The 57671-nt window shown below is 42.4% G+C and carries 57 protein-coding genes and 1 tRNA gene (2 of these 58 cut by a window edge); 39 read left to right on the forward strand and 19 right to left on the reverse strand.

Features of this window, described 5'->3' with window-relative positions:
• The 4 genes from Q0993_RS03570 to Q0993_RS03585 form a co-directional block, all read right to left on the reverse strand.
• A protein-coding gene (locus Q0993_RS03570) for a hypothetical protein (RefSeq protein ID WP_299529804.1) crosses the window boundary here: on the reverse strand, positions 1 to 256 show its 5' portion. The gene continues 104 nt to the left of window position 1, outside the view; only the first 256 of its 360 coding nucleotides appear in the window; its start codon is at positions 254 to 256; its stop codon lies beyond the left edge, outside the window.
• Positions 246 to 1184 carry a DUF6268 family outer membrane beta-barrel protein gene (locus tag Q0993_RS03575; protein ID WP_299529806.1) on the reverse strand — a complete coding sequence of 313 codons (939 nt, stop codon included), beginning with the start codon at positions 1182 to 1184 and terminating at the stop codon, positions 246 to 248. The genes Q0993_RS03570 and Q0993_RS03575 overlap by 11 nt, the downstream gene beginning before the upstream one ends.
• A 154-nt stretch (positions 1185 to 1338) precedes the next feature.
• Positions 1339 to 2592 carry a hypothetical protein gene (locus Q0993_RS03580; protein ID WP_299529808.1) on the reverse strand — a complete coding sequence of 418 codons (1254 nt, stop codon included), beginning with the start codon at positions 2590 to 2592 and terminating at the stop codon, positions 1339 to 1341.
• Positions 2582 to 3919 (reverse strand): DUF4270 family protein, encoded by a 1338-nt coding sequence (locus Q0993_RS03585; protein WP_299529810.1) that lies wholly within the window; start codon positions 3917 to 3919, stop codon positions 2582 to 2584. The genes Q0993_RS03580 and Q0993_RS03585 overlap by 11 nt, the downstream gene beginning before the upstream one ends.
• Before the next feature lie 219 nt (positions 3920 to 4138).
• On the opposite strand from Q0993_RS03585, the gene Q0993_RS03590 reads away from it, so the two are divergent.
• The 5 genes from Q0993_RS03590 (at position 4139) to Q0993_RS03610 (ending at position 8330) form a co-directional block, all read left to right on the forward strand.
• Entirely contained in the window at positions 4139 to 5044 is a 906-nt protein-coding gene (locus tag Q0993_RS03590; RefSeq protein WP_299529812.1) for a DUF6268 family outer membrane beta-barrel protein, read from the forward strand.
• Complete coding sequence (locus Q0993_RS03595) at positions 5044 to 6051, forward strand: kelch repeat-containing protein (RefSeq protein WP_299529814.1); 1008 nt, start codon at positions 5044 to 5046, stop codon at positions 6049 to 6051. Before Q0993_RS03590 ends, Q0993_RS03595 begins: the two co-directional genes overlap by 1 nt.
• A gap of 100 nt (positions 6052 to 6151) precedes the next feature.
• Positions 6152 to 6499, forward strand: a complete 348-nt coding sequence (locus tag Q0993_RS03600; RefSeq protein WP_299529816.1) for a DUF4907 domain-containing protein — start codon at positions 6152 to 6154, stop codon at positions 6497 to 6499.
• A 149-nt stretch (positions 6500 to 6648) separates the two neighbouring features.
• On the forward strand, positions 6649 to 7599 hold the full coding sequence (locus tag Q0993_RS03605; RefSeq protein ID WP_299529818.1) for a sensor histidine kinase: 951 nt from the start codon (positions 6649 to 6651) through the stop codon (positions 7597 to 7599).
• Positions 7600 to 7601: 2 nt separating this feature from the next.
• A complete protein-coding gene (locus Q0993_RS03610) occupies positions 7602 to 8330 on the forward strand; it encodes a LytTR family DNA-binding domain-containing protein (protein ID WP_299529820.1) in 729 nt (242 codons plus the stop codon).
• 181 nt (positions 8331 to 8511) lie between these two features.
• On the opposite strand, the gene Q0993_RS03615 is transcribed toward Q0993_RS03610, so the two are convergent.
• The 4 genes from Q0993_RS03615 to Q0993_RS03630 all read right to left on the reverse strand — a co-directional run bounded on the left by Q0993_RS03615 (position 8512) and on the right by Q0993_RS03630 (position 11490).
• The gene (locus tag Q0993_RS03615) at positions 8512 to 9102 is read right to left on the reverse strand and encodes an outer membrane beta-barrel protein (RefSeq protein ID WP_299529822.1); all 591 of its coding nucleotides are present in this window, start codon (positions 9100 to 9102) and stop codon (positions 8512 to 8514) included.
• 399 nt (positions 9103 to 9501) lie between these two features.
• Positions 9502 to 9774, reverse strand: a complete 273-nt coding sequence (locus Q0993_RS03620; RefSeq protein ID WP_299529824.1) for a hypothetical protein — start codon at positions 9772 to 9774, stop codon at positions 9502 to 9504.
• A 653-nt stretch (positions 9775 to 10427) separates the two neighbouring features.
• Positions 10428 to 11216, reverse strand: a complete 789-nt coding sequence (locus tag Q0993_RS03625; protein ID WP_299529826.1) for a hypothetical protein — start codon at positions 11214 to 11216, stop codon at positions 10428 to 10430.
• Between the two features lie 190 nt (positions 11217 to 11406).
• A tRNA-Leu gene (locus tag Q0993_RS03630) sits at positions 11407 to 11490 on the reverse strand.
• A 144-nt stretch (positions 11491 to 11634) separates the two neighbouring features.
• Here Q0993_RS03630 and Q0993_RS03635 point away from each other — a divergent pair.
• From Q0993_RS03635 to pth, 3 genes are all read left to right on the forward strand, one after another.
• On the forward strand, positions 11635 to 12576 hold the full coding sequence (locus Q0993_RS03635; protein ID WP_299529828.1) for a ribose-phosphate pyrophosphokinase: 942 nt from the start codon (positions 11635 to 11637) through the stop codon (positions 12574 to 12576).
• A 70-nt stretch (positions 12577 to 12646) separates the two neighbouring features.
• Positions 12647 to 13306, forward strand: coding sequence for a 50S ribosomal protein L25/general stress protein Ctc (locus Q0993_RS03640; protein WP_299529830.1), 660 nt, complete (start codon positions 12647 to 12649; stop codon positions 13304 to 13306).
• A gap of 89 nt (positions 13307 to 13395) precedes the next feature.
• A complete protein-coding gene (gene pth, locus Q0993_RS03645; protein ID WP_299529832.1) occupies positions 13396 to 14025 on the forward strand; it encodes an aminoacyl-tRNA hydrolase in 630 nt (209 codons plus the stop codon).
• A gap of 6 nt (positions 14026 to 14031) precedes the next feature.
• On the opposite strand, the gene Q0993_RS03650 is transcribed toward pth, so the two are convergent.
• Together Q0993_RS03650 and Q0993_RS03655 are read right to left on the reverse strand one after the other, a co-directional pair.
• Positions 14032 to 14715 carry a hypothetical protein gene (locus Q0993_RS03650; RefSeq protein WP_299529834.1) on the reverse strand — a complete coding sequence of 228 codons (684 nt, stop codon included), beginning with the start codon at positions 14713 to 14715 and terminating at the stop codon, positions 14032 to 14034.
• Positions 14712 to 18473, reverse strand: a complete 3762-nt coding sequence (locus Q0993_RS03655; RefSeq protein ID WP_299529836.1) for a reprolysin-like metallopeptidase — start codon at positions 18471 to 18473, stop codon at positions 14712 to 14714. Before Q0993_RS03655 ends, Q0993_RS03650 begins: the two co-directional genes overlap by 4 nt.
• A gap of 53 nt (positions 18474 to 18526) precedes the next feature.
• Between Q0993_RS03655 and Q0993_RS03660 the strand changes: the two genes are divergently transcribed.
• Both Q0993_RS03660 and Q0993_RS03665 read left to right on the forward strand, forming a co-directional pair.
• Positions 18527 to 19453 (forward strand): bifunctional riboflavin kinase/FAD synthetase, encoded by a 927-nt coding sequence (locus Q0993_RS03660; protein ID WP_299529838.1) that lies wholly within the window; start codon positions 18527 to 18529, stop codon positions 19451 to 19453.
• Positions 19453 to 20775, forward strand: a complete 1323-nt coding sequence (locus Q0993_RS03665) for an HTTM domain-containing protein (RefSeq protein WP_299529840.1) — start codon at positions 19453 to 19455, stop codon at positions 20773 to 20775. Before Q0993_RS03660 ends, Q0993_RS03665 begins: the two co-directional genes overlap by 1 nt.
• 10 nt (positions 20776 to 20785) lie before the next feature.
• Here the strand turns inward: Q0993_RS03665 and Q0993_RS03670 are convergent, their stop codons facing one another.
• Complete coding sequence (locus tag Q0993_RS03670) at positions 20786 to 21166, reverse strand: VOC family protein (protein ID WP_299529842.1); 381 nt, start codon at positions 21164 to 21166, stop codon at positions 20786 to 20788.
• Positions 21167 to 21252: 86 nt separating this feature from the next.
• Here Q0993_RS03670 and serS point away from each other — a divergent pair, with 86 nt between their 5' ends.
• The 17 genes from serS to Q0993_RS03755 all read left to right on the forward strand — a co-directional run bounded on the left by serS (position 21253) and on the right by Q0993_RS03755 (position 33277).
• Positions 21253 to 22524, forward strand: a complete 1272-nt coding sequence (gene serS / locus Q0993_RS03675) for a serine--tRNA ligase (RefSeq protein ID WP_299529844.1) — start codon at positions 21253 to 21255, stop codon at positions 22522 to 22524.
• A 6-nt stretch (positions 22525 to 22530) separates the two neighbouring features.
• A complete protein-coding gene (locus Q0993_RS03680) occupies positions 22531 to 23127 on the forward strand; it encodes a DUF6434 domain-containing protein (protein WP_299529846.1) in 597 nt (198 codons plus the stop codon).
• Positions 23128 to 23201: 74 nt separating this feature from the next.
• Entirely contained in the window at positions 23202 to 24986 is a 1785-nt protein-coding gene (locus Q0993_RS03685; protein ID WP_299529848.1) for a tetratricopeptide repeat protein, read from the forward strand.
• A gap of 66 nt (positions 24987 to 25052) precedes the next feature.
• Positions 25053 to 25364: a DUF4286 family protein gene (locus tag Q0993_RS03690; RefSeq protein WP_299530354.1), complete on the forward strand. Its 312-nt coding sequence runs from the start codon at positions 25053 to 25055 to the stop codon at positions 25362 to 25364.
• Positions 25365 to 25394: 30 nt separating this feature from the next.
• A complete protein-coding gene (locus tag Q0993_RS03695) occupies positions 25395 to 25703 on the forward strand; it encodes a gamma-glutamylcyclotransferase family protein (RefSeq protein WP_299529850.1) in 309 nt (102 codons plus the stop codon).
• Positions 25704 to 25721: 18 nt separating this feature from the next.
• The gene (rsmA, locus tag Q0993_RS03700) at positions 25722 to 26591 is read left to right on the forward strand and encodes a 16S rRNA (adenine(1518)-N(6)/adenine(1519)-N(6))-dimethyltransferase RsmA (protein ID WP_299529852.1); all 870 of its coding nucleotides are present in this window, start codon (positions 25722 to 25724) and stop codon (positions 26589 to 26591) included.
• A 165-nt stretch (positions 26592 to 26756) separates the two neighbouring features.
• Entirely contained in the window at positions 26757 to 28109 is a 1353-nt protein-coding gene (mgtE, locus tag Q0993_RS03705) for a magnesium transporter (protein ID WP_299529854.1), read from the forward strand.
• 62 nt (positions 28110 to 28171) lie between these two features.
• Positions 28172 to 28537, forward strand: a complete 366-nt coding sequence (locus Q0993_RS03710; RefSeq protein WP_299529856.1) for a cupin domain-containing protein — start codon at positions 28172 to 28174, stop codon at positions 28535 to 28537.
• A gap of 8 nt (positions 28538 to 28545) precedes the next feature.
• A complete protein-coding gene (locus Q0993_RS03715; RefSeq protein ID WP_299529858.1) occupies positions 28546 to 29487 on the forward strand; it encodes a 2-hydroxyacid dehydrogenase in 942 nt (313 codons plus the stop codon).
• 9 nt (positions 29488 to 29496) lie between these two features.
• Positions 29497 to 29913 carry a response regulator transcription factor gene (locus Q0993_RS03720; RefSeq protein WP_299529860.1) on the forward strand — a complete coding sequence of 139 codons (417 nt, stop codon included), beginning with the start codon at positions 29497 to 29499 and terminating at the stop codon, positions 29911 to 29913.
• 97 nt (positions 29914 to 30010) lie between these two features.
• Complete coding sequence (locus Q0993_RS03725; protein ID WP_299529862.1) at positions 30011 to 30520, forward strand: DUF4199 domain-containing protein; 510 nt, start codon at positions 30011 to 30013, stop codon at positions 30518 to 30520.
• A 5-nt stretch (positions 30521 to 30525) separates the two neighbouring features.
• Positions 30526 to 30993 carry a DUF1801 domain-containing protein gene (locus Q0993_RS03730; protein WP_299529864.1) on the forward strand — a complete coding sequence of 156 codons (468 nt, stop codon included), beginning with the start codon at positions 30526 to 30528 and terminating at the stop codon, positions 30991 to 30993.
• Positions 30990 to 31376 carry a VOC family protein gene (locus tag Q0993_RS03735; RefSeq protein WP_299529866.1) on the forward strand — a complete coding sequence of 129 codons (387 nt, stop codon included), beginning with the start codon at positions 30990 to 30992 and terminating at the stop codon, positions 31374 to 31376. The genes Q0993_RS03730 and Q0993_RS03735 overlap by 4 nt, the downstream gene beginning before the upstream one ends.
• Positions 31377 to 31429: 53 nt before the next feature.
• The gene (locus Q0993_RS03740; protein WP_299529868.1) at positions 31430 to 31876 is read left to right on the forward strand and encodes an NINE protein; all 447 of its coding nucleotides are present in this window, start codon (positions 31430 to 31432) and stop codon (positions 31874 to 31876) included.
• Between the two features lie 85 nt (positions 31877 to 31961).
• Positions 31962 to 32285 carry a helix-turn-helix transcriptional regulator gene (locus Q0993_RS03745; RefSeq protein ID WP_299529870.1) on the forward strand — a complete coding sequence of 108 codons (324 nt, stop codon included), beginning with the start codon at positions 31962 to 31964 and terminating at the stop codon, positions 32283 to 32285.
• Between the two features lie 14 nt (positions 32286 to 32299).
• Positions 32300 to 32776, forward strand: coding sequence for a DUF6428 family protein (locus Q0993_RS03750; protein WP_299529872.1), 477 nt, complete (start codon positions 32300 to 32302; stop codon positions 32774 to 32776).
• A 9-nt stretch (positions 32777 to 32785) separates the two neighbouring features.
• Positions 32786 to 33277, forward strand: a complete 492-nt coding sequence (locus Q0993_RS03755; protein WP_299529874.1) for a GNAT family N-acetyltransferase — start codon at positions 32786 to 32788, stop codon at positions 33275 to 33277.
• Between the two features lies 1 nt (position 33278).
• Here the strand turns inward: Q0993_RS03755 and Q0993_RS03760 are convergent, their stop codons facing one another.
• The 3 genes from Q0993_RS03760 to Q0993_RS03770 form a co-directional block, all read right to left on the reverse strand.
• Positions 33279 to 35096: a lysophospholipid acyltransferase family protein gene (locus Q0993_RS03760; protein WP_299529876.1), complete on the reverse strand. Its 1818-nt coding sequence runs from the start codon at positions 35094 to 35096 to the stop codon at positions 33279 to 33281.
• Between the two features lie 85 nt (positions 35097 to 35181).
• Positions 35182 to 36432 (reverse strand): aspartate kinase, encoded by a 1251-nt coding sequence (locus tag Q0993_RS03765; RefSeq protein ID WP_299529877.1) that lies wholly within the window; start codon positions 36430 to 36432, stop codon positions 35182 to 35184.
• An 87-nt stretch (positions 36433 to 36519) separates the two neighbouring features.
• Entirely contained in the window at positions 36520 to 37005 is a 486-nt protein-coding gene (locus Q0993_RS03770; protein WP_299529879.1) for a GNAT family N-acetyltransferase, read from the reverse strand.
• A gap of 109 nt (positions 37006 to 37114) precedes the next feature.
• Here Q0993_RS03770 and fbp point away from each other — a divergent pair, with 109 nt between their 5' ends.
• Positions 37115 to 38125 carry a class 1 fructose-bisphosphatase gene (gene fbp / locus Q0993_RS03775; protein ID WP_299530356.1) on the forward strand — a complete coding sequence of 337 codons (1011 nt, stop codon included), beginning with the start codon at positions 37115 to 37117 and terminating at the stop codon, positions 38123 to 38125.
• 15 nt (positions 38126 to 38140) lie between these two features.
• Here the strand turns inward: fbp and Q0993_RS03780 are convergent, their stop codons facing one another.
• Positions 38141 to 38563 (reverse strand): TerB family tellurite resistance protein, encoded by a 423-nt coding sequence (locus tag Q0993_RS03780; protein ID WP_299529881.1) that lies wholly within the window; start codon positions 38561 to 38563, stop codon positions 38141 to 38143.
• 99 nt (positions 38564 to 38662) lie between these two features.
• Between Q0993_RS03780 and Q0993_RS03785 the strand changes: the two genes are divergently transcribed.
• From Q0993_RS03785 to Q0993_RS03795, 3 genes are all read left to right on the forward strand, one after another.
• The gene (locus Q0993_RS03785) at positions 38663 to 39688 is read left to right on the forward strand and encodes a ligase-associated DNA damage response exonuclease (RefSeq protein WP_299529883.1); all 1026 of its coding nucleotides are present in this window, start codon (positions 38663 to 38665) and stop codon (positions 39686 to 39688) included.
• Positions 39685 to 41292 (forward strand): ATP-dependent DNA ligase, encoded by a 1608-nt coding sequence (locus Q0993_RS03790; protein WP_299529885.1) that lies wholly within the window; start codon positions 39685 to 39687, stop codon positions 41290 to 41292. The genes Q0993_RS03785 and Q0993_RS03790 overlap by 4 nt, the downstream gene beginning before the upstream one ends.
• A gap of 61 nt (positions 41293 to 41353) precedes the next feature.
• The gene (locus tag Q0993_RS03795) at positions 41354 to 43822 is read left to right on the forward strand and encodes a ligase-associated DNA damage response DEXH box helicase (RefSeq protein ID WP_299529887.1); all 2469 of its coding nucleotides are present in this window, start codon (positions 41354 to 41356) and stop codon (positions 43820 to 43822) included.
• Between the two features lie 14 nt (positions 43823 to 43836).
• On the opposite strand, the gene Q0993_RS03800 is transcribed toward Q0993_RS03795, so the two are convergent.
• Together Q0993_RS03800 and rbsK are read right to left on the reverse strand one after the other, a co-directional pair.
• On the reverse strand, positions 43837 to 44832 hold the full coding sequence (locus Q0993_RS03800) for a GRP family sugar transporter (RefSeq protein ID WP_299529889.1): 996 nt from the start codon (positions 44830 to 44832) through the stop codon (positions 43837 to 43839).
• Positions 44833 to 44836: 4 nt separating this feature from the next.
• Positions 44837 to 45742 carry a ribokinase gene (rbsK, locus tag Q0993_RS03805; protein WP_299529891.1) on the reverse strand — a complete coding sequence of 302 codons (906 nt, stop codon included), beginning with the start codon at positions 45740 to 45742 and terminating at the stop codon, positions 44837 to 44839.
• An 86-nt stretch (positions 45743 to 45828) separates the two neighbouring features.
• Here rbsK and pdeM point away from each other — a divergent pair, with 86 nt between their 5' ends.
• The 6 genes from pdeM (at position 45829) to Q0993_RS03835 (ending at position 54127) form a co-directional block, all read left to right on the forward strand.
• The gene (pdeM, locus tag Q0993_RS03810) at positions 45829 to 46464 is read left to right on the forward strand and encodes a ligase-associated DNA damage response endonuclease PdeM (RefSeq protein ID WP_299529893.1); all 636 of its coding nucleotides are present in this window, start codon (positions 45829 to 45831) and stop codon (positions 46462 to 46464) included.
• Between the two features lie 128 nt (positions 46465 to 46592).
• A complete protein-coding gene (gene mfd / locus Q0993_RS03815; protein ID WP_299530358.1) occupies positions 46593 to 49994 on the forward strand; it encodes a transcription-repair coupling factor in 3402 nt (1133 codons plus the stop codon).
• A gap of 108 nt (positions 49995 to 50102) precedes the next feature.
• On the forward strand, positions 50103 to 50567 hold the full coding sequence (locus Q0993_RS03820; protein ID WP_299529895.1) for a hypothetical protein: 465 nt from the start codon (positions 50103 to 50105) through the stop codon (positions 50565 to 50567).
• Positions 50485 to 51081, forward strand: coding sequence for a S41 family peptidase (locus tag Q0993_RS03825; protein ID WP_299529897.1), 597 nt, complete (start codon positions 50485 to 50487; stop codon positions 51079 to 51081). The genes Q0993_RS03820 and Q0993_RS03825 overlap by 83 nt, the downstream gene beginning before the upstream one ends.
• A 207-nt stretch (positions 51082 to 51288) precedes the next feature.
• Positions 51289 to 52743, forward strand: coding sequence for a Gfo/Idh/MocA family oxidoreductase (locus Q0993_RS03830; protein ID WP_299529899.1), 1455 nt, complete (start codon positions 51289 to 51291; stop codon positions 52741 to 52743).
• Positions 52744 to 52804: 61 nt separating this feature from the next.
• Complete coding sequence (locus Q0993_RS03835; protein ID WP_299529901.1) at positions 52805 to 54127, forward strand: thioredoxin-like domain-containing protein; 1323 nt, start codon at positions 52805 to 52807, stop codon at positions 54125 to 54127.
• Here the strand turns inward: Q0993_RS03835 and Q0993_RS03840 are convergent.
• Positions 54124 to 54783, reverse strand: a complete 660-nt coding sequence (locus tag Q0993_RS03840) for an aspartate kinase (protein WP_299529903.1) — start codon at positions 54781 to 54783, stop codon at positions 54124 to 54126. The genes Q0993_RS03835 and Q0993_RS03840 overlap by 4 nt on opposite strands.
• Positions 54784 to 54869: 86 nt before the next feature.
• Positions 54870 to 55229: a YraN family protein gene (locus Q0993_RS03845; protein WP_299529906.1), complete on the reverse strand. Its 360-nt coding sequence runs from the start codon at positions 55227 to 55229 to the stop codon at positions 54870 to 54872.
• A 193-nt stretch (positions 55230 to 55422) separates the two neighbouring features.
• Between Q0993_RS03845 and Q0993_RS03850 the strand changes: the two genes are divergently transcribed.
• Positions 55423 to 56943 carry a DUF1800 domain-containing protein gene (locus tag Q0993_RS03850; RefSeq protein WP_299529907.1) on the forward strand — a complete coding sequence of 507 codons (1521 nt, stop codon included), beginning with the start codon at positions 55423 to 55425 and terminating at the stop codon, positions 56941 to 56943.
• An 11-nt stretch (positions 56944 to 56954) separates the two neighbouring features.
• Positions 56955 to 57671: the start of a DUF1501 domain-containing protein gene (locus Q0993_RS03855; protein ID WP_299529908.1), read on the forward strand. The gene runs 975 nt beyond the window's last position; 717 of the gene's 1692 nt are visible here — the first part of the coding sequence; its start codon is at positions 56955 to 56957; the stop codon falls past the right edge of the window.

Raw genomic sequence — 57671 nt, forward strand, 5'->3', positions numbered from 1 at the left:
TTTTTTCCTTTCCAATTCTTTTCACATCCCCCATTTTGCTGAACATAGAACCTTCTCGATTCATCAATTCGGCCTGTTTCTTCGAGAATTCCAGATTCAACTCGGTTACCCGTTTTTTTTGTGATTCATTCAATTCCAATTCTTCGGTCATAATTTTGGTCTGGTAGTCCGCCATTTTTTGGGGGTCCATTTTTTGTGCAGTTATATACTGTACCGTAGTAACAAGCAACAAAAGGATAGAAATTCTAGTTTTCATTATCGTCTGATTTAAGATTCTTATTTTGAGAAGGCCTTTTAAGGGCAAAACGTATTCCAAATTTGAAATAGGTCCCGCTTCCTGGTTCCAAATCGAATATTTCATTATTATCGTTATCAACAATTCTCAAAGTAGCGGCAGGCAAAAAACCTCCCTCGGCTACGAATGCCAGATTTTTTGTAAATCTGTAGCGATACAGTAGTCTGGCATTGATTCCGTTAAACTGGATCTTGGTGTCCGTTAGGATTCTATTGCCATCTACGGCTATTGCGTTGGAATTGTTTCCGAAAAGACCTTCCGGAGAAACCAATGCCGAAATACGATGTCTATCATTGATTCTATAGTTGATCCCCGTAATGGGTAGTCCAAAGGAATAGCTCCAATGACGATTGAGTTTTTGACGTAACAATAGGGCAGGCAGTACCCTGGGCTCACCAAATTGAGTACCATAAAGTACCCCGAGCATCAAGACAGTATTTCTTTCAAAGTCGCCCCACCTTTTGTTTACGGCACCCAAGGCATTAACAACTATATCTTCTGACGAAACCCCATTTGCAAAATTGGACATAAGGGTCGGGCCAGCTGACACCAATAAAGTCCAATCCTTCCTTAACGGCCGGACGAATAAAAGATTAGTTCGGATCACATGCATGTTTTCATAAGTAGAGAGATCAAGGATATTCGTAGATTCATCAAAGGTGAAATCGAAATAGCGATAGGTGAGGCCTAGACCTATTATGCTCTTGCCAACAGGTTTTGCCAAATTGAGATTGATATTGTAATTATGGATTTCAGTACCTCCCAAATCCGGAAGATACCCATAATCGATTCCTGCCAATTCCACCTCTCCGGGATTTTGTATGATAGGTATTTGGCCATAAGCACTTGCGACCAAAAGTCCAGCCACCAAATAGAATATTCCTTTCATCTGAAATTTTCCAACGAAAATATTTATGGTCAAGGTGTATCTGCAACAATACTAGACCACCTGTGGAATCGGGTATACCAAGAGGCTCATTTTAACTACAAATCCCGTTTTTATTTTTATAGATAAAAATGTCCTGTTCGTCCGTAAAAACTGCTTAATTTATTTTACGTTTTAGGAACCAGAAATCCTTAAGGCTTAGATTAATGTTTATGGTGTTCAAACGCTCTTCTACCAAAATTCCCTGTGTAGAACCCCTACTGGAACTGGAAAAGCCAATATTCAACATAGATTGGGCCCTGGCTCCCAGGGGAATGCCCAAACCGGCCGTTATGCTATAGGCATCAATGACATTTCCATTGATATTGAGGTAACCGCTATCATAATTGAATCCGGCCCTTATCCGTATCCGATCCAGATAATTAAAGGACTGGTCTTCCTTAAGATACTCTATTCCGATTCCATAAATGTTCTGGTCCACAAACTCCCCAACGTTGTCCCTTTGATCCGTAGCGTCCCATAATTTTAAGGTATAATCCAAATTGATATGGATTGCATTGATAGGTGAGAACAATATACCAGTACCTACTTCCAAGGGAAGGTCAAAACCTTCAATGTCAAGGTCGGTTTCGTTCTCAACGGATGTAGGAATAAAGTCCAACGTTTTGTCTACAAATCTATCCCGCGTACCGGAAAGTGTGGTGGGCAGGTTTAAGCTCCATCCCAAGGTGAGGTTGGGCAACATCGCATATTGTAACCCCAGGCCAAAACGGAAACCATTGTATTTATTCTCTTCTGAAATAGTAAGCGTGCTTTCATTGATAAATCCACTAAGGGCAGTGACCGATTCGCGCTCCGAAATTGCTCCGAACAAATAGGAAACATACGCACCTACCCGTAGGTTATCGGTAAGACTACGGCCATAGGAAAGTCGCAGATCGTTTAGGGAGCCCGTTCCGAAAACATTGCTTATAAACCGATCTGAGGACCCCTCAACATTGCTGTCTATACCTATCAACGAATAGCCCACATCGGAATAGGGAACGACAGAAAGTCCAAAGGCCGATTTTGGCGTAATGCTGGAAGCAATGGCCAAATTGGAAAAATTACCTGCCACTCTCCTTTCCTCCGTACTTCGGTTGGCCACAGTACTTATCTCGGCAAGAAATCCGAAATCGAACAAAAAGCTTTTTTCCCCCAATACCCCCAATGCCGCCGGATTAAGATTATTGATAAGAAAATTGCTGCTCAAGGCGTATCCGCCACGTCCCAATGCACTATTCTTTCCTATGTTGGAATTGGTGGAAACCCCAAGTCCGAAAAAAGAATAGGGAGAGCCGGTAAGGTTATTGGTCTGGGCAACGATGAAAAATGGAAAAAACACCAATGAAAACAGGATTCTATTCATCATAAATAGCATAGGTAATTTCTAAACGTGCCTCAAAATCGCGATTGTTCTCCCCTTGAAAGATAATCCGGTCCACCGTTTGATTGAAGTCTCTGGTAAACAACACCAGGGCATCCTCGGTTATTATCGTTTCGTTGAGCTTTTGATCCACGAACACCCCCACGGGTACTTCATAGACCACATCCGAAAATTCTTCGTTTGCCCCTGTAATTATTCCAAAAACAATGCCTTGACCCGTTCGAATGACCTCCGTAATAGCATTGTTTTGATCCAATACGTTTACGTTCAATGAATCCTGTAAATAAGTCCTTTCATTATGACTGGCGCGTAAAGGCTTTATCCTTAGGAACGCACTTAATACCGTACCCGTGCCTTCTATGTTATAAATACTTCGAATACTGGGAAATTCCACTTTGGTAGCATATCCCGTTCCCGATTGTACGTAACCCAAATCGTTATTCCGTGTTGTGGGCAGTTCATCCTCTTGGTCCAAAAGGGTATTCAACAAAGAATCCGTAGAAACATTCCATATTTTGTTGAAGGCATTTGGAGTTTCAGGGAACGGGTTTATGGTAAAGTCCAGAAACTCCTCCTCGTCCTCGAATTCCTCTGGCACGGAGTAAAAAAAACGGAGATACGTCCTTTCCTCTTCCTTGCTAAATCCAATGACCGAAGTATTATCGTTACGTTCCGGAACAAGCGCAAAACCTTTAAAGTTGTCCCGGAGATCGTCATTGTTATTAATGTCGTTTTGTTGTATAAGACGAAACAGTTTATCCCCAAATTCAAAAGGCAAGGAGATATGTAAGGAATCTTCATCAAAGGGTTCGGGACGGTATCTTCTTGAGACCAGGGGCATGGAATCATATTCCAATTCGCTAGTATTGAAAAAGGCATCTTCATCCGGTTCTACCTCTTCGTTTAAAAGGTGTACATTGATGTGGGAGACCAAAGTTGTATCATTATAGAAGTAACGATCATATCCCAAAATCAAGGCCACACTATCCAATGTGGCGTCGGTGGGTAGCGCGTACGGAGCGGTGGAGTTTTCCGTGGCCGCAGCGGTAAGTTCAAAATAGGAATTACTCTCAATGATGCCCAGATAGTCATCACTGTACTTACCGACCAGCAATCTTTCACTGTTAGAGGTATTAATGCTATCAAACTTGAAAGTGGACAGCTTTACGGAAAACGTGTCCAGTACCAGTACCCGTACATTAGAGGTGGTAAAGTCCTGCCCTACCTCAAGTGTCGGAATATCGGAAGCATCCACGGAACAGGCCAAGACAACCAATAGAACTATCAAAAAGTAAATAAACTTTCGCATCATCCTTGAATTAGATGGTGCAAATTAAAACGCCATGGCGGCGGGCACGAAGAATTTTATACGGAACTGGAAAATGTATCTACTGATGGATATACTATATCTACAAAACCTTACCGTATCATTGATCGAGGAAAAATTAAGGTTCATCTAGGGAACTTCAGGTTTCGTATATCTTTTTTTCTACGCCTCATAGCGCTACATACGTTTGGAAAAAAAAGAGGATTGAAATACGTCTTTCTAATAGGTATGATAATCACAGCCCATAGGAATCCCATATATTGCCAGGTAGGCCAAGAACCTTTTGAGGGGCTATTTGAGTATGGACTAATTCCAAGCTTAGGTGACGTGAATTTGGAAAGGTATCTTTTTTCGTTGAATGCCTTAAAAAAAATGAACTCTGGGAAGCTTGAATTTGGATTGGATTATTCGGCCCTTACCTTTTCCTTTTACGATTACAATACTTCGCTGAGCACAGATTCCTATGAAAATACCCATACGTTCCAGACAAAAATCGGATACCATCAAGACCTTGGCAAGAAATGGGTTATGTCCATTTCCCTATCCCCAATGCTATCCTCCAATTTTAAAAATGGCCCCAACAGCGAAGATTTCATATTCAATTGGTCCACCTCATTTTCGAAAGAATGGGGGAATGGGGGTTTCCCTATTAGTCTTACTGTAGGATTGGGTAGGGGAGTACTATTTGGGGAGCCCGGTCTTTTCCCCATCCTATCCCTTCGAGGAAAAATGGCCCCTGAATGGGATTACCTAATAGGGTTCCCCTACAGTGCAGTCTCTTATAAAATCAACGGAAAACAATCATTGAGTACAAAGGCAGTAGTGTCCGGAACCTACGCCAATAATTCCGAGACGGTAATAATCAATGGTCTTGAACATCTTGGGAATACCAAGTTGGCCTATTCCGAGATAGATTTGGGCCTGGAGTACAATTATCGTATGTCCTCCGGTTTTACTACGGTAGTTAGGGCGGGGTTCTCCACTGCCAATAGTCTGGAAGTATTGGATAACAATGATAATCCCTTGTTCGATTTTAAAGTGGACCCTTCTCCCTATATAATAATGGGGCTTACATATTCTTTAAATGTTACTAATAAATTGCGCAAATAATGAATGATTCAAAAACAGTTTTAAAAAGAATCCAAAAAATTGCTCTCTTCATTTTTACGGTCTTACTGGTTACTTCGTGTTCCAGTGATGATGAAGACGAAAGTGTCGGTAATTGGGTAGACCGTTCCATTTTTGATGGAACGCCCCGAAGCGGGGCTTTTGCCTTTACCGTTGGAAACAAGGGGTATATGGGTACCGGCTTTGATGGAGATGATAGATTGACCGATGTCTGGGTCTATGATATGGAGGGCAACTTTTGGAGTCAACTAGCCCCCTTTCCGGGGACTCCCAGAAGTTCTGCCGTTGCCTTTACAGTAAACGGCAACGGGTTTGTTGGTCTTGGTTATGACGGCGATAACGAGCTTGGCGATTTCTTCCGATACAATATCGCAACAAATACCTGGGACTCCCTCAATCCCTTTGCGGGATCCGCACGGCGTGGCGCTGTTGGCTTCAACTCCCAGACCCATGGTTATGTCGGAACCGGATTTGATGGGGACAATGATAAAAAGGACTTTTGGAAATACGACCCCTCCAATGATACGTGGACCGAACTTGTGGGTTTTGGAGGGACCAAGCGTAGGGATGGAGCCACCTTTACCATAGGTAATAAAGTATACTTGGGAACAGGGGTATCCAATGGCCTTAACCAGGCGGATTTTTGGGTCTTTGACCTTGATACGGAATCTTGGAGCCCTTTACTGGATTTGGATGAAGACGATGATTATGGCATTATACGAAACAATGCGGTTGGCTTTAGTATTGGGGATAAGGGATACTTTGCGACAGGAGATCCAGGTTTTGGTGCCTCTGACGACATATGGGAATACAACCCCTCTACCGATCTTTGGGAGGAAAAAACGGAATACGAGGGTGTATCACGGGAAGGAGCCATAGCATTTTACAACGGTTCCACGGCATTTTTGGCCTTGGGTAGAAGTGGAACCTTGTACTTGGATGACAACCGTGAGTTCTTTCCGGACCAAGAGGAAGATGAGGATGATTAAAAGATGAGTTTTCGTAGTTTATTAACACTATATTTCTAATGGCACCTATCCGGGTTTCTTAAAACAACAAAACGAAATCCGGGTCGGTGTTTTCACCCTTATGGGAAGCAAAAAACACAGTATCGCCTTTTTGATCATTGGTATTGCCACATTGCTCATAGGAACATGGTTGGATACCAATAGTGCACAATTCAAATCCGTAAAAACCGGATATGGCCTAAAGCTGGCAGAAAACCCCATGGACAAAAGCTGGTACTACGAAATATATGTGAATGGAAGCCTTCAAATACGACAGGAATATGTTCCCGGAATATCCCAGAAAGTGAGATTTGCGTCCAAAACGGATGCGGAACGCATTGGCACAATCGTTTTGAACCGCCTAAAAAAGGGGAAGTTCCCCGCAATCACCAAACAAGATTTGGAGGAAAATGAAATTTCTTATCAATAATGAGTATCTTTTTTCGGCAACTATTCGGAGGTACTTTGAAAAAACACATAAGGATTAAGGAATTCTGGATCCATATTATCGTTTGGGCTTGTTTGATATTGCTTCCTTTGAGCATATCATACATAGATCTTGGTGAAATACGTTTTGGTATGTTTTATAGAATACTATTGAACCCTATTTTGGTTTATATCAACTATCTTATATTGGTACCCTATCTTCTGCTTAAAAAGAAGATTACACTCTATATTGTTATTTCAATAACCGTATTGGTCCTTTTTAATTTCCTTATCAAGTTCGTACCCTTTCATCATGTCCCGATCGATAAATTTGCGGAGATGATACAGAGCACGGAGATGCAACCTCCGAAAAAACCACCCTATTTCATGAGGGATATGCAGCCATTGAAAAGATTGCCCTATTTTATGACGGCCATTATCTCCCTGACTTTTTTCTTATTGGGAGGAGTATTGGGGCTTACCAAGGATTTCTATAAGAGGGACCGTAAAAACAGGGAAGCCGAGGTGCAGCGAAAAGAAACGGAATTGCAATTTTTAAGGGCCCAATTGAATCCCCATTTTTTGTTCAATTCATTGAATAGTGTTTATTCCTTGGTACGAAATAAATCCATAGAAGCTCCCGAGGCCATTATCATGTTATCGGAATTAATGCGCTATATGCTCTATGAGGCAAAACAGGAATTGGTACCCCTTTCAAAGGAAATAGACTATATCAAGAATTTTGTGTCGCTCCAGTTATTACGGTTATCCCATAGTGAAAATGTAAAAATCAAAATTTCAGGGGACTATCAAGATAAAAAAATCCCGCCCTTACTATTAATTCCATTCGTAGAGAATGCCTTTAAGTATGGCACCGATTTTAAGGGAAGGACGGACATTTCGATCAAAATGGAATTGATCGGGGAAAGTTTGTTTTTCATTGTGAAGAACAAAATCGGGGTCTATAGAAAAGATGAAAGCAATTCAGGTATCGGACTTGAAAATATTAAAGGCAGATTACATCTGCTTTATCCTGATCAACATGTATTGAAGATTGATAAAATAGACGGTTTTTACACCGTTCAATTGGAACTAAATCTATAAAAATGAACTGTATCATAATTGACGATGAGCCTTTGGCATTGGGCATTGTTAAATCCTATTGTGAGGAGTTGGGTGGTATAGAGGTCATGGGAACTTTTACCAACCCCTTGGAAAGTATGTCACTTTTCCAAGAAGGGAATATAGATCTTGTATTTCTCGATATCGAAATGCCACAAATAACCGGGATAGAGTTTGTAAAGACCTTGGATAAAAGACCTTTTTTCATTTTTACTACGGCCTATCCCCAATATGCCATAGATGGTTTTGAACTTAATGCCGTGGATTATTTGGTAAAGCCTATACCGTTTCCAAGATTTGTAAAGTCAATAAATCGTGTCAAGGAGCTTAAAATGCTTAAAAATAGTATGAGCACCGAAGAGGGGAATCTCGCATCGGCCAGTGGGGCACAGCTATCCGATAATCAATTCATTTTTGTAAAATCCGACTACGGCAATGTTAAGATCAAGTTGGAAGACATTAAGTATATACAAGGTCTTAAGGATTATTTAAAGATCCATACTTCAGAAAGAAAACCCATACTTACCTTAATGAATTTCAGGGATATAGAAGCAAAACTTGCCAATACCGATTTTGTACGCGTACATCGGTCTTTTTTGGTCAATGTGAACAACATAGACTCCATCCAGCGCAGTAAAATAGTCATGGACGATATCCGTATCCCAATTGGGGAAAGTTATAAAGACGAGTTTATGAAGAGATTGGGTTTATAGCAGATGACCATGACCGTGTGTTAAAGGGTTCGGGGCATCCCATGTAAGGAATAATCTATAATCTAAATGGAGTTTCTGCCAATTAATAAAAACAAAATTCAGCTGGTTCATACAGCGGTTTTGATTGAAGAGATATTTTGTGAAGTTATGACAAAGGTTTCGAATGATTTGTCTACGACGATCAAAAACGGAAACCCAGTCCCAAACGTATATTGTTGATGTTCCCATTCTCCAACGGCGCAAGGATTACGATTGTATCCGGGACATCCTCGTCAGGTGTCAGGTCTATGAAGTCATATTGTGCCTGTACGAAAAAGCGTTTGCCAATATCATAGGAAATACCAAGGTTAAGATTGAATCCTATATGTTCCGTACTGTCCGAATTGTCAAATCCGTTCTGTGTGGTATAGTCCGTGACCACGTTGACATAGCTGGCCCCTAGGCCCAATGACGGCCGGAGCCTCTTAAGACCGGGAATCCTTAGTTCCGAAAAGACCCGTGGCTGTATCAAATAGGTATCATCGGTACGGCTTGCAAAACCTGTGTTCTCTACATCGGTTCTCGAGAAGCCTCCGTTAATCCCGAATCCCAGATAGACTATCCCCAATCTAACAAACCTAAATTTTACGCCTATATCAATGAAATCGTCCTCCCCGAAAAAACCGTCTCCAGGCACGATGGTATAATTGGTCTCGACACTCCATCTTTTTTCCTGGGAATAGGAAATGGAAAGGGCCAGTAAGCCCATAATCAGTAGTATATTTGATTTCATGGTCATGATTTCAGTACTTTCAAAAGACCTAACAAATATAATTGCAGTATATGCCCGAAAAAAGGCAAAATGACCGATTACCCCAAAATTTTGTTCTCAAAAATCAACTATTTTCAATTTTGGCAAAAGTTATTCATTTTAAGTGCATTTCATCGATCTTTTTGTTTTGTTCGTCGGATTCGGGGAACGGTTTCCTATATTCGCCCCCGGAACGGACCTTAGGTTCAAAGCACTTCGAAATCCCCACTTTAAAAAGGTCCGTTCCATTGTTTTTGTTACGATCGTCTTTGGTGCTTATTTACAATCCTTCTTGAGGTAGAGCGAGGGGAACTAAGGAGTATTTTGGTTTCAGGCACACTGACCAGAAACCTGATGGAATCTTTAAGGAAGCCACAGTTCTCAATCCAACCTTTCCATTTCCCATCCTTTTGAAGGGACTCTCCAGTAACCCAAAACAGGTAGAATAAAAAATGTAACGTTGGAGGGATATCGGAAGTATGCCTTTATTGCCCCTGTATCCATTTCGTATTCCAAATAGAATCCCTTCATCGATATAGGGGTATTTGGCATACCACTGTCTTTTATGGCTGCCCTCATACGTTCTTTTCCCGCCTCATGGAAAAGCTCCTTGATGGCATCTTCGTCATAATTCCTAAAAACCACTCTAGACATAAATTATGGATAAATTCCTAAATATTGGAATTAATCCTAATTTAATGAACAAAAGGATTTGTTCAGAAACTTTAACTCTTTACAGGAAACAATCGTTCATTTGGATAGGGAGTTTTCTTATTTATAGGATTCCATTATCTTGAAGCCGAACAAACCAATCGAAATGAGGGATACCGGTAGAATATGGGTAAATTATTAAAAATTTGAAAGAGAAGAAAAGACTTAGAGCGTTTATCCTTTGGGATAATTGGGCAACGGCCATTACTGTGGTCTTTGTCCTATGTATGATTTCGGCTGTGGTGTTCTTTCCCGAAATATGGGAGATAGGGTGCATTAAGTGGGCAGTACTTTTAGTTCTGGGAGGAATAGTCCTAGTATTAATTTATTTTTTGTTGCCAATCGGAAAAACCTAGGTTTAACTTTTGAAGGAGATCGCCTATCAATAAGGCCTTGTACACTAAATATGAACTAGGCCGGGCTTTGTAGATTATCCTTTTTGGCCACTAAAACCTCATTTCAATGTATTTAAAAGTACTACTAGAATTTAAGTGACCATGACTAGTTTCTTTCTTCAAATCGTAATCTAAAGAAAATATGGAGGGAAAAGAAATTGCGCTCTCCAAATAAGTACGATTACCATTTCCGATAGTTGTTCATTCGTAGTATTCCAGGGTCATAGACCTCCCTGCCTCTAAAGAATTGTATTGGGTAACGTTGCCGTCGGAATCATATTCAAAGGAATAATTGAATGTATCGTCGCCATCGATAAGATTTAGGCAATTGTTCTTTGAAAAATAGATGTTCTGAAAAATATTCAAGTTATAGGTCCAATAGAACAGCTTCTTGGTAGCGAGCCCGCTGGTATCCCATTCGGTGAACGTATAGCGCCTTTCCATACTCACAGTACCGTCCGTACGATACCATAGCTGGTCCCAATTGGTAAGATTACCATTTTCGTTATGGACATATATTTTTTCCAATGCCTTTGAACCATCCAATCTGAAAAATGTAGAAGACTTGATGAGATTGTCCATAAATGTGTACTCAAATGTTAGGTCCTGAAGTATTGCCCCATTGTCCTCAGACACCTTATACATACCATTTGCATTGGTGGCGGTAAATTGGGTAAAAATCGTTTCGATATTTACAACATCGTCAATCGGGTAATATATTCTTTGTAAAACCCTGGATAATATACCATCATCGTACTCTAGGTAAGTAGAATCACGCGAGGTTTCGCTATTCGTTTTGGTTATCAGAATGAGTTCGTCCCGGTCATTGTAGAAATAATTAATCTGACCTAAACCTGGGGCCGTGGTCTGCCTAAGAAGTCTGGCATTGAAACCGTTTGCATTTTCTATGTCGTCCGGTCTTCCATCATCTTCCGTACAAGAAATAATTAATCCTAAAAAGGCAATCAACATGACTTTTACTCTTTCCATTATTCTTATTTTATCCCACGCGAATTGAATATTACTAAAGCTACAAAATATATAGTATAGTCGTAATATAATGCCCTATACTTACGCCTTGTTCCAAATAGCTAAGCAAATTCGTCCTAGCAGAATTCCAAAAAAGAAGCGAGCCCCATTTTGAAGCTCGCTTATTCCCCAATCTCTTGTGGCTTATTCGTACCTCGGGTGGGAATCGAACCCACACGGTATTGCTACCACTGGATTTTGAATCCAGCGCGTCTACCAATTCCGCCACCGAGGCAAACGGACTGCAAATCTAAAAAATAGTTGCTACTTTCAAAGTAAAAATATCAACAATTATCCTTTCCCAACCCGAATAAATTCCTAAATTTGCACCTCCTTTGCAAAAAGGGTATTTAAGAAACTCGAGCACAAGACATTAACCATGCCCTACCAGGTACCGGAACCCAAGATTTTCGCCTGTACACAGAGTACGGAACTTGCCAAAAAAATAGCAAAATCCTATGGTACGGATTTGGGCAATGTGCACTTTTCCCGATATAGCGATGGGGAGTTTCAACCTTCCTTTGAGGAATCCGTTCGTGGCGCCCGCATATTCATCATCGGGTCTACCAATCCGAGTTCGGAAAATCTAATGGAAATGTTGTTGATGTTGGATGCCGCCAAGCGCGCCTCCGCTCGACATATAACCGCGGTAATGCCCTATTTTGGTTGGGCCAGGCAAGATAGAAAAGATAAACCAAGGGTACCTATAGCGGCCAAACTCGTGGCTAAAATGTTGGAAGCCGCAGGTGCCACACGGATTATAACCATGGACCTTCATGCCGACCAAATTCAAGGGTTTTTTGAAAAACCCGTGGATCATTTGTTCGCATCAACTCTTTTTCTGCCCTACCTCCGGAAATTAAATCTGGACAACCTAACCATCGCCTCACCGGATATGGGAGGCTCCAAAAGGGCCTACGCCTATTCCAAGGCTTTGGCTAGCGATGTAGTCATTTGCTATAAACAACGGGCCAAAGCCAATGTGATATCACATATGGAGCTCATTGGAGACGTGCAAGGCAAAAATGTGGTCCTCGTGGATGACTTGGTCGATACCGCGGGAACATTGACCAAAGCGGCAGATTTGATGATGGATCGTGGTGCTATAAGTGTTCGCGCCATAACCACACATGGTCTGTTATCCGGAAATGCATTCGACAAAATTGAAAAATCAAAGCTGTTGGAATTGATTATTACCGATTCCATACCCATTAAAAAAGAAAGTGAAAAAGTAAAGGTATTAAGCTGTGCCGAGTTATTTGCGGATGTTATGCACAGGGTACATCATAATACTTCAATAGCATCCAAGTTTTTAATGTAAATAAGTTTTCTGTCCAATCTTACCGGGCAGGAACGATTAAACAAAAAACTATTAATTTTTAATTTAGATAATGAAGTCAATTACAATCAAAGGATCAGAAAGAGAAAGCGTGGGCAAAAAGGCGACGAAGGCCCTACGTAATGCTGGAAAGGTTCCTTGCGTAGTGTACGGAGGGGAGAAACCATTGCATTTTTCAGCAGATGAACTATCGTTCAGGGATTTGGTCTACACTCCCAATGCACACACTGTTGTGGTTGAGTTGGACAATGAACAAAAAGTGGATGCCGTAATGCAGGATATCCAATTCCATCCCGTTACGGATAAAATTCTACATATTGATTTTTATCAACTGTTCTCGGACAAAGAAGTTACCATGGATATCCCTGTACGTTTGCAAGGGAATTCCCCCGGAGTTCGAAATGGTGGCCGCCTATTATTCAGAAAACGAAAATTGGCCATCCGGGCCTTGCCTGATAAGTTGCCGGATTTCTTTGACGTGGATATATCAAAACTCAAAATCGGTCAGAATATTTCTGTAGAAAGCCTGTTGAACGATGATTTTTCCATTCTCCATCCTGACAATACGGTAGTAGTCCAGGTCAAGACTGCACGGGCTGCCATTACGGTCGACGACGAAGAGGAAGAAGGTGTTGAAGGTGAAGAAGGGGCACCAGCGGAAGGTGCTGCTGCCGAAGCACCGGCGGAGACCACCGCTGAAAACGCTGAATAGTTTCACAAACTATCTCATGCAAAGCATTCCGTCCCGATTTCAGTTGGGACGGGGTGCTTTTGTATTTTTGGAAAAATCTTTTTAAAATCATGTTCCGATTCTTGGAAACCTTGTTCAATTGGAGCGCACCCCTACTTGAGGAAAATATACCCATGAAAAAGTTTTTGATCGTCGGCCTGGGAAATATAGGAATAGAGTACGCAGAGACACGGCATAACATCGGTTTTAAAATATTGGATGCCCTTTCACAAAAAGAAGGATTCTTTTTTGAGACCGAAAAACTTGGAGATGTGGGAATCTTAAAGGTGAAGGGCAGAAGTATCCTTTGCCTAAAACCCTCCACATACATGAACCGGAGTGGTAAAGCCTTACGGTATTGGATGGAAAAGGAAAAAATTCCTTTGGAAAATGTTTTGGTCGTTACCGATGATATCAATCTGCCTTTCGGGACTTTGCGGCTTAAGGCCAAGGGAAGTGACGGGGGTCATAACGGACTTAGGGATATACAGCAAATTTTACAGACTACGGCATACAATAGATTTCGTTTTGGAGTGGGGTCGGATTTTGGAAAGGGAAGACAGGTAGACTATGTTCTGGGAGAATGGAATCCGGAAGAAAAGGAAGCGTTAACGGAACGCCTGGAAAAATCCACCGCACTCGTCCGTTCGTTTATATTATCCGGAATCAAAAATACGATGAACACCTTTAACGGCACCTAGAGTCCATCAGAAAACCTTGAAGTCAAAAATACCCGTGTCCGAACTATTCCCAACTTCATCCTTGGTAACCACCCTCCAGTAATAGATTCCATTTGTAGGGACACTTACCTTAACGTCCATATCTGTTGCAGCGGGGGATGCAATCAAGGTTTCCGGTGGGGTTTCGGAGGAAAAATACACTTCGTAATTTACAATATCGTTATCCACATCGGCCCCTATCCAACTCAGGGTGACTTCGTTATTGATGTCCTTAAATACATTGGCCGCCATCTGAGGTTCTACAATTTCCGCAGGAAATGGAGCATAGTTGGTCTGGGAACCTGCATTATAAAAAAGCCATTGCTCGCTCATCGCTGTATTAGGCGAACTGGAATTTTTGGAAATAACCACCCACGAGTAGGGAACGCCCTTGGCAATGGTAACACTTGCCGAAGAGGTCTCCACAAAAGCGGTCTGAGTAGTTCCCGTATTTAAATTGGTTACCCGTAATTCATAGGAATCCGTATGATTCGATGCCTGCCATATGAACTCAACCCTGCTCGTTGTCTCGCTTAAGCTTTGTCCTGTGGTACATTCCGAATTTCTTTCCGGAAAGACTAAAGATGCCTGTTCAGGTGATTTTGGGTCGTCTTTTTTACTACAAGCCATAAAAAGAAAAACCGTAGCTATGATGGGTGCCAAAAATCTCATCGCTTTACAATTTTGGATGCTCCTGTTATTCCCTCTCCTTTATAACGCATTAGATATACCCCAGAGGGCAAGGTGGAAAAATCCAATTCCAATTCCGTTCCATTAATCTGGTATTTTCCATTTTGAACCAATCGTCCATTGAGTGCGTATACGCTGACCGTCAATTCTTTTGGTACACCGCCCGTAAATATAGTAATGAAATCCTTAAAAGGGTTTGGATAGACGATAGGTCCATCCGAAACGAAAACCTGCTCCTCATAGACACCTTGACATGTTTTGTTAGTAGAAACCTTTATGGTGTTGATACCACTCTTTAAGTTTAACGCAATCGTAGATTCATCTGTCCCGAAACTCTCCCCATTCAATTCTATATTGTACAAGGCACTACCCTCCATCTCCAAAATCACCTGTTTACCATCCGCCGAAATCCTGGATGCGACACTTAATGGATCTGGTTCTGATATTACCACTTCAAAACAATGCTCCAAATAAGTGATCGTTCCGTCGGACCCCCCTATACATACCTCGTAAACCCCTGTCCCAAGACCCTCAAACGTGTATGAATTTGTAAATGTGTCGGATTCATTAACGCCATTTCCGGTAATAGCTATGGTATAATCCAGAGGAAGGTTGGCCGAAACCTGCACGCCACCGTCCGAAGTATCACGGCAAGCCGTACTTTCGATCGCAATGGAAAAATTCGTGCTAGGAAAGCGATAAACCGGACAACCTGAAGTGTCTACTTCCGTTCCGGCCGGAGTTCCCGGGCATAGATCGTCTTGGTCAAAAACTCCATCATTATCTTCATCCGGGCCAAACTCTCCCTCAATGCAGACCTCCAAAGAAAAAGCCTTTAACGTACCCCCATCGGATGGGGCATTATCGGAAATGGTCAATGTCCACTCCCCCAAGATGGACTCTCCATTAAACGAGCTTAAAGATCCCAAAGGTTTTACGGTCCCCGCTATAGCCGGATTTCCCCCACAAGTAAAACTCGTGGCACTATCGTCGAAAATGGCATCGATGTTATCCAGTTCCCCACAAGAACTGGATAGAAGAACGACCGTAGTACCGGAAGGTGAGGTTAAACTAATGACCAAATCCGCCAAAAAGGTGTGGTCCAAATCCAATCTTACATTGATATCCGCCAAAGCCAAATCCTCAAAAAAAGCTATCTTGGAAACTATGGTAGGCGTACCTGTGGAGGATATGGCCAAGGGTAGACCACTACCAGTCTCGTTCTTACAATTGAATTGAATTGTCGTAAAGCTAAAAGCCGGTCCAAAAACACCTTCCCCACATGGGTTTCTTGGTCTTACCCTCCAGAAATAAGTTGTTTCATTCTCCAAATTTGAAGGCAGGTATGAGTTTGAAAGTACCGTTGCAGTCTCCACAATGTCCAAAAATGTTATGTCGGTAGCCACCTCTACATTATAAGAGGTGTACAGGGGATTTTCTTCCCATTCCAATGGAATTCCGGTAGATACGTCCGCCAAACCGTCTACCGGGGAGACCAACACAACTTCGGCAAAGGAGCTATTATAAACATTCAATTCCAAGGTTACCTCAGTAGATTGGCTGGCAGAGGTTGCTACAATAGGTATTGCATAAGTACCGGTAGCCACACCTGCGGTATTCGAAAAAGTAATGTCTACGGAGGTACCATCGACAATTGCTGTTTCTGGTGAAAACGAGATGTCCAATCCGGGAGGTGGAGTAGTGACACTGAAAGTACTTTCTTCACTAAATCCCAAAAAGGTTTCGTAGTTGAATGATACGATCAAATCGTCCGATTGGCATACCTCATACTCCAAATCGGAAAAATTGAGGACCACCTCCGAAGCTTGTATTGTAAAATCCGTGGAATTTACGGCAAAGAAGATGTTATTGCTGGCTTTTATCATAATCCTGGCCTGCGTTGTGGCATCGCCAGGAATTACCACGTTGTGGCTCCCGTCATTGGCCACATTTTCTGCCAAGGGGATAGGAAAGGAAAGCCCCCCGTCAACGGATAATAAAATATCCACGGCCTGAGCGTTAACGATAGCCTGGTCCGTATTGGCCACGTCCCATATTATTTCCTGTACAGACCCCGCAACATATATTTCATTGTTTGCCTGTGAAGTCACGGCAAACGGTCCCGCACTATTGGTGACGACCACGTTCACCAAATCGGAAGTCACCTGTCCCCCACTCACCGCATTATCCCTAACGGTAAGTGCAAAATTCATTTCCCTTTCCACATCGGAAACGGTTTCCCAGGCAGAGCCTTCCGGAGGATTCGTTTGTGTAAGGTTTCCCTCCAATACCCTGGATAGTCTCGGAAAATAGCGAGTCGAATCCAAGGAAGGTCTTAAAGATCTAAAATTTGCCCCACCCGGATTCGTAGGGCCAAAGGTCGCCCTACTGACCACTCCATCGTCTACTTGTTCCCAAGTATAGGTCAATATGTCTCCAACATCTGGATCTGATGCACTACCCGAAAGCGCAAAGGCGGTGGACTTGGGTATTGTAAAATTTCCAATAGGGGCTATTACTGGAGGAGTATTCGTAAGGGGTACGATTTCCGCACAACTTACCGACTCCAAATAATCAGCTATTTGAACTATGCTGTAATAATGAAAATAGTCGTCGCCGTTAGGGGCTACGTTGTTATTCAAAGTAATCCCTGCATAGCCCATAATGGTCGTACCACTTGCCGGTTCGGCCTGTACTTGTGTTCCTTCAGACTCAAAGGACCAGGTGTGATTGGCACCAAATTGGTGCCCCATCTCATGGGCCACAAAATCAAGATCAAACACGTCTCCCTCTGGTTCCGGGGATGCTGCAAAGGCACTACCTTTTCGGCTGTCGATGCAAACCGAACCTATGAAACCTGCATTTCCGTTTGCCACATCATCGTGAAACAGATGCCCAATGTCATAATTTTCCGCGCCGATGATATCGTTAAGTGTAGTTTGTACCTGGAAATTCAAGTTCCCGTCATAGGGATCTGTAGCGGCATCCGTAAATATCACTTGATCGTTATTGGCTACCAACTGTAAAGTTATGGCCAAATCCGTTTCAAAGACTTCGTTGACACGAGTCACGGTAGCATTGATCGCCGCCAAGGCATCCGCCACGGTCCCTCCGTGATGGTCCGTATATTCCCCTGTGGCGGAAACGGCCAATCTGAACCTGCGCAATACCTGCCCGTTAACGGGCCTCATGGCCTTTCCAATATTTTTTTGAACCTCCGGGAAGGTACCACAAACAAAAGGCATATCCTGGGAGGCACTGCCTTCTCTTTTATAGACCACATATTTCCCATCACGTGTTTTTTGCATAAAGGTATTCCCCTTGGCATGGGTATGTACCATCATACTTTGTATACCTCTGTGCGAAACACTGAACCGTATTTTTTCCTGTCCATCAAGACTATATCCTACATACGACTTAATAAAAGGATATTTTGCAGCCAATTCTGGTGATAGTGTTTGTACCTCGGATACTTGAAAGGAAATCGACTTCCCATTTTCGTTGGGGAAATTGACTATTTTGTTCTTTCTTCCCGATTTTGGGAGATTTTGCAACTCGGCCTTAAAATCATCCTCTTTAAAGGAGAATAATGTTCCCTCTTTTATTTGAAAGCGATGGTACACTTTCTCCATGGCCACATTCCCCGAAGTTTCCTTTTGCCAATACTTTTGTTGACCCGAAACGTAAAAGGAAAGAAATAATATGGTAATTGAAAAAACAAGGCGTAATTTTGTAGCCATTAAGGGGTTTTTAGCTCAAAATCAAATATAAGCCTTTTTATTTTTCCGTTAACGTGGTAATAGCCCAAAGCATCTCCAAATACGATAAAAAACACCCCACCGTTATTACCATCGGCACCTTTGATGGTGTACATATCGGACATCGGAAAATACTGGATCGGCTTATCAAGAATGCACAACAATCAGCCCTAAAATCCACGGTCCTTACTTTCTTTCCACATCCTAGGATGATTCTTCAGAAAGATTCCAACCTAAAACTGTTGAATACCATAGAGGAAAAAACCAAAATACTGGAACAATTGGGATTGGACCAACTTATTATCCATCCCTTCACCAAGGAATTTTCCCGCTTGTCGGCAACGGAGTTTGTACGGGACGTTTTGGTGAACAGTCTACAGACCAAAAAAATTATTATTGGATACGACCATAGGTTCGGAAGAAATAGGAATGCCAACATCAATGACCTTGTTGCCTTTGGCAGTACCTTGGACTTTGATGTAGAGGAAATCCCGGCACAGGAAATAGATGATGTATCCGTAAGCTCAACAAAAATACGGAAGGCCTTGGAAGAAGGAGATATCCGAACGGCCAATACCTATTTGGGCTATCCTTATATGTTGACCGGAACCATTACCCGAGGTAAGGGTCTTGGCAAGCAACTTGACTTCCCAACCGCCAATCTGCAGATTCAAGAGCCTTATAAACTGGTCCCTAAAAATGGGGCTTATGTGGTGCAGGGTGAAATTCGAGGCCATATGGTTTCCGGCATGATGAATATTGGTTTTAATCCCACCGTCTCGGGTACCCATAGAAGCATAGAAATCCATTTCTTCAATTTTGATGGGGACCTTTATGACCAAACTTTGCAAGTTGATATTTTAGAACGGCTTCGGGACGAGCATAAGTTTGATTCCGTTGAGGATTTAAAAAAACAACTGCAAAAGGACAAGGAAACTTCACTCTCGTTAATTTCCAGGTAATGCTCAATCGGTTGTTATTTACAAAAGTCGATAATTCGCCCCTGATTATTTTTCGTATTTTTTTTGGGTTTCTTATCGCCGCCGAATGCTATGGCGCATTAATGACGGGTTGGGTTAGACGCAATCTGGTAGATCCCTTGTTTACTTTTAATTTTATCGGATTTGATTTTCTCCAAGTATTTCAAGGCAGTCCCATGTATGTCTATTTTTTCATAATGGGCACCTTGGGCATTTTTGTGGCCCTTGGCTACAAATATCGTTTTAGCATGATCGCCTTTACCATTTTGTGGACCGGTGCCTATCTCATGCAAAAGACATCGTACAATAATCATTATTATCTCTTGATATTGATTTCTGCCTTTATGTGTCTAGTTCCGGCCAATCGAAGTCATGCCCTGGATGTAAGGCACAATCCCTCTCTTAAAACGGACAGCATGCCCGGTTGGATCAAATGGGCCGTAGTGCTTCAGTTATTTATCGTATATACTTATGCTTCAGTCGCTAAATGGTACGGTGATTGGACGGACTTTGGTATTATAAAAATCTTGATGCAGGACAAGGCCGACTACTATATCATTGGGGGGTTACTGCAGGAACGTTGGGTCCATAGCGTAATAGGAATTGTGGGCATTCTATTCGATTTGCTCATTGTACCGGCCCTACTTTGGAAACCTACCCGAAAAGTAGCTTTCTTTTTTTCCATTTTCTTTCATTTGTTCAATTCCATTGTTTTCCAAATCGGTATTTTCCCCTATCTATCCTTAGCCTTTTCCGTATTCTTTTTTGAGCCCGAGACCATTCGCAGCATCTTCTTTAAAAAGAAAACGCCTTGTGAATCCAATAAAGTCGAAATCCCGGCGTACAAAAATCTACTGTTACTTTTAGCCGGAATCTACTTTTTGGTTCAAATCTTATTACCACTTCGCCATCATATCATCAAAGACAATGTCCTTTGGACAGAAGAAGGACATCGCCTTAGCTGGCGTATGATGCTCAGAAGTAGAGCAGGTACCATACAGTTCAAGATCGTTCATCGAGAAACCGGCAAGTCGGAATTTGTAAAATTGAACGATTACCTTTCAAAAAAACAAAAAAGGAGATTGGCTTCTTACCCGGATTTTGTTTGGCAGTTTGCCCAGTATTTAAAAAAAGATTTTGCAGAAAAAGGGGAAGATATTTCGGTCTATGCCGTCAATTCCAAGGTAAGCATCAACGGAAGGCCCTATAGAGCCTTTATAGATCCTAAAACCGATTTGGCCAATGTGCCTTGGGAACCATTACGGCATCACGAATGGATTTTCCCCTCCGACTTCGAAGATTAATCGGTCTCCCTCAAAATTTCCGGGCCCTTTGGCATAACTGTAATGGCATGCCCCAAGGGTCACGAAGCATAATCAAATGGCTGCCATCCTCTTTTTTAACCTCCTCCGCAAAAGACGCACCTTTGCCTTCCAATCTGATGCGGTCTTCTAACGCATTTTCCGAAACAAAGGCCAAGTGAAAAGTAAGCGGATGTTGTTTGGAAAAATCCTGTATGGTCTCATCGGGCCTGTGGTACAATTCCATAATTACCCTTCCTGATGAGTCCGCCAGAAAGGTCATAAAAGGTGGTTCCTTTTGTTCGCTAACCACTTGAAGTCCCAGGTGTTCCACATACCACGATACCACTTCATCGATTCCATTGACGTTAATTGCAAAATGCTCAAAAATCATGGTCCAATAGGTTTCGTTATATCCACCATAAATGTATATGTTTTTAAGCAGAAGATAGTTTAAATTTGCAGCTTAAATAAAATTCGATGCTACAATTACAAGTGATTCGAGATAGAAAAGAGGATATCATCGGTGCATTGACCAAAAGAGGTATCGATGCAGCGCCCTTGGTGGAAAATGTACTTCGGTTGGATGAAAAACGTCGTGCCCTCCAAACTCAATTGGATAAGACCTTGGCCGAGAGCAATACACTTTCTAAGGAAATTGGAATATTGTTCAAATCAGGAAAAGCAGAGGAGGCCAATTTACTAAAGGAAAAAACGGTGCAATTAAAGGAAGATTCCAAAAAACTGGGAGAAGAATTGGGAGCTGTAACCAAAGAGCTTCAGGATGTATTGTATCAGATACCCAATATTCCCCATAAGTCCGTCCCTGCCGGAACTACGGAAGAAGACAATGAAGTGGTATTTAAGGAGGGAGATATCCCAACACTTCAGGCTGGTGCGTTACCACACTGGGAACTCGCCAAGAAATATGATATAATCGATTTTGAATTGGGCGTTAAGATAACCGGGGCCGGATTTCCTGTTTACAAGGGCAAGGGGGCAAGGCTGCAGCGTGCATTGATTTCTTATTTTCTGGACAAAAATACCGACGCCGGGTACAGCGAAATACAGGTTCCGCACCTCGTAAACGAGGCATCGGGCTTTGGTACGGGGCAATTACCGGACAAGGAGGGTCAAATGTATCATATAGGGGCTGATGAACTTTATCTCATCCCAACTGCTGAAGTGCCCATTACCAATTTGTTTAGGGACGGAATCTTGTCCCAAAAGGATTTTCCGCTTCAATACACCGCATATACACCTTGTTTTAGAAGAGAGGCGGGTAGCTATGGAGCCCATGTCCGCGGTTTGAACAGACTCCATCAATTTGATAAGGTAGAAATTGTCCGCGTTGAACATCCGACCGACTCTTACGAAGCTTTGGCCGAAATGGTAGAACATGTAAAACATATTCTAAGGGAACTGAAGTTACCCTATCGCATTTTAAGGCTTTGTGGTGGCGACCTAGGTTTCACTTCGGCCCTAACCTATGATTTTGAAGTGTTTTCCACTGCTCAAAATCGCTGGTTGGAAATCAGTTCAGTGTCCAATTTTGAGACTTATCAGGCCAATCGCCTCAAACTACGTTATAAGGACGAAAATGGAAAAAGCCAATTGGCCCATACCCTAAACGGAAGCTCCTTGGCTCTTCCCCGGGTCCTGGCCGGTATTTTGGAAAACTATCAGACTCCGGATGGCATTCAAATTCCAGAAGTTTTGATACCTTATTGCGGGTTCGAAATGATAAATTAAAAACGAATGCCCAGACCCGACTTTTCGGAAATAACCTCTGGAGAGGAGTTTAATAGATGGTATTGGCTCAAAGAAGAGTTGGTAGAAATCTGCAAACAGGCCCAAATATCTTATGTAGGAAGAAAATTTGAACTACGCGACCGTATCATTTTTATGTTGGACAATCCAGAAAAATCAGCGCCTCCTGTTCAAAAGAAAAAACCAAGGTCCAGATTCAATTGGGCCAAAGCACAATTGAGCCTCCAAACAAAGCTTACCGACAATGTTTCCTTTGGACCTAATTTTAGAAATTTTATGAAATCCCAAATTGGGCCTAAATTTTCATGTCATAGCGATTTCATGGATTGGGTAAAATCCAACCCCGGAAAAACCTTGGAAGAGGCCATACTTATATGGCACGAACTTGAGGACAGAAAAAAGAATCCCAATTTTAAGCGAACTATTGCCAAAAACAATATGTTAGCCCAATATGTACGTGATTTTCTCAAGGACAACAAAAAAAAGACCTTGAAGGACGCGCTTTACTTCTGGAACCTTAAAAAGCAAAGGCCTACCGAGACTGGGTATATCGTTTATGAAAAAGCGGACAAGGAGCTTTCCTAGTGCCGTTCATCTATATTATGTTTTCCTTGACAGTTTATTAGGCCTTACTGGTGTAAATTTGTTAAATTTCCAAGATGAGGATAGTATACTTCTTACTAATATGCTGTATTCCGATGACCGCCAAGGCACAGGATGACTTTTTGGCCAAGCAGTACTTTAATGATGGGGATTTTGAAAAAGCGGTAATCTTTTACGAAAAACTCGTTGAAAGACACCCGCGCCGTACGGATTATTCAGAGGGCCTGATTGCATGCTATCAACAATTGGAACGTTACACTGATGTGGAAACCTTTCTTTTCCCCCAAATTCAGGCGGGGAATGCCTATCCTACATTATACATTGAGCTTGGCTATAACTACACCATTCAAGATCGTAATGAAGAGGCCATAAAGTATTATGAGGAAGCCCTTAAAAAAATTGAGAAAAATCCAAACTTTGGATATGGTATCGGTTTCCGTTTCCAAAAATATGCTTTGTTGGACTATGCGCTAAAGGCCTATACCAAGGCGATGGAACTTAATCCAAAATTGGACTACAATTATCAAATGGCCCGAATCTACGGTGAGCAGGGCAATATTGAAAAGATGTACGCTTCCTACCTAAAACTCATTATCGAGGGTAAGACTTCAAAATCCAACGTTCTCAGCAGCATCGATGATTTCATCACATCGGATGCCGATAACGAAAATAACATCAAACTCAAAAAAATCCTTTTGCAGAATGCACAAAAAAACCCGGATTTGCTTTGGAACGACTTATTAAGCTGGCTTTTTGTCCAACAAAAACAATACAGGAGTGCATTTCGGCAAGAAAAGGCAATTTACAGGAGAATGGAGGGAGGTTCCTTACAGCGGCTTGAAAACCTTGGCAATATGGCCCTAAAGGATGATGAACCCGAAACCGCAAAGGAAATTTTTGAATATATCGTGGCAAATACGAATGACGAGGTAACAGGACTGAATGCCAAATTGAACTTGATAGACATCCAATTGATCGATACCAGCAAAAAAACTTTGGGGCAGGTACAAAAACAATATGACGAGCTAGTGACCCTACACGGTTATAAAAGCCAGACCTTGCAGTTGCAGGTCGCCTATGCCAATTTTTTAACTTTTAAAAAGGACACTCCCGAACCCGCCATTACCATTCTCAAAAACAGCTTGGAATTACCTTTAAATTCAAGGGGCAAGGCGTATATAAAATTGGCTTTGGGTGATATTTTGGTCTATAATAAAAAGTTTAATGAGGCATTGATCTATTTTACCCAAGTACAAAAAAGCCTTAAGAACGATATATTGGGCCAAGACGCCCGCTACAAAGTAGCACAGACCAGTTTTTATAAAGGTGATTTTGATTGGGCACTAACCCAATTAAAAGTATTGCGGGGCTCCACCTCACAACTTATCGCCAATGATGCGATGCAGTTAAGCCTTCTTATATCGGACAATAGTTTGGAGGATTCTACTCAGACCGCTTTGAAGAAATATGCTCGGGCCGACCTATTGGGCTACCAAAATAAGATCAAAGAGGCCATTGCAGAACTCAACGGAATTCTTGAGCATCATAAAGGTGAAAAGATAGAGGACGAAGCTCTATTGAGACAGGCTCAACTACTAGAAGCCCAGGAAAATTATGAGGCTGCAGAGTTCAACTACCGAAAAATAACAGAATTCTATGAAAATGATATTCTTGCGGACGATGCCCATTTTGCCCTGGGCGAACTTTATAGAAATCATTTGGGTCAGCCCGAAAAAGCGAAAATACATTACGAAAAAATAATCTATAATTATCAGGACAGTTATTATTTCCCCCAAGCACGAAAGCATTTTAGAAGGCTTCGGGGAGATTCCATTAACTAAAGTTCAAATACGGGCATCAAGTTAAAGTGCTACACGACTATGAGTTTGGCACTTGAGCCTTTAATTATGTACATATACAACGTAACTACAAACATAGATGAATCCGTTCACGACGAATGGCTCCATTGGATGAAGGAAATTCATATCCCGGATGTGCTAGCCACAGGAAAGTTCTTAAATGCCAAAATGAGCAGAGTTCTGGTAGAAGAGGAAATGGGAGGCACCACGTATTCCGTGCAATTTACGACAGTGAATAGGGCAATCTTGGAAAAGTACTATGCGGAAGATGCCCAGCGACTAAGGGAAGATGCCCAAAAACGCTTTCCAAACAAATTTGTTTCCTTTAGGACGGAATTGGAAGTCATAAGTGAACAATGAACGGATAGGATAAGATAGAACATGCAACCTATGGAATACCTTTTTACCTATGGTACCCTTCAGGACGATGAAGTTCAATTCAATCTCTTTAAACGAGAGCTAGAGGGAGACGAGGAGACCTTGAAGGGATTTTTACTTCTCAAAAATAAGGTATACGGCCGTTATCCTACTATCTCCAGGACCAACAGTACTATGGATATCGTTAAGGGTACAGTTTATAAGGTTACCCCTTTGGAATTAAAAAATGTAGATGTCTATGAAGGTGAAGGGTATGAACGGCGTAAGGTGGTCCTCACCTCTGGAAAAACGGCATGGGCCTACATGGAGCGCCTAGATTAATTCAATTGTATCCCCCATATGGGCAAAAAAAGAAAGAGAGAACCATTTAATCGTAAACCACAGCGTACTGAAAGTCCGGTTAAGGCCAAAAAGTTTTTGGGACAGCACTTCCTAAAGGACGAAGACATTGCAAAAAAAATAGCGGACACCTTGTCTTTAAATGGATACGATAAAGTGCTTGAAATAGGACCAGGCACCGGGATACTGACCAAATATCTTCTCTTACGGGATTTGGAATTGGTGGCAATGGATTTGGATAAAGATTCCATAGTGTACCTAAAACACAGCTTCCCCCTGGAAAATCCCAATGTAGTCATGGACAATACGTCCTTTGCACTAGTGGAAGCCGATTTTCTTTCCTATGATTTAAATCGATTATTTGACAAGGAACCTTTTGCCATTACGGGAAACTTTCCTTACAACATCTCCACGCAAATCGTGTTTCGGTTGTTGGAAATGCGTGAACAAGTACCTGAATTTTCGGGTATGTTCCAAAAAGAGGTGGCCCAGCGCATATGTGAACAAAAAGGAAGTAAAACCTATGGGATTTTGTCGGTATTGGTACAAGCATTCTACGATGCTACCTATTTGTTTACGGTTCATCCACAGGTATTCGATCCGCCTCCCAAAGTCCAGTCCGGCGTACTTCGCTTAGTCCGGAAAGAAAACTTCCGATTGACATGTGATGAGAAATTGTTCTTCAAAGTGGTGAAATCCGCTTTTAACCAAAGAAGAAAAACCCTGCGTAATAGCTTAAAAACATTTTCGCTTTCCGTTGCGCTAAAATCCTCTACTATTTTCAATCTTCGTCCGGAGCAATTAAGTGTAGAAGACTTTATACAACTTACCCAAAGGATCGAAGCCGATTTGGCACAAGGCAAAAACTAGATACTGCACACTTTACACGAATCGGAAAATTCAAAAACCTCCAAGTCTGGCAACCGGAAAAATCCCTTGGACAAAGCGACCAACAGAATATTGAAACTGCTATACCCCTAACGCATTTTTCTTTAGCTTTGCGCAGATTGCCCAAAAGAAGTATAATACAAGAGGATGACACCGTTTAAGCTTACAGAGGAGCTCTTGGCCAAAATAGAACAACTGATCGAGGATCAGAAGGGAACCGAGCTGGTTTCCCTAATGGCCGAGGTGCATTATGCGGATGTGGCCGAAATCATCAATGAGCTCAATGAGGATGAAGCTACTTACCTCATTAAACTGCTCGATAGCGATAAAACCTCCGATGTACTTACCGAACTGGACGAGGATGTTAGGGAAGCTATTTTAAGTAATCTGTCCGTTAAGGAAATTGCAGGAGAGCTCGAAGAACTGGACACCGATGATGCCGCAGATATTGTGGCAGAACTACCTGATGAGATTGTTCAAGAGGTTATTTCCGAAATTGAGGACAAAGAACATGCCAAGGATATTGTGGAACTTCTTCGCTATGATGAGAATTCCGCAGGCGGACTTATGGCAAAGGAGCTTGTTAAGGTCAACGAGAATTGGAACGTTCTTACCTGCGTTAAGGAGATGAGGGCACAGGCAGAAAACGTTACACGTGTGCATTCTATCTATGTAGTAGATAATGAAGGTGTTTTAAAAGGTAGGCTATCCCTAAAGGATTTATTGACCACTTCCACAACCGCGCCGATAAGGGAAGTATATATTCCAAAAGTAGATCGGGTAGATGTGAACGAAAAGCCGGAGGAGGTTGCAAAAATTATGCAAAAATACGACCTGGAGGCCATCCCCGTGGTAGATGAAATAGGGCGTTTGGTAGGACGGATAACGATTGATGATATTGTGGACGTCATCCGCGAAGAAGCCGATCGTGATTACCAAATGGCAGCAGGTATTTCTCAAGGTGTTGAGGCCGATGATAGTATCTGGGAACTTACACGGGCACGCTTGCCCTGGTTATTTTTGGGGCTTCTTGGCGGGGTAGGTGCCGCGGCCATTATGGGAGGATTTGAGGAAATGATCGCCCAACATGCCATACTGTTCTTTTTTACACCATTGATAGCGGCAATGGCAGGGAATGTGGGGGTACAATCCAGTGCCATTATCGTACAAGGTCTGGCCAATGATGACCTTAAAGGTAGCATTAGCAACCGCTTGATCAAGGAAATGCTTTTGGCTACCTTGAACGGCTTGATCCTGGCCGTTATTTTACTGGTGTTCACTTGGTGGTGGAATGGCAGTTTTAATACAGCCCTGGCCATTTCGTTATCACTGGTAGCAGTTATTATCGTGGCGGGTATCATAGGCACTTTTATTCCTTTGTTCCTTGATAAAAGAGGTATAGATCCGGCCATAGCCACAGGACCATTTATTACTACAAGCAACGATATTTTTGGCATCCTAATCTATTTTTGGATAGCCAAATTGGTATTGGGGATATAGCAAGAAACTGAATTACCTCCAGACCAAGGGGCATATGAACATAGAATATCCGTCACCACGATATGAAACCCATAAACCTAGAGAAAAAACACGATTTGTTCCAAACGTACTGGCATCCACACCAAATAGCCATTGTAGATGACATGCAGGTGATTCTGGCGAAAATCCAAGGTGAATTTGTTTGGCATGCCCATGACGAGGAGGACGAGCTCTTTCAGGTTCTGAAGGGAACGCTATACATGCAATTTCGGGATAGGACGGAAGTGGTCCGTGAAGGTGAGATCATTGTGGTGCCCAAAGGTGTTGAGCACAACCCCATGACCAAAAATGGGGAAGTGGTACATTTGTTGCTTTTTGAAAAACTATCCACAGCACATACAGGAAATGTCCAGAACAAATTGACAAGGACCCACTATCCAGAAATTTGATTTTCACTATGAAGGTACTCCACTTAGATACCAACCACCCGTTACTTATAGAACAGTTTGCGGCCCTAGGATTTCAAAACGATGAAGATTATACGTCTTCAAAAATACAGGTAGAACAACAAATTCATGAATATGATGGTATAATCATACGAAGTAGGTTTCGTATAGATGCGGAATTTCTGGAAAAGGCCAAGAAGCTAAAATTTATCGGTAGGGTTGGTGCAGGTCTGGAAAATATCGATATAAAATATGCCAGGACCAAAGGTGTGTTCTTAGCCTCGGCACCGGAAGGCAATCGCAACGCAGTGGGTGAACATGCCCTGGGGATGCTCTTATCCCTCTTCAATAAACTGAATAAAGCCGATCGGGAAGTTCGAAACGGCAAATGGGACAGGGAAGGCAACAGAGGTGTGGAACTGGAAGGAAAAACTATTGGTATCATCGGTTATGGTAATATGGGAAAGGCCTTTTCCAAAAAATTACGCGGCTTTGATGTAGATGAGGTTATCTGTTACGACATTGTTGGCGGTGTCGGTGATGAAAATGCGCGACAAGTAGGAATCATGGAATTCCAGCAAAAAGCAGATGTGGTAAGCCTCCATGTGCCCCAAACCAAACTGACAATGGGCATTATAAATACCGAATTCATCAATGCCTTCCATAAGCCGATTTGGTTTTTGAATACGGCTCGCGGTAAATGTGTAATCACCGAAGATTTGGTAAAGGCCCTAAAGTCCGGTAAAATCCTAGGAGCGGCATTGGATGTTCTGGAGTATGAGAAAACTTCTTTTGAAGACATGTTTACGGACAATCAACTTCCCGAAGCTTTTCAATATCTGATCAATTCCGAAAACGTAATCCTATCCCCGCATGTTGCCGGTTGGACGGTGGACAGCAAAGAAAAACTGGCCCAAACCATAGTGGACAAAATAAAGGTAAGATTTTGCTAAATTTAGTGGGTGAAGCGTACGGTTTTAATCTTTTCGGCCTTGATCGTAGCACTACTTAGTCTCTTCCAACTAAGTAAGTACTCCTACCTTTCCGGAAGCACTTCCTTAGAAATTATTGTGGCCATCGTTGCTGTAGTATTTTTTGCCATTGGTATTTTTATCAATAAAAGGAATTCCCCACAGAAGAATAGCACTCCCAAAGTGGTAAATCCTAATAAAGTAGCACTACTGGGGTTAAGCAAACGGGAATACGAGGTACTCCTGGAAGTATCCAAAGGACTATCCAATAAAGAAATTGCGGATAAACTTTTTGTTTCCGAAAGTACTATTAAAACCCATGTCTCCAATGTACTGTTAAAGCTGGATGCAAGACGTAGAACACAGGCCATACAAAAGGCCAAGGAGCTTCAGATTATCCCTGTTTAGCATCTTAAATCGCAAAATAGAATGATTTTGGTACTTTAGTATGAGACTCCATTTTGTCTTTAGGACTACTTTGGCCACAACTCTAAACTCCCTGAACATGAAAAAATCGGTTTTACGGTACGGGCTCTTTGGAAGTATTACCATTTGTGTCCTATTTCTATTTAGTTGGTTTGCGTTTAAGGATGCGGATATGTCCACCCAGGAAGTCTTGGGGTACGCTTCCATGATTATTTCCCTGTCCTTTGTCTATTTTGGCATTAAGCATTTTAGGGATAAGGAGAACCAAGGTAAGGTAACCTTTAAAAAAGGGCTTACGATTGGTATTGTAATCAGTTTAATCACAGCCCTCGCCTTTGGTGTTTTGGACCTTATCTATGTGAAATTCATAAATCCCGATTTTCTAACCGAATACTATGAAGTTATCCTAAATGAAATGGAAGAAACCCTTCCGCCTGAGGAATTCAAGCTGGAGCAAGCCAAAATGGAGGCGGAAAAACAATTTTTTGCCGACCCGATGATGAATTTTTTAATCATGTTCCTTACGGTTTTTATTATCGGCTTTATAATTTCATTGATTTCTTCCCTAATTCTTCAACGAAAAAATTAAACCGCATGCAATACAAGACCAACGCCCCGGAAGACTATGTTGCCCAACTCCCGATCGAAAGACAAGCTGCAGTTTCCAAATTGAGAAAAATCATCCTTCAAAACCTTCCCAAAGGTTTTGAGGAACAGATGAACTACGGCATGTTAGGATATGTGGTGCCTCATTCCATTTATCCCGACGGATATCATTGTGACCCCAAAATGCCGTTACCATTCATGAATTTAGCCTCACAAAAGCAGTATATAGCCGTGTATCATATGGGCATTTATTCCAAAAAAGAACTACTGGACTGGTTCAAGAAAGAATATGCACAAACTGTACGTACAAAACTGGATATGGGTAAAAGCTGTATCCGATTTAAAAAAATAGATGACATACCCTATGAACTCATTGGGGAGCTATGTCAAAAAATTACAGTTGATCAATGGATCGACTTTTACGAAAGTGCAATAAAAAAACAGAAGAAAAAATGAAAAATAGAGTTACCGGTATCGGGGGGTTCTTTTTTAAGTCCAAGAATCCAGAAACCACTAAAGAATGGTATAAAAACCATTTGGGATTACCCACTGATCAATACGGCTGCACGTTCTGGTGGAAGGATAGGGAAGGAAATGACTTTTCCACACAATGGAGTCCTTTTAAAGAGGATACCACTTATTTTAATCCCAGTGAAAAGTCCTTTATGATGAACTTCAGGGTTGAAAATTTACGAGAGCTCTTGGCCGAACTTAAAAAGGAAGGGGTTCAAATTGTTGGGGAAGTAGAGGAGTATGATTACGGTAAATTCGGATGGATATTAGATCCCGAAGGCAACAAAATAGAACTTTGGGAGCCCGTAGATAAAGCATTTCTCTGATATCCAAATAATCCCTACATTTAAGGCTATATTAACCACCAAAAACAACAGAGATGTCAGAAGAAAATAAGGATTTGGGCGATAAGGCCGAAGAGGCTTTCGACGACGCCAAAGAAAAGGCCAAAGATTTCGCAGAGGATACCAAGGAAGCAGCTGGTGATTTTGCCGATGAAGCCAAAAAGACGGCCAATGAATTTGCAGATGGTGCCAAAGAGGCCATGAACAACGTCAGTGGAGACAATAAAAAAATACTTGCCGGGGTGTTGGCTATTATATTTGGATCTTTGGGAGTCCATAAATTTATCTTGGGCTATCAAAAGGAAGGTATTATTCTATTGGTTGCTACCATAATAGGTTATGCCACCATGTGCTTCGTCATTGGAAGTTTTGTCGTTATGGCTACGGCAATAGTGGGTCTTATAGAAGGTATCATATATTTGACGAAATCCGATGAGGAGTTCTATAACACCTATCAAGTAGGGAAAAAACCTTGGTTCTAGAAAACAAAAGGCCAAATTTTTTTGATTTGGCTTTTTTATTTCCTTGCTTTATCGTAATATTGCAATATTACTTTGATAATATTATATGGGAGCTACCAAAACCGAAATATTCAATCCTGTCCAAAACGAACTGGCCACAGTTGCCAAAGTTTTGGCCCACCCGGCTCGAGTGGCCATTCTGCAGTACATAAGCAAACAAGAAGGGTGTATTTGCAATGACTTGGTGGATGTCATTGGACTTTCCCAACCTACCATTTCGCAGCATCTCAACGAGATAAAAAAAATCGGTTTGTTAAAGGGGACGTTTGAAGGGAAAAATCTATGTTACTGTATCCACAAGGAAAAATGGGCGGAACTGCAACAGCTTTTCCATGCATTTTTTAATACCATAAATCAAAACTGTTGTTAATTAAAATTACAATTATGAAGACACAAGAATTTCTGGGACTTCTAGAGACACATCCTACCAAAAGTGTATTGTTTGAATACACAAAAGGAAAAACAGTTGCTCCCAATTACCATATAACCGAAGTAAAGAACATTATGGTAGAATCCGTGGATTGCGGGGCTGGAACCGATTTTTGGCGTGAAACCGTGGTCCAACTTTGGGAAAGCCCGAAAGAAAAAAACCGTACTGAATATATGACCGCACAAAAGGCTACGGATATCTTCAAAAGAGTAAGTAGTATGAAACGGATGCAGCCGGATGCGGAAATAAAATTTGAATACAGCAACCCAAATTTCCATACAGCCCAACTTTTTGTTGATAATGTAATTGCTGATGAGGAATACCTCCTAGTTCAGCTAGCAATTGAAAAAACGGATTGCAAGGCCAAAATATCAGTTGAAACAAACACTGAAGAAGAGGTTTGTTGTTCGCCAAAGAGTGCGTGTTGTTGATGCCCAAGCATGGAAATTAGGAAAATGATAGAAGCGGATTGGCCTAAAGTCTCCGAAATATATGCCGATGGCATCGTTTCCGGGTATGCTACATTTGAAACCACTGTTCCTTCCTATTCAGACTGGGACCAGGCGCATCTGGAACAATGCAGATTGGTGGTCCATCAAAAAGAGGACGTTTTGGGTTGGGCAGCACTTTCGCCCGTATCCAGCAGATGCGTTTATGGGGGGGTGGCCGAGGTAAGCGTGTATATAGGGAAAAACAACCGAGGCCTGGGCCTGGGATCACTTTTGATGAAGGCCTTGATACGGCAAAGTGAGGCAATAGGCCTTTGGACCTTGCAGTCCGGAATTTTTCCTGAAAATCTAGGTAGTATCAGGCTTCATGAAAAATTGGGGTTTCGGTACATCGGAAAGCGGGAAAAGGTTGGGAAACTACATGGGCAATGGAAGGACAACCTATTGTTCGAAAGAAGGAGCAAGACCGTTGGGGTAGATTGAACTAAGAAACCTCAGTAGAGTTGACCTCGGTAAGCTTGCGCTCCAGTTCTGCCTGAAACTCCTCCATAACTGGCTTTACGGTACTTTCGGGTAGATCTGAAATCTTAATGTACATTAGACCGTCCACCGAGTTATTGAACAAGGGATCCACATTAAAGGCGACCACCTTAGCATTTTGTTTAATGTATTTCTTGATGAGCACCGGTAACCGTAAATCCCCGGGTTCTACTTCATTGATCAAACGGTCAAACTTATTAAGATCGGCCTCCGTTTCATCAAAAACAAATTCCTTGTCGGCGTCCTTCAATTTTACCTTGAATTCCTTTTTGGGACGAACATACTGTGCCACGTAGGGATCCCAATAATTACTTTTCATAAACTCGATCATCAAGGATTTGGAAAAGTTGGAAAACTGGTTACTGATACTTACTCCACCGATTAAATATTTATGTTCCGGATGTCTTAGCGTAGTATGCACGATGCCCTTCCAAAGAAGGAATAAAGGCATCGGTTTTTGTTGATACGCCTTTACAATATAGGCCCTGCCCATTTCAATAGACTGGCGCATCATGCCAAAAAGCTCAGGTTCAAACCGAAAAAGGTCTTGAAGGTAGAAGCCATCTATACCGTATTTTGAGAAAATCTCGGAACCCATGCCCATACGGTAGGCCCCGACTATCGTCTTTTCTTCACAATCCCACAGAAAAAGGTGGTGATAATACGTATCAAACTCATCCAAGTCTATAGAATTGTTGGTTCCCTCACCAATGGCTCGGAAGGTAACCTCCCTTTGTCTTCCAATCTCTTGAAGAATAAAGGGCATATCCTGTGCTTTGGCCAAAAACACCTCATAGTTTTTGCTCTGAAGCATCCTACAGTCCTTCTCCCGTAGTCTTTCAATTTCGCCCAATATTACTTCGGTCCTCACTGCCGTGGCGATACGTTTGGGAGGTTTGGGTATTTTTAGGGTGGCGGGAATCTGATCGATCAGTCTTTCCTTCTCGTAGGCATGTGAAAGGATATAGGTCTTTTTCCGTAAAAGTTCGGTGAACTCATCCAAAGTCTCCTGGTCCTCTTGGGTTTCTACCGAAATGGGCTGCCCTATCCGTACCTTGATGGGGCGATTTCCTTGCGAGGTCAATTCAGAAGGTAATTTAGCCGTCCGGAAGGCATCGTTGATCTTGGACAACCTATAGAAAAGCCTACTATTTTTCGCATGAAAATAAATGGGAACCACCGGAACCTTAGCCTTTCTGATCAGTTTTATCGCTGCCTCTTCCCAGGGTTTGTCCACAATCAATTTTCCATCCCTGTACGTGGATACCTCCCCCGCTGGGAAAATCCCCATGGGGTGTCCCTCGTTCAAATGCCTCAAGGCATTCTTGAATCCGATAATACTAGTTTTGGCATCTTTATGGTTCTCAAAAGGATTTACAGGCATAATATAAGGTTCCAAGGGTTTTACGCGGTGCAATAGAAAATTGGCAATAATCTTAAAGTCGGCGCGCTGTTGCAGCATCAACTTCAACAAAAGAATACCGTCAAATCCCCCTAGGGGGTGATTGCTAATGGTAATATAGGCCCCATCCTTGGGCAAGCGCTTAAAATCGTCTTCCGGGATTTCAAAATCTATTTGATAGTGGGCAAGTAGGGCATCCAAAAATTCCGGGCCCGAAAGATGCTTATAGGCATCATAGGTCCTGTTGATACTGGATATTCTAGTGACCTTCATTAAGATCCATCCCATAAAAGTACCCAAGAACCCGTATGTATCCAAATTGACCGTCCTAGCCACCTCTTTTGCGGTCACTAAACCCATATTATTAAAATTTAGGTAATCGTAAATATAGGGAAATCACTAGTTGAGCGATTTATTTTAACATTTAGGAAAGGGTATATAACGGCTACTTTACTACCAATTGTAAAGTTTCCTTGCCTCTTTGCTCCAGGAGTACTTCGTGCCCGTTCAAAAATGATTCCACCGCCTTTTCATTAAAATGACGAATAGTGTAAAGGGAGACATCTTCGTGACAAACTACTTTGAACCTGCTTTTAAGAAGTTCTAAAAGCCCGTTCAGACCTCCAAATTTGTTATCCACACAGACGGAAAAGCTAATGGCCGAATTTTGGATCAAATCCACTTTCATTTTATGTTCATGCAGCAGTTTGAACAATTCGCTAATACTATGTTCCACAATAAAGGAGAAATCCAAGGAAGAGAGTTTTACCAGCACTTGATTCTTTTTAACAATAAAGCAGGGAACCAAAGGTTCTATCCCGATTCCCCTACCGACCGTGGTACCGGGGTTCTTAGGATTGATGAACGATTTCACATGTAACGGAATCTCCTTACGTTGCAGGGGCTGAAGCGTTTTGGGATGTATAACGGAAGCTCCATAAAAAGCCAACTCAATAGCCTCTGTATACGATATTTTGTTCAAAAGTTGCGTTTCCTGAAAATGTCTGGGATCTGCGTTCAGCACTCCCGGTACGTCTTTCCAAATGGTAACAGAATCCGCATTGAGGCAATAGGCCAAAATGGCCGCCGTATAATCAGATCCTTCCCTTCCCAGGGTCGTAGTAAAGTTGTTGTCATCACTTCCCAAAAACCCTTGGGTCACATTAAGGACCTTCTTATCAATACCCTTGGAAATCCTTTCTTGTGTCCTTTCCCAATCTACATTAACGTCCCGGTAGTTGTTATCGGTCTTTATAAAATTACGTACATCCAACCATGTATTTGTCATTCCTACCTCATCCAGATAGGCGCTCACAATAGTGGTGCAGATCAGTTCCCCATACCCCACCAATTGATCATAGACAAAATTATAATTGGGCGATTTATTCCATACCACAAAGCCTTGGATTTCATCGAACAAAGATTTCACTTTCTGAAAAACAGGGTGCCGATCGCTGGGGAAAAGGTCCAATAAAATCTTGTTATGAAAACCGATGACTTCCTGGACTTTAAAGGAAAGTCTTTCTTTTTCGGCAAAATAGGAATCTACTACTTCCTCCATGGAATTGGTGGTTTTGCCCATTGCTGAAATGACCAATAATGTGTTGTCATAGCCCACTTCCTTAAGCACATTAACCAGGTTTTTAACCCCTTCGGCATCTTTTACCGAAGCCCCTCCAAACTTGAAAATTCTCATACATGAATTATATTTGTTCCACTCCTCTATTTACGGGAAAACTTCGCTACACATCGTATGACGCTCCCAAAGCACATTTTTAAAGTTTTAAGTACGGTTTTTTTCCAAAAAATTACGTATTCCATTCTCGTCCAGTTGAACTACATCCCAATCCCTTAAAACCTTAGCGCCCTTACTTTCATAAAATGCGATGGCCGGTTCGTTCCAATCCAATACTTCCCAGTTAATGCGCTTTACTCCCAATTTATGTCCATATTCCACCACTTCATGTAAGAGGGCGGAACCTAATCCATATCCTCTTGCCTTTTCCGAGACGATTAAATCTTCCAGGTGGATAATGGGTCCCTTCCATGTAGAGTATCTATGGAATATCAAGGCAATGCCCATAATCCCTTCCTGTGTATCGGCCACAAAACAATGAAAAAGTTTTGCATCCCCAAATCCATGTTTTGCCAAATCCTGAACCGTTACCTCAACGGCATCCCCCTCATTTTCAAAAACGGCCAATTCCTTAATTAGGCTCAATACTTGGCCCATATCCCTTTCCTCTGCCTCTCGAATTACATATTCCATAATTGTTACAAATAAAACACAAAGTTATAAATATAAAAAACTAAAAAAGAACGAAAACGTTGTAGTTTAACAAAATAAGCGAACTTTGCAAGAGAAATTAACACTTCCCATGCTAAACAAAAAGAACAAGACTTTAGGCGAATTCATCATAGAAAATCAAGCCGCTTTCCAATATTCCTCAGGTGAATTATCCAAACTGATAAATGCCATACGCCTTGCCGCAAAAGTAGTAAACCATGAAGTGAACAAAGCAGGGTTGGTGGATATTTTAGGAACTGCCGGAGAAATGAACATCCAAGGCGAAAACCAACAGAAACTGGACGTGCTTGCCAATGAAAAATTCATTCAGACGCTAAAGAATCGGGAAATCGTATGCGGGATCGCCTCCGAGGAAGAAGATGATTTTATAAGTATCAACAGTAACGATGAACAGCATCAGAATAAGTATGTTGTACTTATAGATCCCTTGGATGGATCTACAAACATTGATGTTAATGTTTCCGTTGGGACCATTTTTTCTGTATATAGGCGCATTACCCCTGTAGGTACCCCGGTAACTTTGGAGGATTTTCTGCAGCCCGGAAAAAACCAGGTTGCAGCGGGTTATATTATCTATGGCACATCTACCATGTTGGTCTATACAACTGGACACGGGGTAAACGGGTTTACCCTGAATCCAGCCATCGGCACCTTTTATCTGTCGCACCCGGATATGCAATTCCCTGAAAATGGTAAGATTTATTCCGTAAATGAGGGCAATTATATCCATTTTCACCAAGGGGTAAAGGATTACATAAAGTACTGTCAAAAGGAAGAAGGCGATAGACCTTATACCTCAAGATATATAGGGTCACTTGTATCGGATTTTCACAGAAATATGATTAAAGGGGGAATTTATATGTATCCCAAAAGTAGTATCACCGAAAATGGAAAATTAAGGCTTCTATACGAGTGCAACCCAATGGCATTCATAGCCGAGCAGGCCAATGGACTTGCCATAGGAGGTCACTCTAGAATATTGGATGTGAAGCCCAAGGAACTCCATCAAAGGATACCTTTCTTTTGTGGAAGTCGAAAAATGGTGGAAAAACTACAGGAATTTTTACAAAAGTACCACTAACCCAGGAACGGAAATCTACCTGTTAATGAAATAGAGATAATCCTCAAAATCTATTTTTCCCATAAACAAGGCTTTTGATTTTGTAATGATTTCTTCGGACTGAGAAGACGAAAAACCTAATCCTATGGCATATTTGCCCAGAAGAAATTCTTCTTCCTCATCAAGCACACCATCCGCGAAAACAATTTTGACCAAATCAAAAAAACGTTCCAATCTCTTCTCAAAGCTCACCTGATGGGTTATGGGATACTTATTGGACTTTTTCATAACCTCGTTGAACTGGGCATCGGAGATATTCAATTTATGCGCAAACCGCTCCAAAAGTTTCATTTCCTCATCGTCTATATAACCATCCACAGCGGCCAATGAGGCTATACTCGCAAAATGGGCCAAGTTATTGTTCGCCGAATGGGCATCGTACAAATCTTTTACGGACATTCTTTATATTTTAATGGGTGCAAATATAATTTTTTTAGAGGTCATATTTTATAATATCCCCAACTTTGTTTTTGGCCAAATTCGTAACTTCCTGCCACTATGAAAAAGCCTCTTTTGGAATTTACGGACAAGGGCATTTATTGCAGCAGGGCGGATGTGTATCTGGATCCCTGGCGTCCGGTACAAAAGGCCATTATTTCCCATGGTCACGCAGATCATAGCCGCTGGGGCCACAAGAGCTACATTACACATCATCGGAACGTACCTATTGTTACCCACCGATTGGGAGAAATCAATATACAGGGCAAGGAATGGGGCGAATCCTTTACCGTAAACAATGTAAAATTTAGTTTGTATCCGGCCGGTCATATTATCGGTTCTTCCCAGATTAGGGTTGAACATAAAGGGGAAGTATGGGTATTTTCCGGAGACTATAAAAATGAGGATGACGGGGTCTGCACAGCGTATGAACCTGTTAAATGTAATACCTTTATTACAGAGTGCACCTTTGGCCTCCCTCCCTTTAAATGGATGCCACAAAGAGAGGTCTTTCAAGAAATCAACAGTTGGTGGGCCGAAAATAAATCCGAAGGTAAAACCTCTGTGCTTTTTGGGTACACTTTGGGAAAAGCACAACGCCTACTTAGGCATTTAGATCTTTCCCTTGGAAAAATTTACACACATGGAGCTGTAGAGAATATGACCGAGGTAGTGCGCCACCTGGCGGATTTTCCAAAAACGATATTGATTACACCGGACACTAAAAAAGAGGAATTGCTTGGTCATATGGTTATTGCCCCTCCCAGTGCCCATGGGAGTGCCTGGATGCGAAAAATGGTGCCTTATGTTACGGCATCAGCCAGTGGTTGGATGACCTTCCGGGGTGCCCGTCGGAGGAGGGCCATTGACAAAGGATTTGTCCTTAGTGATCATTGTGATTGGCAAGGACTTTTGGACTGCATCGGAGCAACCGGAGCTGAAAAGATTATATGTACTCACGGCTATACCGAAATATTTTCAAAATATTTAAGGGAACAGGGGTACGACGCGCGTACCGAGGAAACGCAATATGAAGGGGAATCGGGAGAATTGAACCCAACTTCAAAAGAAGAATCCGAGGCATGAAACGTTTTGCTCAACTTATAAAAACCCTAGATAGCACCAATAAGACCAATGTTAAGGTAAATGCCCTAACCCATTATTTTAATACAGTTGATGATAAGGATAAAGTATGGACCATAGCCATTCTTTCCCATCGGCGTCCGCCACGCCCGGTTAATACCACATTGTTACGGGAATGGGCATCGGAGGTGGCGAATATTCCTTTATGGTTGTTTGAGGAAAGCTATCATATCGTTGGGGATTTGGCCGAGACCATTGCCTTGGTCATCCCCTCTTCCAAAACTTCCACAGAAAAAAGTCTGACCCAATTTTTAGTGGAAATGATCGCCCTCAAAAAGAAGGATGACAAAGCCAAAAAACAATATCTTTATGAGAATTGGAAGGTGCTCAATTATTATGAACGCTTTGTCTTTACCAAATTAATAACGGGCGGCTTTCGAATAGGAGTAAGTCAAAAACTTATGACACGTGCCTTGGCAAAGGCCACGGAAATCGATGAGGATATTCTTGCCTACAAAATGATGGGCAACTGGGACCCGAATTCCATTTCGTTCCAGGAACTGATATTAGAGGAAAATGAAAGTGATTACCTTTCCAAGCCCTACCCTTTCTACTTGGCCTATGCCATTGAAAACAAAGTGGAGGAGTTGGGAAATGTAAAAGACTGGTCCGTTGAGCACAAATGGGACGGAATTCGCGCCCAGGTCATTCTACGGAACAATGAACTCTTCGTTTGGAGTCGGGGGGAAGAACTGGTCACCGATAAATATCCGGAGTTCAAGTCCTTCATTTCGGCTATTCCTAATGGCACGGTCCTGGATGGGGAAATACTTCCCTACCCCAAAGGCCAAATCGGTACGTTTAACGACCTACAGACCCGAATTGGCAGAAAAACGGTTTCGAAGAACTTGCTGGAAAAGACTCCGGTAATCCTAAAAGTGTATGATTTATTGGAATGGCAAGGCAAAGATATTCGAAATGAACCTTTTGTTGAACGAAGAAAACTATTGGAAAGGCTTTTTGAAAAGGTCAATTTCCTGGGAGCAACAAAATCCCTGCACCTTTCCGAAACACTAGAACATAATTCCTGGCAGCAAGTGGTCCAAGAGCGAAATCGTTCCCGTGAAGTGCATAGCGAAGGCCTAATGCTAAAACGTAAGGAATCTCCTTATCTGGTGGGAAGAAAAAAAGGCGATTGGTGGAAATGGAAGGTCGATCCTTTGACCATAGATGCCGTGCTCACTTATGCCATGCGCGGGCATGGAAGGCGAAGTAACCTTTTTACGGATTACACCTTTGCCCTTTGGACAGAAAACGATGACGGTAAAAAAGAATTGGTCACTTTTGCGAAGGCCTATTCCGGGTTGACCGATGCCGAGTTTCGGCAAGTAGATAATTGGATCAAGAAGAACACCCTGGAACGTTTTGGGCCGGTACGTTCCGTAACACCCCATCATGTCTTTGAAATTGCCTTTGAAGGTATTGCCCTTTCCAAACGACATAAAAGTGGTGTTGCCACACGATTTCCCAGAATATTACGCTGGCGGCAGGATAAGAAAATCGAGGAGGCAAATACCTTGGAAGATTTGAAAAATATGATCCCATGACCCTTCTTCTCCTAGATAGCCATACACATCCTAAAAAGAACTGGTTCTGCAAGGCAATCAAATGACCAAAGAAGAACTTCATAAAATCGCCGAAAATTGGTTCCAATCCCAAAGTTGGAAGCCTTTTCCATTTCAAAAAAAGACCTGGAATGCATTTTTACAGGGTAAACACGGCCTGTTGAACGCCCCTACGGGAAGCGGTAAGACCTATGCGCTATGGTTTCCCATAGTGTTGCATTACATCAAACAAAATCCGGAATATAGGACAAAACACAAAAAAGGGCTAAAAGCCATTTGGATAACCCCACTAAGGGCCTTGTCCCAGGAAATCAAACAATCCGCGGAACGTGTTACCAAAGATCTGGAAACCCAAATGACGGTAGGCATCCGTACAGGGGATACCACCACACAGGAAAGGTCACAACAGAAAAGAAACATGCCCGACCTTTTAATTACTACTCCAGAGAGCCTTCAGCTTTTGCTTGCATCCAAAGGGTATGACAAAACCTTTAAAAACTGCTCTGCCATTGTGGTGGACGAATGGCACGAGCTTCTGGGCACCAAGCGCGGGGTACAGATGGAACTGGCCCTCTCCCGTCTAAAAACGGTTTCCAACAATCTCCGAATTTGGGGCATATCGGCTACCATAGGAAATCTGGAACAGGCCCGTGCGGTGCTTTTGGGTCCGGAAACCGAGGCGCATCGGAATTCGGTGATGATCAGGGCCAACATCAAAAAGAAAATTACCGTTAAAAGTATCATCCCAAAGCAAATGGAAACTTTCCCATGGCGCGGCCATTTGGGAATTCGACTTTTAGAGGACGTCGTACCCATTATCAACAATAGTAGGACTACCTTACTCTTTACCAACACCCGAAGCCAGTGTGAAATTTGGTTCCAAAAGATCTTGGAAAAACATCCGGAATATGCTGGGGAAATCGCCATGCACCATGGAAGCATAAACAAGGAGACACGGACCTGGGTAGAACAGGCCATTCGCAACGAAAGTCTTAAAGCCGTGGTCTGTACTTCAAGTCTAGACTTGGGCGTAGACTTTGCCCCTGTGGAGACCGTGGTTCAGATAGGAGGTCCCAAGGGGGTAGCCCGTTTTTTGCAACGCGCCGGACGAAGTGGCCACAGGCCAGGAAAGGAAAGCGTCATTTATTTTCTTCCTACCCACGCTATTGAACTTATCGAAGCTTCGGCCTTGCAACAGGCTGTAAGGCAGAATGCTGTGGAAGACCGGATTCCCTATCTGAACAGCTATGATGTACTGTTGCAATATTTGACTACACTTGCGGTATCCGATGGATTTTATCCCGATCAAATCTTTGCGGAAATCAAACAGACCTTCTGCTATCAGGCAATTTCCTTGGAGCAATGGCACTGGCTACTCAACTTTTTGGTCATGGGTAGCCAAAGTCTACAGACCTATGACGAATACAAAAAGGTAGAAGTAGGGGAAGATGGCAAATTTAAGGTAAATAATAAGGGCATTGCCATGCGTCATCGCTTTCAAATAGGTACCATTGTGGGTGATGCCAATCTTACCGTACGCTATCAAAAGGGAGGGCACATTGGTTCTATCGAAGAATATTTCATCTCCAAATTGACCCAAGGGGACGTTTTTACCTTTGCGGGACGGAATCTGGAGTTCATCCGAATCAAGGGAATGCAGGTCCATGTCCGTAATTCGAAAAAAAGAACCAACAAAGTACCCAGCTGGATGGGTGGACGTTTAACACTTTCGGCCCGGATGTCCGAATTATTGCGAAATGAACTGTATTCTGTTTATAGCCCCTCAAAGGAACAATCGGAAGAAATTCAGTCTTTGGCCCATATTTTTGAACGTCAAGGCAGGGAAAGCATCGTTCCTAAACCCTATGAATTCCTTATCGAAACCTTTAAGACCCGGGAAGGACACCATCATATCTTTTATCCCTTTGAGGGTCGTTTTGTCCATGAGGCCATGGGTAGCCTTTTCGGGTATCGTATAAGCCTGCTTTCCCCCATTACATTTTCCTTGGCCTTTAACGATTATGGGTTTGAACTGCTGTCGGATAAGCCTATAGATATGCAACAGGTCATCGACAATGATTTGTTCACCGCGGAATATCTACTGGAAGATTTGCAAAAAAGCCTGAATTCCACAGAAATGGCACGTAGAAAGTTCAGGGATATTGCGGTTATCAGCGGGATGGTATTTACAGGATATCCTTACAAGCAGATTAAAATGAAACACCTGCAGAGCAACTCACAATTGCTATTTGATGTCTTCCGGGACTACGAGCCCAACAACCTTTTATTCCAACAGGCCTTTCGGGAAACTTTTGAACATCAACTGGAAGAAGGTCGTTTACGCATGGCACTGGAACGGATGGCCACCCAGGAAATCGTTTGGAAGCATTGTGAACAACCTACCCCCTTCTCCTTTCCCATTATTACCGATCGTTTAAGCCGTGAAAGATTATCCAGTGAAAAGCTTGCGGACCGCATTAAAAGAATGGCCGCAATTTTAACGAAAAAGTAATCTGTAATTATGGCCTAACGAGCCGCGATTATAAGTCCCAATCCGACAATATAAAGGAGCAACATAGCATTCAGCATTCCAGAAACACCTTTGGGAGCTCCCTTGAATTCCTTCCAAACAAAAATACCCCACAAAGCTGCGACTACCGTAGCTCCCTGACCCAGTCCATATGAAATGGCCGGTCCGGCCTTATCCGATGCCAAAATACTAAATGACATCCCTATACACCAAATTACCCCGCCCAGGACACCCATAAGATGGCTTTTTCCGCTACCGGCAAAATAATCCTTGAAACTGACCGCGGCACCCTCTACAGGTTTGCGCATCAGTACTGTATTGAATAAAAAGTTGCTCGCCAAAATTCCCAAGGCAAAAAGAAAAACCGCAGTATAGGGGCTCAATTTTCCAGCAATAGGCTGGGTGAAGTCGGGAAACATGGAATTGGCCACGTACTTGTAAAACAGACCCATTAACAATCCTGCCACAACGGCCAGTACCAATCCTTTTGTAGGCACCTTTTGCTGCTGTGCGGACAACTTTTTATAAGCATTGGCATTCAATAAAATGGCCAAAACGATCAGGCCGACCCCACCAAATAGAAGTGTGGAGTTCCCTATGGGTTGATCCAAGTAATTTACAATAACACCAATAACCAAAGCCAGACCTATCCCCACGGGAAAGGCAACCGACATGCCGGCCAACGCAATGGCCGCTACCAAAAGGATATTGGCAAGATTAAAAAGGATACCGCCCAAAACGGCGGACCAGACATTTTCGGAACTACCTTGGGCAATATCTTCTAAAAAAGGCCTTCCCATCTCTCCCATACTTCCTGCCGTAAAAGCAAAAAGCAAGGAAAACACAACAATCCCAAAAACATAATCCCAGTAGTAAAGTTCAAAACGCCAACTGCTCGCCGCCAATTTTTGGGTATTGGCCCAGGAGCCCCAGGCGAACATGGTAATGATACAGAACAGTACGGCAACTTGATAGGTTTCTATAACGAACATAATCTTAAAATTGGTTGATTTCTTCTAATGTGGGTGCCGTGTCCTGTGCCCCCATCTTTGTAACGGCAAGTGCCGCTGCCTTACTGGCAAAGGCCATGCTCTCCTTCCATCCCTTGCCCTCTGCCAAACAAACGGTCAAAACTCCATTAAAAACATCACCGGCGGCGGTGGTATCAACAGCTTTTACCTTTGGGGCAGGGACCACGAAGCTCTCTGTGGCATTCATAAAAAAAGAGCCCCGGCTTCCCAAGGTAACGATGACATTTTGCACTCCTTTTTCTAAAAAAACACTGCCCGCATTCTCTAGTGAAGCATCATCCGTAACCTCAATTCCGCTCAAGATCTTGGTTTCCGTTTCATTGGGGGTAATCAAAAAGAGTCCATTTAAAACTGTGTCGTCCAATGCCTGTGCCGGAGCAGGATTAATAATAAGCCTCTGACCTTTAGCCTTGCAGTACGCTGCCAAAAAGGCAACGGTTTCTATGGGTGTTTCCAGTTGGGTAAGAAAAATTTGGGCGTTGGAGATGGATTTCATTTTTGCTTCGAGGTGCTCTGGTGAAAGTAGGGCATTGGTTCCGGAAGCCACCACAATTTCGTTTTCTCCTTCTCCATTTACCGTAATCAGGGCTACTCCCGAGGCTTCTTTTTCAACGATTTTTACACTATCAATATCTATTCCCTCCTTGGCATATCCCTTAAGCGCGTTTTGACCAAAGAGGTCATCTCCCAAACAACAAATAAAAATAACCTCTCCCCCTGCCCTGGCTGCCGCTACGGCTTGGTTGGCTCCCTTACCTCCAGGAAACATATAAAAATCACCTCCCAATATGGTCTCACCCGGTTCCGGGAATCTTTTGGTCTTTACGACCATATCTGTATTGGAACTTCCTATAACGACAATTTTGGACATGGTTGGCATCAATTTATTATGAACAGACAAAGTAGGGATATCAAAGCATATAAACAAGGGGCTCTTTTTTTACCTTTGAAATCCGAATGAACACGTATCCCATCCAAATACGGAATCAAAATTTTAGGTTGCATCCTTCTGGAACGCTATTTTGGCAAGATCGATCGGTCTTATTGATAAGTGATGTACATTTAGGAAAGGTATCCCATTTCCGAAAGTTCGGTGCGGCCGTCCCTCAAAATGTAGTCCAAAAAAACTTTGAGTTAATGGACGAGGCTTTGGAATACTTCAATCCCAGGGTCATCTGTTTTTTGGGAGACTTATTCCACTCGGCCTTGAACAAGGAATGGAATTTTTTCGAAAAGTGGGTCGCTAAAAAGTCTGTTGAAATCATTCTTGTCGCAGGGAACCATGATATCATTTCCCCCTTAAAGTATGAGGATCTGGGCATTAAGGTGGTTTCAGAAGTTGAATGGGACGATTTTCTGTTGACCCACCACCCGGAAGAACGAACCGGTTTTTTCAATTTTTCTGGTCATATACACCCCGCTATACGGTTACGGGGAAAAGGGCGCCAATCCCTTAGGTTACCTTGTTTTTTCAAAAGTGGGCAACAACTAATTCTACCAGCCTTTGGAAAGTTTACAGGGACTTTTATCTTGGAACCGAAAAAAAACGATGAGGTATTTGCCATTGTAGAAGATGAGATTATGAAGATATAATCGCTCCCCGCCTTACTTATTTACCCTAATATCATCAATTTCCCCACACCCCTAAATATTGGCGCTAAAATTGCGCTTACTATTGGATTGCTTCCCTCTTAAATCTATCTTTGTACAAAGTTTTACGGTTGGTCAATACCCCGATTTCCGAAAGCTATTCACGGTCTCTGCGAACCCAGAAACTGAGGGAAGCTATTGCCATATCACAAAACAGGCTCACTGTTCAAGGTCTTACGGGATCCTCACTTTCCTTTGTGCTTTCCGACGTATTTTTAAATTCCGAGCTTCCTTTTTTATTGGTTTTTAACGATAAAGAGGAGGCCGCTTACCATCTCAACGATTTGGAACGACTTATCGGTGAAAAAGATGTACTCTTCTATCCGGGAAGTTACCGTAGGCCTTACCAAATTGAGGAAACGGACAACGCCAATGTGCTGTTTCGGGCAGAGGTCCTTAACCGTATCAACTCCCGGAAAAAATCTGCCGTCGTTGTTACCTACCCCGATGCGCTTTTTGAAAAAGTGGTGACACGGAGGGAACTTGAAAAGAATACACTCAAAATTAGACTTGACGACACACTTTCGTTGGATTTTCTCAATGAAATACTTTTCGAATATCGGTTTAAGCGTGTTGATTTTGTAACGGAACCCGGAGAGTTTTCCGTTCGTGGAGGTATTGTGGACGTGTTTTCGTTTTCACATGACGAGCCGTACCGTATCGAATTTTTTGGGGATGAGGTAGATAGCATCCGCACATTTGATGTGGAGACTCAACTTTCAACCGATACTGTGAAGAAAATTAGTATTATTCCCAATGTAGCCAATAAGTTTTTAGAGGAAAAACGAGAGAGTTTTCTAAAATATATTTCCCCAAAAACCGTAGTTGTCATTCAAAACAAGGATTTGTTGTTCAAGAGATTGGACAATTTTTTTGGGAAGGCCCATGAGGTATTTGCCCAGCTTTCCGAAGAAATCAAACACGCCGCTCCCGAGGAACTTTTTGTGAATTCAACACTCTTTACAAATCAATTGAAAGATTTTGGTCTGATTGAAATTGGGGCTTCGGCGGCGCTAAGCCTGAAAGATGATGATACATTGAGCAGGGTAGAAGCTCCGGTGACAACCCTGCATTTCAATACGAAACCCCAGCCCTCCTTCAATAAAAAATTCGATTTGCTAATTGATGATCTCAATACAAATTACCAAAAAGGTTACACCAATTATATTTGCTGTGCCAGTGAACAACAGGCCCAACGTTTTCATGACATTTTTGAGGAGGTAGAGCAACAGGTGCACTACCAGACCTTGGTATTTCCCTTATACCAAGGTTTTATTGACAACGATTTGAAAATCGTCTGTTACACCGACCATCAAATCTTTGAACGATACCACAAATTCCATCTCAAAAATGGCTACGCCAAAAAGCAGGCCATTACTCTTAAGGAACTCAACAAGTTGGAAATTGGGGATTACGTGACCCATATTGATCATGGTATCGGGAAGTTCGGGGGACTTCAAAAAATTGATGTGGAAGGAAAAAAACAGGAAGCCATAAAATTGATGTATGGTGATCGCGATATCCTGTACGTCAGTATCCATTCGCTCTATAAAATCTCCAAATTCAATGGAAAGGACGGGGCTGTACCTAAGATATATAAATTAGGCTCGGCGGCCTGGAAAAAACTTAAGCAAAAGACCAAATCGCGCGTTAAGAAAATTGCCTTTGACCTAATCAAGGTCTATGCAAAAAGGCGTTTGGAAAAGGGGTTTCAATACAATCCGGACAGCTATCTCCAGACAGAACTGGAAGCTTCCTTCATTTATGAGGATACGCCGGATCAGAGCACCGCTACGAGCGATGTTAAGAGAGATATGGAAAGTGAACGCCCCATGGACCGGCTCATATGCGGGGATGTAGGTTTCGGCAAGACCGAGGTGGCCATCCGTGCCGCATTCAAGGCGGTAGACAATGCCAAGCAGGTGGCCGTATTGGTACCTACAACTATTTTGGCGTTTCAACACCATCGCACCTTTACGGAGCGCCTGAAGGATATGCCTGTGACCGTGGATTACCTCAACCGTTTCAGGACAGCAAGGGAGCGAAGGGAGACCCTTGAAAATTTGGCATTGGGAAAAGTGGATATTGTTATCGGGACCCATCAACTTGTCAACAAAAATGTAAAATTCAAAGATCTTGGGTTGTTGATCGTGGATGAAGAGCAAAAGTTCGGTGTATCGGTCAAGGACAAACTAAAATCCATTAAGGAAAACGTAGATGTGCTAACGCTTACCGCTACCCCTATTCCGCGCACCTTGCAATTTAGTTTAATGGCCGCCCGTGACCTCTCCGTCATCAATACACCCCCACCCAACAGGTATCCTATAGAGAGCCGGGTTATCCGATTCTCAGAGGAAACCATTCGGGATGCCATTACCTATGAGATACAACGCGGGGGACAGGTATTTTTTATCCATAACCGGATCGAGAACATCAAGGAAGTGGCCGGCATGGTACAACGTCTGGTTCCCGATGCCAAAGTAGCCATCGGCCATGGGCAGATGGAAGGCAAAAAACTGGAGGCTTTAATGCTTTCCTTTATTAATGGCGAGTTTGATGTCTTGGTCTCTACAACCATAGTAGAAAGCGGATTGGACGTAACCAATGCCAACACTATTTTTATCAACAATGCCAATAATTTTGGATTGAGCGATCTGCATCAGATGCGTGGTCGTGTGGGACGAAGCAACAAAAAGGCTTTTTGCTTTTTTGTTACCCCGCCTTACGATGTTATGACCCCTGATGCCCGAAAACGTATCCAGGCATTGGAGCAATTTACGGAATTGGGAAGTGGATTCCATATCGCCATGAAAGATTTGGAGATTAGGGGAGCGGGCGATCTATTGGGTGGTGAACAAAGTGGATTTATCAACGAAATTGGGTTCGAGACTTATCAAAAGATATTGGCAGAGGCCATAGAAGAACTTAAGGAAAACGAGTTTAAGGAATTGTACGAAGAAGTTGAGGGGGACCGTAAAAAAGTATTTGTAAAGGATACCCAGATCGATACGGATTTTCAACTGCTTTTCCCGGACGATTATATCAACAATATAACGGAACGCCTAAATCTGTACACGCAACTCAATCAAGTAAAGGATGAAGAAGGCCTTCAAAAATTCGAAACCCAATTGATAGACCGTTTCGGCCAATTGCCGGATGCAGTGGCGGACCTCCTGAATTCCGTCCGGATAAAATGGATTGGCAGCCGTATCGGATTGGAAAAAGTGGTGATGAAAAGAGGGAAGTTCCTTGGATATTTTATCGCCGACCAACAATCGGATTTCTATCAGAGTGCAGCCTTTACCAAAGTACTTCAATTTGCACAAAACCATCCGCAACAGGTTAAACTTAAGGAAAAACAGACCCGAAGTGGACTCCGACTATTGCTAGTGTTTGAACAGATTACCTCTGTGGATAAGGCGCTAGAGGTGCTACAACCTTTGGCTATGGCGCAACTTCATTCCCAGTTGTAAGAAATATTCTTATTATTTTCCCATTTCAATGTGCTTTTTACTATATTGAAATGTTATTTCCTATTGGGACATAAAAACTAGCGAAATATTAATTTATAAACGATTATTATGCGCTTAAGGTTTTTATGTCCCATTTTTATTCTTCTACTTTTTATTGGTTGTTCCAATGACGATTCCGAACCATTCGCAGACCCAAACATATCAAGGGTCTCATTAAACTACCTAAATGGCATCATAGATGTCATGGAGACCAACTCAATAAATAGAGGTAACATCAACTGGTCGGATTTTAGGGCGTCTGTTTTTGAAATAGCAGGGCCGGCCCAAACCATTGAAGAAACTTACCCTGCCATTTTAAAGGCCCTGGAGTTACTCGAAGACAATCATAGCTTTTTACGTACAGCTGAAGGAGAGATACTTTTTGCAGGTGGCCAATGCCCTCCTACCTTAGGGAGTATTTCCTTTGATGAGGAGGATATCGGATATATCTATGTTGGAAGCTTTGGGGGGTACCTCGGAAGAGGCCAGAACCTATGCAGATGCTATAGTAGATCAGATAAAAAGTCAGGATAAAGCTGATCTTAAAGGTTGGATCGTTGACATAAGGGACAATGGCGGTGAAAATATGTTTCCTATGTTAGGGGCAATAGGATCTATATTGGGCGAGGGAATTTTGGGATATTTTCAGACTCCTGATGGAAATCGTGTCGAGTGGATCTACCTGGATGGAGAAGTTAAAGTTGATGGTATCACAAATTTTCGACTACCAGACCCATACACTTTGCTAAAAGAAGGAAGTCCAAAGGTCGCTGTTTTAACAAATGGGGCTTCAGGCAGCTCTGGTGAAGCCGTAGTTATTGCTTTTAGGGGAAGACCCAACACAAAAAGTTTTGGAACTGCCACTTGCGGACGCCCCACCTCTAATGTAGGGTATCCTCTTAGCAATAACTCAACACTTTTTTTAACAGTAGGATTCATGGTGGACAGGAATGGGAATGTTTACGAAGAATCTATTCTTCCAGACGAAATCATAACCGATAACGATTTGATGTTGGAAGTGGCAAAGGAATGGTTACGAATGCTGTAATTATATTATGTACTTAATGTAATCTCCAATTGTATTTCTTAAGAGTACAATGTATTTACCGTCACCATATTTAAATCCTAATTCTTAACACCAAGCCTTCTTTCCGTAAACAACATAATCTTTTAGGCCAGTCTCATAAACCTAGTTTCTTAAAGTGGTTTATAGTATATTAGAGGGCACTAAAAAAAATCCTCTAAAACAACATGCATGCAGACCAAAAAAAATAACTCCAGACGATCATTTATTAAAAAATCCGCCTTAGCCTCCTCAATTTTTATCGTACCCAGGCACGTTCTTGGAGGACCGGGTTATTTGGCCCCGAGCGATCGCCTCAATTTGGCGGCTATTGGTGCCGGAGGGAAAGGGCGAAGCGATATTATGAATGCTTCTGTTCAAGGTAGGGAAAAGGTGGTGGCGCTCTGTGATGTGGATTTTTCCGGATCGGCCAAGAGCTCTGTGGAAGCATTTCCAAAAGCCAAATTGTATAATGATTATCGCGAAATGTTGGATAAGGAAAAAGGTATTGATGCAGTCACTATTTCCACCCCGGATCACGTGCACGGTCCAGCTGCGGCTTTTGCCATGGAGCGTGGAAAACATGTATATGTCCAAAAACCCTTGACCCATAATATCAGCGAGGCACGAAAGCTCACCCAAATGGCAAGGGACAAAAAAATCGTCAGCCAAATGGGAAACCAAGGTGGTTCCAACCCGCTATTGGATATGGTACAAAAATGGGTGGACACGGATGCTATAGGCGCTATTTCTAAAGTACAGGTATGGACCAATCGTCCTGTTTGGCCCCAAGGATATGCCATGCCGGAACCTGATGAAAGCAAAAAGCCTGAAGACCTCTATTGGGATTTGTGGTTAGGGCCAGCCCCGAACAGACCCTATACCCCTAATCTACATCCTTTCAACTGGCGTGGCTGGTGGGACTATGGAACAGGGGCCTTAGGCGATGTAGGATGCCACCTTATCGATATTCCTTTTAGAACCTTGGGATTGAAATATCCAACCGATGCAGAATGTAGTGTAGGTTCCGTGTATACGCAGATGTGGACAGCGGATTATCATCCTGAAGGTTGCCCACCTTCATCATTTATCACTTTGCATTTTGGGGCGACGGAAAAGAGCAAATCTCCCATAGAGATGACCTGGAGCGATGGGGGTATTCGGCCTTCGCATCCGGATATCATTCCCGCTAATAACGACATTGGAGGCCCAGGAAGCCAAAATGGGGTATTGATGATCGGGGAAAAAGGTATCATTTCCACTAATATCAATGACAGTTCCCCGCTTACACCCAAACTATATCTCAACGACGGTACCACCGATTTTGGCCCTGAAGTGGAAAATAACGAAGAGCCGGAATATGGCCATCAGCGGTTATGGGTAGATGCTTGCAAGGCAGGTTTTGACAGTCCTGAACACAAAGCATTGACCTCATCCTTCGATTATGCCGGGCCAATGACCGAAACCGTTTTGATGGGTAATTTGGCCATTCGAAGTTATATGCTCCAACGAGAAAACAGTGATGGAAAAATGGATTTTTACGCTCGTAAAAAACTCTTGTGGGATGGGGAGAACATGCGGATTACCAACTTGGAAGAGGCCAATCAATTTGTAGGTAGGACCTATCGGGAAGGTTGGGAGATGTGATATTCCATATCCGCTTTCTTGCTCCCAGCTATTTTGGTAAGATGTTTGATTTGTTCAGAACATGAGAAAAATCGTCCTTTTCCCCCTTTTGTTCCTTACCCTGTCGGTAATGGGCCGACATACCATATTTGGCACCTTCTCACCAGCGGATAATTACAGTTGGTTAATAGCCTATCACCTTGAGCCGGATGGGCAATCCTATGTGGCGGATAGCGCCATAAACAGTGGAAAATTCACTTTGGTGCTTCCTGAAAATAGCGTTGCCGGAATCTATCGATTGGTGTATGCCCTTCCCCAGGATGAGTTTTATTTTGATGTCATCTATAACGGAATAGAAGATGTGCAACTGCACTTTGATGTTTCCAAAGGGGTTGACTTTTCGACTTCAGAGGAAAATAAAATTTTCAATGCCTATTTTAGGGATATCCATAGTCTAGAAAGCGAAATTATCCAATTATATTCCGAAGGAAAGAACAAAACCAAAGAGTTTGAAACGGTCACAAAGTCTTTGAGAGCCTCCCAGACCGCCTATGAAGAATTGTCCAAAGATATGCTGACCCAACATTTTGTAAAGGCCAATTCACCTTACATCCCCTTGAAAAATGAATCTTTGTCGGATTACGTCAAAAACAGAAAGGCGAACTACTTTACTTCACTTGACTTGAAAAACCCGATCCTACAAGCTTCTGGATTCTTAACAGATAAAATTTCGAACTATGTGTATACTGCACTCCCTTTAGAACAGATGGGTCCTCTTGAGACGGAAAGGGCAATGCAAGAAAACACCAGGAAAGTTAACGGGCATTTGGAAGGCACCTCCGCAGGTTTTAAATTTCATGTCTTTCATAATCTATGGAAACAGGCCGCGGCAAATGATTATAATACCTTGTCAGACTTCATATATAAAGATTATCTTACCCCTTTGGCAGCCACGACGAAGGATCAGGAAATTATCAATACGATCAAAACCTATAATCGTTTGCGGTTAGGGGCTATCGCTCCTGAAATAGAATGGAGAGACGATAATACCGTCAAAAAGTTAAGTGATCTCAACGACTCCAAGTATTATATGTTGATTTTTTGGAGTAGTACCTGTGGACATTGTCTCAGAGATCTACCGAGATTGTATGAAGGACTAAAGCAGCGATCAAATCTAAGGGTGATTGCCATAGGGTTGGAAGATGATGACGTTCGTTGGAAAATTGAATCGGCCCAATTTGAAAATTTTGAACACGTCCTGGCTTTGGGAAAATGGGAAAATGAATATGCCGAATTGTATGATATCGAAAAAACGCCTACCTATTTCGTACTGGACAAGGAGAAACGGATAATTGCCAAACTTGGGGACAGCAATGAATTAATCAAATTTCTGAATGAAAATTAAAGTGCCTTTAAATCCTTTATGGTCCTGAAGGCCACATCTACTTGATCATCGTCCACAAGGATGGTAAATTCATTGGTCGTTGAAATCACCTCGTAAAGAACAATGCCCTCCCAAGCCAAGCGCTGAAAAATAAAATAGTAAATACCAGGTACGGAAACATTTTCCGCCGGAAGTTTCACCGTGATGGAAGATAGATTCTCGGCCTTTTGGGTACACTTTTCCGCTTTGAAAAGTCGCTCAACAATCTCATCCATACTGTTACTGATTACGATATTGATTTCGTTAACACCACGGGAAGAGGTATAAAAAATATCCTGATTGGCATTGATTTCGTCCAAAAGCTTAGCCTGTTGTACAAGGACTGTATCCGAGGCCAAAAACGTATAGTCGGTCAATGAAGAGCGGACGGTAATTTCCCCAATGTTTTTTAAGACCTTGATTATCTTATGGGTGGCCCTGAATTCCAAGTCATCGGATAAACGCTTTAAAGCCATCACAATAGCTCCATTTCGAATTTCCTTACCCAATTCCTCCTCTATCTCCGGCTTAACGATACGCGATAACGAGGTTAAATTAATGATGCCTTGTGCCAACGCGCTTTGCAAAAAAGGTTTCTTTTTGATGTATTGCTCTACAACGGAAGAAATTGTTTTCATTTTTTGATTAAGTTGAAGTACAAAAATAACATTTTGTTACAAATAAAACAAATTGTTCTGCAAATAATTTTGTGCGTAATTCCCTCTTAAAAATGATAAAAAGCATCCTTCAAATGCTCGATTTTGAAAATTTTACGATTTTTTAAAATGGTAATAACATCAAAACGTACCTCAACATCAAGTTCCTGTTGGGTTACATAGTGGTCTGCTCCCATCACCAAAAGTCCAATTTTCTTTTTGGTAATGGTTTCAGCAATGGGAATGATTTGGTCATTGCTTCTGGCACGGACTTCTACAATGGCAAGGGTTTTTCCTTTTTGTGCAATAATATCAATTTCGGATTTTAGATATCTGTAATTACGATACTTAATGTCATAGCCCTTTGTTACCAAAAAATCCACCGCCATCTGCTCCCCATCCTTTCCAAATTCATTATGCTTCCCCATATAAGCCTTCTTGAAATTGTGTGAAAAGAGTGCATTTCATCGAAAAAAACAACGCTTTGTCGTTATTATTACACCCAACATCGTAAATTGGCCCTCAGTACAACGAAAATAAGACGATTAAGATACTATCCAAAAAGTTTAAGCGTTAAGAATTAGCCCCTACGCACATGAACGTTCTTAAAGCCTAAAATCTATGGAATACTTCGTTAATTGTAATACCTCTACATTAGCGCCGTACAACACTCCTTTGGACAGGACAAAAGCGGCACATTTGTATAGAAGACTGGGGTTTAGCGCCTCGGTAGAGACTATTGACCAGGCAGTTGGTCAAAACGCGGGAACGCTGGTGGACAACTTGATCAACCAAGCAGTGGCCATGCCTCCGACAACGGCCCCGGCCTGGGCGGATTGGAATAACAGTAATTATCCTGCCGATGATGACCAGGCAAGACAGGTCAGAAGGGCCCAACTGGAAGAGTGGCGCCTTACCTATACCAATGCACTTTTGGACAATAATCTTAGGGACAGGCTGAGCTTCTTTTGGAGTAACCACTTTGTTACCGAAATTGACGTATATAATTGTAATTCATTCCTCTACCATTATATCAATTGTCTTCAACGTAATTCATTGGGGAACTTCCGGACGTTCGTAAGTGAAATTGGATTGACCGATGCCATGCTCTACTATTTGGACGGCGCCTACAATAATGGTAATAATCCCAACGAAAACTATGCCCGTGAGTTATATGAACTTTTCACCTTAGGTGAGGGAAATGCCTATACTGAAGAGGATATTATTGAAACGGCCAAGGCACTGACCGGTTATGTGGAAAGAGGTGAAATTGGTTGCTCCCCCGTTGCCTTTGACGCTGAGAATTTCGATGCTGGAAGCAAGACCATTTTAGGCCAGACAGGGAATTGGGGATATGATGATGTCATCACTATCCTTTTTGAACAAAGGGCAGGAAGTATTGCAAGGTTTATTTGTACGAAATTCTACGAGTTCTTTGTACATCCCGATAGCAAAAGGGAAGAGTATAATCCTGGAGGCACTTACCCGCCAGGGCACCCTCAAGGTATCATAAACGAACTTGCCGATACTTTTGTGGCCAATAATTTTGAAATAGCCCCGGTTTTATCGCAACTGTTCAGAAGCCAACATTTTTTTGACGACGAATCCATTGGTGTTATTATCAAGAGTCCTTATGATATGTATTTGAATACGCTAAAGGAGACTGGTTTTACCTATACCGATACCACCTTGAGCGAGATCAACAACTACACCCGTTTATTGGGGCAGGAAATGTTCGATCCCTTCGATGTGGCCGGCTGGCAGCGCGATCGTTCATGGATCAATACCAATTTCATTATTGGAAGATGGCTCACTATAGAGACTATTCTTGAAACTTTCTACCAGAACAATAATGAGCAGTTTAGGGCATTTGGACTCTCCCTTACCGGAAATGATGGGTTGACCAGCAATAATCCGGATGTTATCGCCAGACCTATCATCGATTTTATCCTTCCGAAAGGATTGTTGGATGATGGTGAGTACGAAAAGGCATATGCCGCCTTTAGAAGCGATATAGACCCCACTTATTACGAAGGTGGAAATGATGAAACTTGGACACTGGCCACATGGATGACCGCACCGTTTCAAGTATACCTATTATTACAGTATTTGGCAAGACAACCCGAGTTTCAACTAAAATAAATCCTACGACTATGTGCAATATCAACAATACTCCTTATAAAGGTCTTCAACATGAGGGCCACGATCAAGAACACAAAACTTGGAGCAGACGTTCCTTCCTCCAAGCTTTGGGAATAGCCGGTTCCGGATCCATGATGCTCGGTAGCAACATGTTGACCGCCTCGGCCCCCTCACCATTGACCGCGGCGATTGCAGCTGCGGAAACGGACAATATCTTGATTTTGATACGACTATCCGGTGGAAACGACGGACTAAGTACTGTGATTCCTATAGAACAATATGACAGTTATGCCAATGCCAGGCCCAACATCTATATTCCGGAAAGTAAAGTATTAAAGTTGACGGATGAATTTGGTGTCCCCTCATACATGCAGGCTTTGGAGCCGATGTGGGGCGATGGCCAGTTCAAGGCCGTACATGGTGTAGGCTATCAAAACCAAAGCCTTTCCCATTTTACGGGATCGGATATTTATGCCAATACCGATCTAACAACTACCGGTTTTACTGGATTGGACACCGGTTGGATGGGAAGACATTTTGAGACCTTATATCCAGATTATCTAATCAATCCACCTGCATCGCCGGCAGCCATACAAATCGGGCAATTCGGCAACTTGGTTTTCCAAGGTGAGGAGACCAATTACGCCTTTGTAACCTCAAATATCGATCAATTGGAGGAAATTGCTGAATCTGGTGTAGTCTATGGATTGGATGATGCCCTATTCGGG

The sequence above is a fragment of the Ulvibacterium sp. genome (assembly GCF_028285715.1).
Classification (GTDB): Bacteria; Bacteroidota; Bacteroidia; order Flavobacteriales; family Flavobacteriaceae; genus Ulvibacterium.

Bases quoted from the DNA above. Each gene is read 5' to 3' on its own strand.
- Q0993_RS03580 (WP_299529808.1), bottom strand. From the start codon at position 2,592: ATGATGAATAGAATCCTGTTTTCATTGGTGTTTTTTCCATTTTTCATC.
- Q0993_RS03650 (WP_299529834.1), bottom strand. From the start codon at position 14,715: ATGAGATTTTTGGCACCCATCATAGCTACGGTTTTTCTTTTTATGGCT.
- Q0993_RS03835 (WP_299529901.1), top strand. From the start codon at position 52,805: ATGAGAAAAATCGTCCTTTTCCCCCTTTTGTTCCTTACCCTGTCGGTA.
- Q0993_RS03770 (WP_299529879.1), bottom strand. From the start codon at position 37,005: ATGGAATATGTAATTCGAGAGGCAGAGGAAAGGGATATGGGCCAAGTA.
- Q0993_RS03830 (WP_299529899.1), top strand. From the start codon at position 51,289: ATGCAGACCAAAAAAAATAACTCCAGACGATCATTTATTAAAAAATCC.
- Q0993_RS03795 (WP_299529887.1), top strand. From the start codon at position 41,354: ATGACCAAAGAAGAACTTCATAAAATCGCCGAAAATTGGTTCCAATCC.
- Q0993_RS03600 (WP_299529816.1), top strand. From the start codon at position 6,152: ATGGGAAGCAAAAAACACAGTATCGCCTTTTTGATCATTGGTATTGCC.
- Q0993_RS03750 (WP_299529872.1), top strand. From the start codon at position 32,300: ATGAAGACACAAGAATTTCTGGGACTTCTAGAGACACATCCTACCAAA.
- Q0993_RS03655 (WP_299529836.1), bottom strand. From the start codon at position 18,473: ATGGCTACAAAATTACGCCTTGTTTTTTCAATTACCATATTATTTCTT.
- Q0993_RS03575 (WP_299529806.1), bottom strand. From the start codon at position 1,184: ATGAAAGGAATATTCTATTTGGTGGCTGGACTTTTGGTCGCAAGTGCT.
- serS (WP_299529844.1), top strand. From the start codon at position 21,253: ATGCTACAATTACAAGTGATTCGAGATAGAAAAGAGGATATCATCGGT.
- Q0993_RS03765 (WP_299529877.1), bottom strand. From the start codon at position 36,432: ATGAGAATTTTCAAGTTTGGAGGGGCTTCGGTAAAAGATGCCGAAGGG.
- Q0993_RS03730 (WP_299529864.1), top strand. From the start codon at position 30,526: ATGCAATACAAGACCAACGCCCCGGAAGACTATGTTGCCCAACTCCCG.
- Q0993_RS03735 (WP_299529866.1), top strand. From the start codon at position 30,990: ATGAAAAATAGAGTTACCGGTATCGGGGGGTTCTTTTTTAAGTCCAAG.
- Q0993_RS03620 (WP_299529824.1), bottom strand. From the start codon at position 9,774: ATGTCTAGAGTGGTTTTTAGGAATTATGACGAAGATGCCATCAAGGAG.
- Q0993_RS03635 (WP_299529828.1), top strand. From the start codon at position 11,635: ATGCCCTACCAGGTACCGGAACCCAAGATTTTCGCCTGTACACAGAGT.
- pth (WP_299529832.1), top strand. From the start codon at position 13,396: ATGTTCCGATTCTTGGAAACCTTGTTCAATTGGAGCGCACCCCTACTT.
- Q0993_RS03670 (WP_299529842.1), bottom strand. From the start codon at position 21,166: ATGATTTTTGAGCATTTTGCAATTAACGTCAATGGAATCGATGAAGTG.
- mgtE (WP_299529854.1), top strand. From the start codon at position 26,757: ATGACACCGTTTAAGCTTACAGAGGAGCTCTTGGCCAAAATAGAACAA.
- Q0993_RS03825 (WP_299529897.1), top strand. From the start codon at position 50,485: ATGTTGGAAGCTTTGGGGGGTACCTCGGAAGAGGCCAGAACCTATGCA.
- Q0993_RS03790 (WP_299529885.1), top strand. From the start codon at position 39,685: ATGAAACGTTTTGCTCAACTTATAAAAACCCTAGATAGCACCAATAAG.
- pdeM (WP_299529893.1), top strand. From the start codon at position 45,829: ATGAACACGTATCCCATCCAAATACGGAATCAAAATTTTAGGTTGCAT.
- fbp (WP_299530356.1), top strand. From the start codon at position 37,115: ATGCTAAACAAAAAGAACAAGACTTTAGGCGAATTCATCATAGAAAAT.
- Q0993_RS03625 (WP_299529826.1), bottom strand. From the start codon at position 11,216: ATGGAAAGAGTAAAAGTCATGTTGATTGCCTTTTTAGGATTAATTATT.
- Q0993_RS03845 (WP_299529906.1), bottom strand. From the start codon at position 55,229: ATGGGGAAGCATAATGAATTTGGAAAGGATGGGGAGCAGATGGCGGTG.
- Q0993_RS03760 (WP_299529876.1), bottom strand. From the start codon at position 35,096: ATGGGTTTAGTGACCGCAAAAGAGGTGGCTAGGACGGTCAATTTGGAT.
- Q0993_RS03850 (WP_299529907.1), top strand. From the start codon at position 55,423: ATGGAATACTTCGTTAATTGTAATACCTCTACATTAGCGCCGTACAAC.
- Q0993_RS03725 (WP_299529862.1), top strand. From the start codon at position 30,011: ATGAAAAAATCGGTTTTACGGTACGGGCTCTTTGGAAGTATTACCATT.
- Q0993_RS03585 (WP_299529810.1), bottom strand. From the start codon at position 3,919: ATGATGCGAAAGTTTATTTACTTTTTGATAGTTCTATTGGTTGTCTTG.
- Q0993_RS03610 (WP_299529820.1), top strand. From the start codon at position 7,602: ATGAACTGTATCATAATTGACGATGAGCCTTTGGCATTGGGCATTGTT.
- Q0993_RS03690 (WP_299530354.1), top strand. From the start codon at position 25,053: ATGTACATATACAACGTAACTACAAACATAGATGAATCCGTTCACGAC.
- Q0993_RS03785 (WP_299529883.1), top strand. From the start codon at position 38,663: ATGAAAAAGCCTCTTTTGGAATTTACGGACAAGGGCATTTATTGCAGC.
- Q0993_RS03615 (WP_299529822.1), bottom strand. From the start codon at position 9,102: ATGAAATCAAATATACTACTGATTATGGGCTTACTGGCCCTTTCCATT.
- Q0993_RS03740 (WP_299529868.1), top strand. From the start codon at position 31,430: ATGTCAGAAGAAAATAAGGATTTGGGCGATAAGGCCGAAGAGGCTTTC.
- Q0993_RS03755 (WP_299529874.1), top strand. From the start codon at position 32,786: ATGGAAATTAGGAAAATGATAGAAGCGGATTGGCCTAAAGTCTCCGAA.
- Q0993_RS03605 (WP_299529818.1), top strand. From the start codon at position 6,649: ATGTTTTATAGAATACTATTGAACCCTATTTTGGTTTATATCAACTAT.
- Q0993_RS03840 (WP_299529903.1), bottom strand. From the start codon at position 54,783: ATGAAAACAATTTCTTCCGTTGTAGAGCAATACATCAAAAAGAAACCT.
- Q0993_RS03665 (WP_299529840.1), top strand. From the start codon at position 19,453: ATGCTCAATCGGTTGTTATTTACAAAAGTCGATAATTCGCCCCTGATT.
- Q0993_RS03710 (WP_299529856.1), top strand. From the start codon at position 28,172: ATGAAACCCATAAACCTAGAGAAAAAACACGATTTGTTCCAAACGTAC.
- rbsK (WP_299529891.1), bottom strand. From the start codon at position 45,742: ATGTCCAAAATTGTCGTTATAGGAAGTTCCAATACAGATATGGTCGTA.
- Q0993_RS03685 (WP_299529848.1), top strand. From the start codon at position 23,202: ATGAGGATAGTATACTTCTTACTAATATGCTGTATTCCGATGACCGCC.
- Q0993_RS03820 (WP_299529895.1), top strand. From the start codon at position 50,103: ATGCGCTTAAGGTTTTTATGTCCCATTTTTATTCTTCTACTTTTTATT.
- Q0993_RS03780 (WP_299529881.1), bottom strand. From the start codon at position 38,563: ATGTCCGTAAAAGATTTGTACGATGCCCATTCGGCGAACAATAACTTG.
- Q0993_RS03680 (WP_299529846.1), top strand. From the start codon at position 22,531: ATGCCCAGACCCGACTTTTCGGAAATAACCTCTGGAGAGGAGTTTAAT.
- Q0993_RS03595 (WP_299529814.1), top strand. From the start codon at position 5,044: ATGAATGATTCAAAAACAGTTTTAAAAAGAATCCAAAAAATTGCTCTC.
- Q0993_RS03800 (WP_299529889.1), bottom strand. From the start codon at position 44,832: ATGTTCGTTATAGAAACCTATCAAGTTGCCGTACTGTTCTGTATCATT.
- Q0993_RS03715 (WP_299529858.1), top strand. From the start codon at position 28,546: ATGAAGGTACTCCACTTAGATACCAACCACCCGTTACTTATAGAACAG.
- Q0993_RS03640 (WP_299529830.1), top strand. From the start codon at position 12,647: ATGAAGTCAATTACAATCAAAGGATCAGAAAGAGAAAGCGTGGGCAAA.
- Q0993_RS03695 (WP_299529850.1), top strand. From the start codon at position 25,395: ATGGAATACCTTTTTACCTATGGTACCCTTCAGGACGATGAAGTTCAA.
- Q0993_RS03745 (WP_299529870.1), top strand. From the start codon at position 31,962: ATGGGAGCTACCAAAACCGAAATATTCAATCCTGTCCAAAACGAACTG.
- rsmA (WP_299529852.1), top strand. From the start codon at position 25,722: ATGGGCAAAAAAAGAAAGAGAGAACCATTTAATCGTAAACCACAGCGT.